This window comes from Streptomyces sp. NPDC050388 (genome assembly GCF_040655635.1).
In the GTDB taxonomy this organism is placed as follows: domain Bacteria; phylum Actinomycetota; class Actinomycetes; order Streptomycetales; family Streptomycetaceae; genus Streptomyces.
Genome location: NZ_JBFAKH010000036.1, coordinates 1 through 55,793 on the forward strand (window position 1 = coordinate 1; position 55,793 = coordinate 55,793).

The following is a 55,793-nucleotide window of genomic DNA, read 5'->3' on the forward strand; positions in this document are numbered from 1 at the left end:
CGTGCGCGAGGGCGCGGTCCAACTCGATGAGGGCCTCCTCGTCCCGGTCGGAGAGGTAGACCCGGCCGAGGGGTCCCCGGCCGGGCCCGCCGCGGCCGGGAAGCCGGACAAGAAGACCGTGCGGGCGGAGCAGCGGGCCGAGAAGCGGGCCATCGACGAGGCGCTGGAGGAGGCGCGCGACGAGGACCTGCTCGCGCAGATCCGGCACGAGGTGCTGCGGATCAGGCCGCAGGCTCCGGTGGAGCCGGCCCGGCTGGAGCGGGTGCGTCCGCGCACGCTGATCAGTTTCATCGCCGGTGCCATCGGCGCGTACTTCCTGCTGACGCAGCTCACCCACATCGAGTTCGGACCGCTGATCGCGAACGCCGAGTGGGGCTGGGTGGCGGCCGCCGTCCTGTTCTCGGCGGGCAGCTACTTCGCCGCCGCCCTGGCGCTGCTGGGGTTCGTCCCGGAGCGGGTGCCGTTCGTCAGGACGGTGGCGGCGCAGGTCGCCGGGTCGTTCGTGAAGATCGTCGCCCCGGCGGCGGTGGGCGGTGTCGCCCTGAACACCCGGTTCCTCCAGCGGGCCGGGGTGCGGCCGGGGCTCGCCGTGGCGAGTGTCGGCGCGTCGCAGTTGTTCGGGCTGGGCTGTCACATCCTGATGCTGCTGTCGTTCGGCTATCTGACCGGGACCGAGAAGACGCCGTCGCTGTCTCCGTCCCGCACGGTCATCGCGGGTCTGCTGACGGTGGCGGTGCTGGTGCTCGTGGTGACGTCGGTGCCGTTCCTGCGGAAGTTCGTCGTCACGCGTGTGCGGTCGCTGTTCGCGGGTGTCGTGCCGCGGATGCTCGATGTGCTGCAGCGTCCGCAGAAGCTGATCACCGGCATCGGCGGCATGCTGCTGCTCACCGCCTGCTTCGTGATGTGTCTGGACGCCTCCATCCGGGCGTTCGGCGACGAGACGACCTCGATCAGCATCGCCAGTGTCGCCGTCGTCTTCCTCGCGGGCAACGCGCTGGGGTCGGCGGCGCCCACCCCGGGCGGTGTGGGCGCGGTGGAGGCGACCCTGACGGTCGGTCTGATCGCGGTGGGGTTGCCCAAGGAGGTCGCCGCGCCGGCGGTGCTGCTGTTCCGGCTGCTGACTCTGTGGCTGCCGGTGCTCCCGGGTTGGCTGGCCTTCAACCACCTCACCCGCAAGGAAGCGCTGTAGTTCACGCTGCTGCGCCGAGCGGGGAACGACTCCTCCTGTTTCTCACGAAGTAGCAGGTCAGAGGGTTATCCACAGGCTTCTCCCGCGAATCCGGGTTCTGCCTACCATGGCCTGACCGCCGTCCGCTGCACGGTGCGGACGGCCCACGAGGGGGGATGTGGCACATGACGCGTTTCGCACGGTGGACGGCTCTGGCGGTCTCCGCCGCGCTCCTGGCGGCGGGGTGCAGCGGTGGCTCGTCCGACGACGAGAGCGACGGGACGGCTCTCGACTGGGGGCGCTGCGGGGCCTCCGACGGCGAGCCCGCGCCCGGTGACGACTGGCAGTGCGGCACGCTCGAAGTGCCGCTCGACTGGGCGGAACCGGACGGCGAGACGATCGAACTGGCCCTGATCCGGGCGAAGGCCACGGGAGACGACCGCCTCGGGTCGTTGCTGTTCAACTTCGGCGGCCCGGGCGGTTCCGGCGTGTCGCTGATGCCCTCCTACGCCCCGAGCGTCTCGAAGCTGCGCGAGCGGTACGACCTGGTGAGCTGGGACCCGCGGGGTGTGGCCGCCAGCGAGGGCGTCCGCTGCCGGGAGGACAAGGAGATCCAGGCGGCCGAGTCGGTGGACACCACCCCGGACACCCCGGCCGAGGAGCAGGCCTACTTCCGGGACGCCGCGGACTTCGGGCAGGGCTGCCGGAAGGCGGCCGGAAAACTGATGGCCCACGTGTCGACCGCCGACACCGCCCGCGACCTGGACCGCATCCGGCAGACGCTCGGCGACGACAGGCTGAACTACTTCGGGATCTCGTACGGCACCGAGCTCGGCGGGGTCTACGCCCATCTGTTCCCCGAGAAGGTGGGCCGGATGAACCTCGACGCGGTCGTCGACCCGACCGCTGACGCCATGGGGCACGCCAAGAACCAGGCGCGCGGTTTCCAGCGCGCGCTGGACAACTATCTGAGGTCCACCGGGCGGGACCCCGAGCAGGGGACGCGCGAGATCGCGGAGCTGCTGGACCGGATCGACGCCGAGCCGCTGCCCACGTCCTCGGCCGGCCGGGAGCTGACCCAGACACTGGCGCTGACCGGCATCGTCCTCCCGCTCTACACCAAGGAGGGCTGGCCCGCGCTGACCAGCGCCTTGCGGGCCGCAAAGGAGGGGGACGGCTCGGAACTGCTCGCGCTGGCCGACGGCTACAACGAGCGCGACGCCTCGGGCCACTACGGCACGACGACCCACTCGCAACGGGTCATATCGTGCTCGGACGCCAAGCAGCGGCCGACGGCGGCGCAGACGAAGAAGCTGCTGCCGGAGTTCGAGCGGATCTCGCCGGTGTTCGGGCCGTTCCTCGGCTGGGACACGGCGGGCTGGTGCCACGACTGGCCGGTGCCGGGCCGACACGACACCCCGGAGGTGAGCGCACCAGGTGCGGCACCGATCCTGGTGATCGGAAACACCGGCGACCCGGCCACCCCGTACGAGGGCGCCCGGCGGATGGCGGACGAACTGGGCGAGGACGTGGGGGTCGTGCTCACCTGGAAGGGCGAGGGCCACGGCGCGTACGGCAGTGGGAGCGACTGCGTCGACTCCACCGTGAACGCGTACCTGCTGGACGGCACGGTGCCGAAGGACGGCAAGGTCTGCTCATGACGACGGCGGGGGCTTCGCGCACCGGTGGTGCGCGAAGCTCCCGCCTCGGCCTCTCGTTCGGATCAGGCCGGCATCGCGGTGATGACCCGGGGTCAGTAGATCGGCTTCGACGGTTCGATCTGGTTGACCCAGCCGACCACGCCGCCGCCGAGGTGGACGGCGTCGGCGAAGCCCGCGGACTTCAGGACCGCGAGGACTTCCGCACTGCGGACGCCCGTCTTGCAGTTCAAGACGATCTTCTTGTCCTGCGGCAGGCTCTCCAGGGCGTTGCCCATGAGGAACTCGTTCTTCGGGATCAGCCGGGCGCCGGGGATGGAGACGATCTCGAACTCGTTCGGCTCGCGGACGTCGATGAGCTCGATGTTCTCGCCCTCGTCGATCCACTGCTTGAGCTGCTTGGGAGTGATCGTGGCGTCGGCGGCCGCCGCCTGGGCCTCCTCGGAGACGACGCCGCAGAAGGCCTCGTAGTCGATGAGCTCGGTGACGGTCGGGTTCTTGCCGCAGACCGCGCAGTCCGGGTCCTTGCGGACCTTGACCTGGCGGTACTGCATCTCCAGGGCGTCGTAGATCATCAGGCGGCCGACCAGCGGCTCACCGATGCCGGCAAGGAGCTTGATGCCCTCGTTGGCCTGGATGGAGCCGATGGACGCGCACAGCACGCCCAGGACGCCGCCCTCGGCGCAGGAGGGGACCATGCCGGGAGGCGGGGGCTCCGGGTAGAGGCAGCGGTAGCAGGGACCGTGCTCGGACCAGAACACGGAGGCCTGGCCGTCGAAGCGGTAGATCGAGCCCCAGACATAGGGCTTGTTCAGCAGCACGCACGCGTCGTTGACCAGGTAGCGGGTCGCGAAGTTGTCCGTACCGTCGATGATCAGGTCGTACTCGCTGAAGATGCCCATCACGTTGTCGGACTCGAGCCGCTCTTCGTGCAGGACCACGTTCACGTACGGGTTGATGCCCTTGATCGTGTCTCGCGCGGACTCGGCCTTCGGCCGGCCGATGTCGGCCTGGCTGTGGATGACCTGCCGCTGCAGGTTCGACTCGTCGACCTCGTCGAACTCCACGATGCCGAGCGTGCCCACGCCCGCCGCGGCCATGTACATCAGCCCTGGCGAGCCCAGGCCACCGGCGCCGACGAACAGCACCTTGGCGTTCTTCAGCCGCTTCTGCCCGTCCATCCCCACATCGGGGATGATCAGGTGGCGGGAGTACCTGCGAACCTCGTCTACGGTGAGCTCGGGGGCCGGCTCGACCAGGGGTGGCAACGACACGGGGACTCCGTTGGTCGGTCAATCACTACGGTTGTTCTCCCCCCAACACTGCCATGGCCTTTTTCATTCCGAGACACCCATCCCGATGCGCGAGACGAGATCGTCCCAGTAGCCGGGCAGCGGTTCCCAGGGATCGGTTCGGCCGTCGCGGGCTGTGCGGTCGGTGAAGTAGATGGTCGCGGCGCCCTGCCAGCGGGCGATGCGCAGCGCCTCCTCCAGGTGCGGTCCGGGCACTCCGTGGACGAAGTGGCAGAACCGCTCGGGCGGATGGTCGGCGGTCCATTCCGCCACCTGCGACCAGCGGTAGTCGCTCCACGGGCCGGAGAAGGTGACCAGTTGGTCCGCGACCTCGGCGTGGTCCGGGTGCGGGTGGGTGCCGTGACCGAGCACGATGTGGGCATCGTCACGGATCGCGCGGAGCGCTCCGACCGTCCGCCGGACCTCGGGCAGCGCGGCACGATCCGCGGGGCAGCGGTCCAGGAGGAATCCGTCAGCCTGGTACCAGTCGATGAACCGGTGGGCGTGCGAGAGCAGCTCGCCGAAGTCTCTCAGGCCGTATGCCGAGTCGAGATGGCCCAGGATGCGGACACCGGCGTTGCGCAGCCGGCCGGCTGCCTCCAGGCAGTGCGGGTCGGGCTGTACGCCGGGACCGTTGGCCACGTTCAGAACGACCCAGTGCAGGGGGCTTCCGCCTCCCGGGCGGGTGAGCGCGTTCCACTCGGCCGGGGCGAGGAGGGGGTGTGCCAGACCGGGGACGCCGAAGCCGGTGCGGACGCCGGTACCGGGTCTGACCCGGGGGATCAGATACGACATGCCGCCTCCATCCAGATGTCGGCGAGGGATTCCTCGAGGTTGATCCTGGGACGCCAGCCGAGCCGGTCGCGCGCGGTGCGCACGTCCGCCTGCTGCCAGCTGCCGCAGCCGTCCGGGTACGGGTACGCGACCGATGCCGCGTGGTGGTCGGACTCGCTCCGCGGGTGGCCGAGGCCCGGCCTGAGGTGCGGGGTGTGGGCGGTGTGGCCCGCGTGGGTGGCGTGGCCGCCGTGGGTGGCCTGGGCGCCGGGCGGGCCGTCGAGTTCGTGGAGGACACCGCCGTATCCGGCCACGCGGGCGAGGACCGCGGCGGCGTCCCGCAGGCGGACGGCGCGGCCCGAACCGATGTTGATGACTCCCTGTGCGGCGGAGAGCGAGGCGGCGTGCACGGCACGGGCCACGTCCCGGACGTCGACGAAGTCGCGCTGGGCACCGAGACCGCCGAGCTTCAGTTCGCCGTCGCCGGACTGCATGGCGCGGCGCATCGCCTCGGCGAGACGGCCGAGCGGGGAGCCGGCGGGGGTGCCGGGCCCGGCGGGTGAGAAGACCCGCAGGACCACGGCGTCCAGCCCGGAGCCGAGAACCAGTTCGGTCGCGGCGAGCTTGCTGACGCCGTACGGGCCGCCGGGGCGGGGGACGGCGTCCTCCGCCGTGGAGGAACCGGGCTGGCTGGGGCCGTACTCCGCGCTGCAGCCGATCTGCACGAGGCGGGCGCCGCAGCCACTGCGGCGCAGGGCCTCGCAGACGGTGGCCACGGCGACGGTGTTGTGCCGGGTGAGTTCCCGGGCACCGCCACGGGTGGCACCGGCGCAGTTGACCACCACACCGGGGTGGACGGCGTCGAGGAACCGGGTGAGCGCGCCGGGGCTGCCGGTGGCGAGGTCGAAGCGGACGTCGGCGTCGTCGCCGCGGCCGAGGGCGGTGAGCTGGACGGCCGGGTCGGCGAGCAGACGGTCGGCGACGAAACGGCCGATGTACCCGTTGGCTCCAATCAGCAGAACTCTCATCGGGCGGCTCCTGTGGCGGCCGGGGCCGCTGGACGGGTGATCATGTGGGATCTCCTTGGAGTGGTGCCTGCGGCCGGGCGTGCGCCGAGGCTCGGGGGAGTGTGCGGGTTGCGTGGATCAGGAGGGTCAGGGCCGCCGCACCACAGGTGAGAGTGGGGACGGCGGTGGGGCCCCAGGTGGCGACCAGGCTTTCCACGGGCACGGCCAGCGCGCCGCAGCCGGGGAGGCGGGCCGCGAAGACTGTGGCCAGGGCGGCTGCCTGGGCCAGGGCGGTGGCGACGAGGATCACCTTTGGGGCGTGGGTGAAGCCGTGGAGGGCGAGGAGGCGGGCCAGGAAGAGGAGGGCGCCCAGGGAGAGCGCTTCGAGGGGGATGAAGGGTTCGTCCAGGGCCGTGGCGCAGAGGGAGAGGAGAACGGCCAGAGCGCACAGGAACAGCGTGAGGACGCCGAACAGCAGGGGGCGGACGGAGGCGGTGAAGTCTTCGAGGCCTCGGCTGGTCGCGAGTCTGCGGCGGGCCCGTGCGGTGAACAGGCCCGCGCTCCAGGCACCGGGGGCGCAGGCCAGGGTGAGGGCCAGGGCCGGAGCGACGGTGAGCGGCCAGTCGCCGTCGGCGGCGCCGGTGGGCGGGCCGTCGGGACCGCCGGTGATCGCGGTGTGGAGCAGGCCGTCGCCCAGGACGGCGTAGCCGATGAGCCAGCAGGTCCACGTCGCCGCGCCGGGGGCGGGCGGACGAGCGGCGCCGAGCGGGCCCCGGCGCAGGACCGCGCGCGCGGCCAGGGCGACGGCGAGCACGCCCGCGGCGACCGCGCAGAGGCGGGTCTGGCCGTGGGTGAGGCGCAGGGCGGTCACCGACGCGACGCCGAGGACGCCGGGGAGCAGCGTGCGGGCGATCCAGCCGACGCGTGCCTCGGGGGCGGCGGGGGCGGCGGGGCTGGGGGTGTCGTGGTCGCGGGGGATCCTGGCGTACAGCTCCTCCGCGAGGGAGAAGACGTCCCGGTGCCGGAAGCGTGCGGCGGTCCGGTCGGTGACGCCGTGCGCCTCCAGGCCCGCCGCGATCTCCAGGGGGTCCACGGCACGTTCGCACAGCTCGCGGTGGCGGTGCAGCAGCGCCTTCACCGGGTCGGCGGTGCCCGGGCGGGCGGTGGCGGGCCGGGCCGGGTCCCGGTCCAGTTCGTCGAGTCCGGTCATCGTGCCGCCTCCGTCGCGGGAACCAGTGGTGTGGCCGGCACCGAGGTGGTCGGCCTCAGGACGTCCGTGGCCCGCTCGGGGGCACCGGTGGCCCAGGCGGGGGCGGTGCGCAGCGGCGGGCGGGAGGCGGGGCCGGACCAGTCGCCGGGGACGTGGACCTCGGCGGGGGCGGCGAAGGGCAGGGGGTCGCCGGTGTCGTTCAGGAGGACGCGGTGGACCGGGCTGCGCGCCGCGATCTCCAGGTACAGGTCGTGGAACGCGGCGACGTTCTGCTCGACGGTGAACAGTTCCAGTGCGCGGGCGCGCGCGGCGGCGCCGAGGCGCGCCCTGCGCTCGGGGTCGCGCAGCAGCGAAACGCATGCCTCGGCGAGCGCCCGCGGGTCGCGGGGCGGTACGACGAGACCGGTTCCGCCGATGACCTCGACCACCGCGCCGACGTCCGTGGACACCGTCGCGCGGGCGGAGAGCATCGCCTCGACGAGACCGGCCGGGAACCCCTCGACGACACTCGACAGGACGATCACGGCGCCCGAGGCGTACGCCTCGGCCCGGCCGGCGGGTTCCGGGCCGCCGATCTCCTCGAAGGACACCGGAGCAGTGCCGGCGGAGTGCGGGCCGCCCTCGGTTCCGTCCGGGAAGAGCCGCGCGGCCAGCGCCCGGCAGTGCTCGAGGTAGGCGGCGCCCTCCGGGCCGGCCGGGCCGCCGATGATCCGCAGGCGGGCCCCGGGCTCCTCCGCGCGGATGTCGGAGAACGCGTGCAGCAGTGAGACCAGGTCCTTGGCGGGCTCCACCCGGCCGGTCCACACGAGGGTGCCCGGGTCCGCGCGCTCCGGGGACTCCTCCGCCCCCGCGAAGGGCGTGGCGTCCATTCCGGGGTGGATGGTGCGGATCCTCGCCCGGTCGGCACCGCAGCGTTCCTGCCAGCGGCGGGCGTGGGTGTTGCCCGGGGTGACGAACGCGGCCCGCCGGTAGGTCTCGGCGGCGAGCCGGCCGTGGAAGGCCGCGAGCAGGGACCGGACCGCGGGTGGGGCGTCCGGGCGGGTCAGGTAGTGCGTGCGCAGCCGTACGCCGTACTCGGTCACCAGCAGGGGGACGTCGAAGAAGTGGCCGGCGAGCAGGCCCGGCAGGGCGGCCGTGCCGCCGGAGGCGGCGTGACACAGGTCGACCGCGCCGAGCCCGTCCTCCTCGTACCAGTCGAGCGAGAGGGAGCGCAGGGCGTGCTGCAGATGGGCGGCCACGGCCAGCAGGTCCGGTACCCGGGCCTCCCGCGCGGCGCGCAGCACGCGGGGCGCACGACAGGCGCGTTCCAGCGTTCGTACGGCGGTCTCGGAGCGGAGAGCGGCGTCGAGACCGCCCTCGTCGTGGGCGAGTTCGGCCAGGCCGTACAGAGCGTGGGCGAAACGGTCCGCCTCGGCCGGGGCGCGGGTCGTCGCGGGGTCCGCCGCACTGAGCACGGCGGCGAGTTCGCCGTAGTGCTCGGTGAATCGCAGGCGCGCGCGCCTGCCGTACACCACCCCGTCGTCCTCGGTCGTCCACAGGGGCGCGGTACGCACCCTGGTGACCTGCGGCGGCAGCGGTACCCAGCCGGCGTCCTCCTGGGCTTCGCTGCGGCTGAACGCGTAGACGTCGAACTCGTGGTGTCCGAGTCCGCGCACGAGACGGTCGCACCAGAGTCCGCTGTCACCGCCCACATACGGATAACCACCCTCCGTAAGCAGTCCGATGCGCACGAGTGCACCCCCGATCTCCCGTATGGGGAGCCGCCGTCGGCCCGACGGCTCGCAGCGGGACGAACGTATGCGGACAAGGTGGGGGTGTGATGGACGGTTGTCCGTCGCGCCACCAAAAGGGGTGAACGGTCGTAACTTTCTCGCACGGGACGCGTTCGGTCGCGCTATGCGATCAGCCGTGCGACCGGAGGACGACGGGCGCGCCCGGTGCGCCCTGCCGGGGCGTCAGCCCTTCGGATACGGCCAGGGGTTCGGCCGGCAGCTGATTCCGTCGTGGTCGAGGAACTTGGTCTGCTGCTGCATGACCGGGGCCAGATCGCCGTCCTTGTCGCAGGTGAGGTGGTTGTACCCCAGGCGGTGGCCGATCTCGTGGTTGAGCAGCATCTGCCGGTAGGCGAGAAGCTCGTCGCCGTACGTCTCGGCGCCCTGCGCCCACCGGAACGCGTTGATCATCACGCGCTCGGTGGCCGCCGAGTCGCAGGAGACGTTGTCCACCGTGGTGTCGAGCCCGGACCTGGCGCACCAGTCGGCGGTCGTCTCGGGGCTGGCGAGCGTGACGACGAAGTCGGGGCGGCCCGAGTGGATGCGCTCGAAGGAACGGGCGCCGTTGTGCGACCAGCTGCGGTTGTCGTTGAGCGTCCGCTGCACCGCCTCGGCGAAAAGTTCGCCGTCGAGGCCGAGCCCCTGCTCCACGTCGACGCGGTAGGTGAACTTCTGCCCCTTGCCCTGCGCCTTGTCGATTCCGGGGATCGCGTCGAACTTCCCCGAGCCCGCGAGGGAGTCGGCGATCGGGTACCTCTTCTCCATCTTCTGCGCGTACGTCAACGGCCCGGTGCCGGACGACGTCTCGTCCCGCCCGGCCCCGCGCGAGCCGGAGTCCCGGACGTCGCGCGCCGCCCGGTCGGTGACGGACTGCGCCTGTACGTCCTCGGCGGCGGCGTCGTGCTCGTCGGCGACCTGGCCCGCCACCACGACGGCCAGCACGGTGGTCACGGCGGCGGCCGCGATCCCGGTGAACGCGCGCCCCTTGGCACCCTTGGTCTCCTCCGGCACTCCGGCGGGGGGCGCGTCGTCGAGGTCGGCCGGGGCGCGGGCGGCCGACGCGGTGCCCCGGCCGGTGACGGCGGTGTAGGGGTCCGCCGCGTGCGTGGAGTCCGTGGCGAAGGTCCGGCGGGCCGGGTCGCGGGGCGTGAAGAGGTCGCCTTCCTCGTCGAAGGCGTCGAGGTAGTCCTGTCGCGGCCCGCGCGGATCTCGCGGACCTCGCGCTTCCCACGGCCCCCCGGTGGGCGCCTGGCGCTGTCTCGGCAAGGGCACGCCCCCGCCGGCCGGCCCGGGGCGCCCCGGGTACCCGGGATACCCGACTCCCGGGTTCTGTCCCCTCAACTCGCCCCAGCCACCGCCGGGTTCCCGCTGCTCGGGATGGCCGTCACCACGGACGCGCGGAACGCCGTGAGCAGGGGTGCCGTCGGGCGGTCGCGGCACTCCACGCGCGGGCGTCCCGTCCGGAAGCCACCCTTCCGGCAGGCGTGGCACCCCATGAGAAGGTGGCCCGTATTCCGCGGGCGGACCAGGGTCCGGCGCTCCACGGCCTGGCGGAACCAGGCCGTCCGGCCGGGCCCCTCCCCGGTCGTCGCTGCCCCGGCCGCCCCGGGACCTCCGGCCGGCACGTGCCGCTGCCGGATCCGCGGTGCCGCCCTTGGGGGCGGGCCCACGACGGCTGTGGCGTCCCACCTGGTGCCTCAGCCCCTCAGGTTCTCGGCGGTGCCCCCGCCCTCGGCGGTCTCGTCCGCAGCGGTGTCTGCGGCCGAGCCCGAAGCGCCCTTCGCGCCCGGCTCCAAAGTATCCCCCTCGACCGCTGAATTCGTTGCATCCGCGAGGAGTTCACGGAAAGCAGCGGCCACGACCTCGGGGTATTCCATCATCGCCACGTGCCCCGCGTCGGGCAGGGTGACCAGTCTGGAGTCGCGGAACGCGCGGGCCGCGCGCCCGGCCATGCGGAAGCCGACGAGTTGGTCCCGGCCGCCGTACAGCAGCAGCGTCGGCGCGAGCACCCGCTCGGCCTGGCGCCACAGACCGTGCTGACCACCCAGGGTGTACGCGTTGACGAGTCCCCGCGCGGAACGCGCCATGGCGTCCCAGAAGTACGGCAGCCGCAGTCGCCGCTCCATCTCCTGCACGGCGTTACGGAACGCCTCCGGCGACACCTGCGCGGGATCCCCGTAGCAGAGCGCGACGACGCCGCGGACGCGCTGCTCCGCAGACCACCCCTGGGTGATCCGGGTGAAGAGCCGGGCCACCCCGGGCACCGCCAGCAGTCCCGTGGGCACCGCGGTGCGCTGCACCCACAGCTCGGGGAGGGCCGGTGACACCAGCGTGAGCGTGCGGACGAGGTCGGGGCGCACGGCGGCGACGCGGGTGGCGACCGCGCCGCCCAGCGAGTTGCCGAAGAGGTGGACGGGGCCGCGCCCGGAAGAGTCGAGATATCGGATCACCGCGCGCGCGTGCGCCGAGATCGAGTAGTTGCCGTCGTCCGGGGGCGGCGAGTCGCCGAAGCCCGGGAGGTCGACCGCCTCGCTGTCGACGACGTCGTCCAGGTGCGGCATCAACGCCGACCAGTTCTGCGACGACCCTCCCAGCCCGTGGATGTGGAGCGCGGGCGGCAGGCCCTCACGCGCGGGTGGCCTCGACCGTACCGACAGGGTGACGCCGGGCAGTTCGACCGATCTGAGGCGCTCGCCCTCCGCGACCCTGACGGCGGCCACCTTGGGCAGCACGGTCGCGGGCGGCACGGACGGCAGGTCGGTCGAGGACATGCCGCAATGTTACGAGACGATCACGCGGGGGCTCGTGTGTTCGCGGTCACAGGGGCAGTGCCGGGCATCGGCCGGCCGCCGCCGGCCCCGCTGTGCGCACCGCGTCACAACCCGATCGCGGATCGCATAGCGCCCGGATCGGGTGTCTCCTAGGCTCATACCGAGGGCACCCGTATGTGGCCCCGCATTCTCCGGGGACGTTCACGGGAAGGGAGCCCAGCCATGACCGTAGATCCCACCGACCCCGAGACGTTCGAGGAAGCCGAGGACGCTCGCGAGGACCAGGAGTACGACGTCGAGGCACCCGAGGTCGACGCGGCCGAACAGCGCGCGGACCTCGAGCAGGACCGCGACGATCCGCTGACCGGCGCCGACGCCGACCGCGCCAATGAGGCGGACCTGGCCGAGCAGGCCAGGATCGTCTCCCTCCACGAGGACGACTACCGGTGAACCGGTGAAGAGGACGACCACCGATGAAGGTGACGGTGCCGGAACGAGGCGGCATCATCCGGGAGGGAGACGCCATCCTGCCCCCATTGACAGCTTTTGAAACGGTCCGTGCCACTTTCACCGCAGTCCGGTCCGTGAAATTGTGCGCTCTCAGCGCGCACACCACGATTACCGAAAAGTAGGATGGCGGCGCGGCCCACACCGCACGTGGACGAGAATGGGAGGCGGCGTGACAGCCATCGAGCAGACAGAGGCCGTGCGCCCGAGGGGCACACGCCTGCCGCGCCGTGCCCGACGGAACCAGTTGCTGGGCGCCGCCCAGGAAGTATTCGTCGCACAGGGCTACCACGCGGCGGCGATGGACGACATCGCCGAGCGCGCGGGCGTCAGCAAGCCGGTGCTCTACCAGCACTTCCCGGGCAAGCTCGATCTCTATCTGGCCCTGCTGGACCAGCACTGCGAGGCGCTGATCCAGTCGGTGCGCCACGCGCTCGCGTCGACGAGCGACAACAAGCAGCGCGTACGGGCGACCATGGACGCCTACTTCACGTACGTCGAGGACGACGGCGGAGCCTTCCGCCTTGTCTTCGAGTCGGACCTGACGAACGAGCCCGCGGTGCGCGAGCGCGTCGACCGGGTCACCAACGACTGCGCCGAGGCGATCTGCGACGTCATCGCCGAGGACACCGGCCTGTCGCGCGAGGAGTCGATGCTGCTCGCCTCCGGGCTGGGCGGTCTGGCCCAGGTCGTGGCGCGGTCCTGGCTGCACAGCGACCGCACTGTGCCCCGCGACCAGGCGGTGCAGTTGCTGACCTCGCTGGCCTGGCGGGGCATCGCCGGATTCCCGCTGCACGGCAACGAGCAGCAGTTCTGACGGCTCCCAGGAGCGCCGCCGGGCAGGCGGGGGAGCGTTTGTTCCCGGCGGCTGTTCGCTCCTGGCGTTGCGGGGGCTGAGCGTGCGCATCCCCTCACCGGGCTAATGTGTGCTGGGTACGGCGCGGAAGGTCGCGCACTTCACTGACCGTCGGAGGGACATAGCCGTGGAGGTCAAGATCGGCGTGCAGCACGCGCCCCGCGAGATCGTTCTGGAGAGCGGTCAGAGTACCGAGGAGGTCGAGCGCGTGGTGGCCGAAGCACTGGCCGGAAAGACGCAGCTGCTGACTCTCGTGGACGAGCACGGCCGTAAGGTCCTGGTCCCGGCCGACCGGCTCGCGTATGTCGAGATCGGCGAGCCGGCCCCCCGCAAAGTGGGCTTCGGCGCGCTGTAGGCGACGACCGGCAGACAGCGGAAGGGCCCGGCGGTTTCGGAATCTCGATACCGCCGGGCCCTTCCGTGTCCCTCTCAGTCCCTCTCAGTCCCTCTCAGTCCCTCTCAGTCCCTCCCGCACCGCTGGTCCGTTCAGCCCTTCTCCCCTTGCCGTTCTCCCCGGCGTCACCGGCCACCTCCCCCACCGTCTCCTGCCACCCCGCTCTTCACCGATGGAGCACAGGTCGCGCACAGAGGAGGATTGGGTTTCGCAGGTCAGGGGTAAGTCGGGCTACGACCGATGTGATCAGGCCGGCCATGTGGGAAGGACCCCCGACATGCTCTTGGAAACGCTCAGTTCAGCGATCCTCGGCCTGGTCCTGGCCTGGGCGGCCACGCGCCGCCTCTCGCACCGCCTCCCCGCCCGCGCGCTGGTCCTGTCGACGGGTGTGGCCGGGGCCGTGTTCGGCGCGCTGATCACGCACAGCGCGCTGGACGCGGGCAGCCCGCTGACGGTCCTGTTCGGCGCCGCGATCGTCTCCGTGGCCTCGGTGTCACTGCTGCTGCGCCCTGCGGGCAGACTCCGCGGCCGGTCGGCGACCGCCTGAGCGACCGCCGACGCCGGCACGGAACCTGTCCGGGGCGGCTTCTCAGGCCGCCAGCCCCAGGGCGGCCATCCGCTTGGTGTGGGCCTCGGTGATCCGGGAGAACATCCTGCCGACCTCCGCGAGGTCGAAGCCGTCCGCGACACCGCCGACGAGCATCGTCGACAGCGCGTCCCGGTCGGCCACCACCCGCTGCGACTGGGACAGCGCCTCGCCCATCAGCCGGCGCGCCCACAGCGCGAGCCGTCCGCCCAGGCGCGGGTCCGCGTCGATCGCCGAGCGCACCTTCTCCACGGCGAAGCCGCCGTGCCCGGTGTCGTCGAGCACGGACAGCATCAGCGCCCGGGTGTCGGAGTCCAGCCGGACCGCGACCTCCCGGTAGAAGTCACTGGCGATGGAGTCGCCGACGTAGGCCTTGACGAGCCCTTCGAGCCAGCCGGAGGGCGCCGTCTGCTTGTGGAAGCCCTCGTACGCGGCGACGAACGGCTCCATGGCGGCGGTCGGCTCCTCGCCGATCTCGGCCAGTCGGTCGCGCAGCCGCTCGAAGTGGTGGAACTCGGCCGACGCCATCTTGGCCAGTTCCGCCTTGTCCTCCAGCGTGGGAGCCAGCTTGGCGTCGTCCGCGAGCCGCTCGAACGCCGCGAGCTCTCCGTACGCGAGCGCGCCGAGCAGGTCCACGACGGCGGCGCGGTACTGCGGGTCGGCGGAGGCTGCCGTCCAGTCCAGGGCGGCGACGCCGGTGGGCGCGGCCGGGGTCTCGGAGGTGTCCTCGGCGGGGTCAGGCTTGTCAGAGCTCGTCATAAACCGCACAATAGCCCGCTGATCGGGGGTCGGAAGGCGCTGGTCAACAGGTGTGACGACGACTACGCGGCCAAATCGGCCATGGCATGTGCGCGAATTCGGGGTATGGTGGTAATGCGCCTGCCGAATACTTTGACGTGTTCGAGGGGGCGTTTGTATGAGGATGCCCGGTCGGAGGCCCGATCGGCTCCGCCCCGACCGCTCTCCCTGACCGTACGGCACATTGCGTACGACGATCGGAGGGACCCTCAGCGGTACGAGCGCTAGAGCGTCGGCAGTGGTCCCGTGCCCTACGGCATCCCCGTAAGGCAGCCGACGTCCCCGGCACGGTCCATAGACGACCCCCCGCGCTCGCCTCGCACCGCGCACACAGAAGAGGCAGCACCCTGACTACGTTCCGAGAGCTCGGGATTCTCCCCGAGACCGCCGAGGCCCTGGAAGCCGTCGGCATCATCACCCCCTTCCCCATCCAGGAGCTGACGCTCCCCGTGGCCCTGTCGGGCACGGACGTCATCGGCCAGGCCAAGACCGGCACCGGAAAGACGCTCGGTTTCGGCCTTCCGCTCCTCGAGCGCGTGACCGTCCCGGCGGACGTGGAGGCCGGGCGCGCGAAGCCCGAGGACCTCACCGACACCCCGCAGGCGCTGGTCGTCGTCCCCACCCGCGAGCTGTGCACGCAGGTCACCAACGACCTGCTGACCGCCGGCAAGGTGCGCAATGTGCGCGTCACCGCGATCTACGGCGGCCGGGCCTACGAACCGCAGGTCGAGGCCCTGAAGAAGGGCGTCGACGTGATCGTCGGCACCCCGGGCCGGCTGCTCGACCTGGCGGGGCAGAAGAAACTGAACCTGAAGCACGTCAAGGCCCTCGTCCTCGACGAGGCCGACGAGATGCTCGACCTGGGCTTCCTGCCCGACGTCGAGAAGATCATCAACCTGCTTCCGGCGCGCCGCCAGACCATGCTGTTCTCGGCCACCATGCCGGGCGCGGTCATCGGGCTGGCCCGCCGCTACATGTCGCAGCCCACGCACATCCGCGCCACCACGCCGGACGACGAGGGCGCGACGGTCGCGAACACCACGCAGTTCGTCTACCGCGCGCACAACATGGACAAGCCGGAGATGGTCTCGCGGATACTGCAGGCCGACGGCCGGGGACTGGTCATGGTCTTCTGCCGCACCAAGCGCACCGCCGCCGACCTCGCCGACCAGCTGGGGCAGCGCGGTTTCGCCTCCGGCGCGGTCCACGGCGACCTCGGCCAGGGCGCCCGCGAGCAGGCGTTGCGCGCCTTCCGCAACGGCAAGGTGGACGTGCTCGTCTGCACCGACGTCGCCGCCCGCGGCATCGACGTCGAAGGTGTGACGCACGTCATCAACTACCAGTCACCCGAGGACGAGAAGACGTATCTGCACCGCATCGGCCGTACCGGCCGCGCGGGTGCGAAGGGTACGGCGATCACGCTGGTCGACTGGGACGACATCCCGCGCTGGCAGCTGATCGACAAGGCGCTGGACCTGGGCTTCAGCGATCCGCCGGAGACGTACTCCACCTCCCCGCACCTGTACACCGACCTCGGCATCCCCGAGGGGACGAAGGGTGTCCTGCCGCGCTCGGAGCGCACCCGCGCCGGGCTCGACGCGGAGGAGCTGGAGGACCTGGGTGAGCCGGGCGCTCGTGGCCCGCGCGGCGGGCGCGGGGGCCGGGACGACCGGAGCGGCCGGGGCGACTCCGAGCGTGAGCGTCCGGCCCGTACGCCGCGCCGTCGGCGCCGTACGCGCGGTGGCGCCCCGCTGGACGACCCGGCGCAGCCGGCGGCCCCGGCCGTCGAGGGCACCGATGAGGCCGGCACCGGTACGGCTCCCCGCACCCCGCGCCGCCGTCGCCGCACGCGCGGTGGGGCGGTCGCCGAGGTGACGACCGCCCAGGTGACCGCGGTCGAGTCCGCCGAGCACGTCGAGCCCGCCGAGTCGGCCGTCGCGACGGCCGGGGGCAGCGCGGTCGGAGACGCTCCGGAGACCCCGGCGGCGCCGCGCCGCCGCCGGACCCGCAAGGCCACGGCTGCCACGGCCACCGCGGCCGAGGCGGTGGTGGCCACCGTCGAGGGGGCCACCGAATCCGCCCCGGAGGCGACCGGGACGAAGCCCCGGCGCACCAGGACGCGGAAGACGGCTGCCGCGGCCACCGAGGCCGGTACGACCACCGCCGACATCCCGGTGCAGGCCGCACCGGAGGCGGAGGCCGCCGAGGCGAAGCCCCCGGTCCGCCGCACCCGCAAGACCGCGGCGACGGCCGAGACCGGCGTGGACACGGCCGAGGCCACCGAGGCCGCCGAGACCAGGCCGCGCCGCACCCGCAAGGCGGCCACCGCCGTGCAGGAGCCGGAGGCCGCGGTGGACGCCACGGCCGAGGCGAAGCCCCGGCGCACCCGGAAGACGGCAGCCGCCGCGACCGCGACCGACACCGTCGAAGCCGCCGAGGCCAAGCCGCGCCGCCGCACCCGCAAGACCGCAGCGGCCACCGAGGCCGGTACGACCACGGCCGGCATCCCGGCGCAGGCCGCACCGGAGGCGGAGGCCGCCGAGGCGAAGCCCCCGGTCCGCCGCACCCGCAAGACCGCGGCGACGGCCCCCGCGGAGCCCACGGAGGCCTGACGCACCACCCCGACGGCCCGGTCCCACACCCGTGGGGCCGGGCCGTCGGCGTCGGCGGGCCCCTGCTGCCCGTTACCCTCACCCCGTGACCAGCCACCCCACCCCCGCTTCCGTTCCCCCTCCGACCCCGACCCCGGCCCCCGCCTCCGTCCCGCCCCTCGGCGCTCGGGCGTACCGGCTCCTTACGTCCCGCGGGGAGTTCGCCGTCGTCGACGTGCCACCGGCCGACGGGGTCGAACCGAAGGGGGTCGTGCTGTCACTGCCCGGGTTCACCGGGAGCAAGGAGGACTTCACGCTGCTGCACGGCCCGCTCGCCGCACGCGGGTACCGCAGCGTCGCCGTGGACGGACGGGGGCAGTACGAGTCGGACGGTCCCGCTGACGACGAATCCGCTTACGCCCAGGCCGAGTTGGCGCGGGACGTGCTCGCGCAGGCGGAAGCGCTCGGCACGGCTGCGCCGCTGCACCTCGTCGGGCACTCGCTCGGCGGCCAGATCGCCCGTGCGGCCGTGCTCGAGGACCACTCCCCGTTCCGTTCGCTCACCCTGATCTCATCGGGCCCCGCCCGGATCTCGGTCTCCCAGGAGCAGCGCGTGAAGCTGCTGCGGGACGCGCTCGCCCGGATGTCGATGGCGCAGTGCTGGGAGGCGATCCTGGCCATGGGCCCGCCGGAGGAGGTCGGCGGCCCGGCCCGCGGGATCGGTGGCCAGGATCATCTGCGTCGCCGTTGGTTGGCCACCAGGCCTGCACAACTACTGGCCACAGGAAGGCAGTTGTGCAGGGAGCCGGACCGGGTCGCCGAGCTCGCCGTCGTGCCGCTGCCGTTCCATGTGCTGTCGGGTGCGCACGACGACACCTGGCCGGTACCGGACCTCGACGCCATGGCCGTACGGCTGAACGCGCACCGCACGGTCGTCGCCGGCGCCGAGCACTCCCCCAACGTCGACCGGCCCGCGCCCACGGCACACGCCCTCGCCGCCTTCTGGGACCGGCTCCACGACGACGGCGCCCCGCACCCCGGTTAGGACGGCCGGTACGGGCCGGGGGCGTGCCGTCAGTACTGCGCCTGGAGGTGGGCCCAGAAGCCGTCGCGCAGGGCGCGCCTCAGGTCCGCCTGGCCGCGCAGGGAGTACTGCAGCAGGCCCTCGGCCTCCACGAGCAGGTCCTGGTCGACCGAGCCGGGCAGGTAGGGGTGGCCGGGCAGCAGTTCCACCAGCGTGTCCCGGCCCCGCTCGGCGAGCCACTTCGCGGCGATCTGCGCACCGATGAAGCGGACGTCCTCACGGGTGGGCCGTCCTGTCGCGGGCTCGTACGCGGGGGCCGTGCGCCGGGAGACGTACGGCTTGAAGAAGTCGAGTTCGAAGGTGCGCTGGCTGTCGACCTCCCAGAGCAGGGGCTCGGCCTGGTTGCGGCCCTCGGGGGCCTCGATGCCCCAGAGATGGACGCGGGCGCCGTACCCCTGGGCGGCCTCGACCGCCGGGACCAGGTCCTCGTCGCCGCCCAGCAGGGCCGCGTCGCTGATGGCGCGGTGCCGGGCCAGTGACTCCAGGTCGGAGCGGATCAGGGAGTCGACGCCCTTCTGCTGGTTGTTGGCGTTGAGGTTGCCGAGGCGGACCTTGACGTCGGGGAGCTCCGCGATGGTCTGCTGCTCGGCGGTGTGGATGCGGCGCCGGGCCCCGTCGTACCAGTAGACGCGCAGCAGCCTGCTGTCCGCGAAGATGGTGCGGGCCCGGTCGATGAGTGCGTCGATGAGCCCCTCGGCGTCGAGGTCGAAGGCCCTGCGGTCCTCCGTCCCGGCCACCAGCCGCCCCGCCGCCGCGTACAGGTAGCCGGCGTCCACGAAGATCGCGTGCGTCGAGGGCGTCTTCGCCACCTCGGCGAGCATGCGCTGGAGCAGCTCGTTCGTGCGGTCGATACGGGAGTTCAGGCCCGCGAGGTCGTCGTTCATCATCTCTATTGTCCTGGCGGTCACTGTGTGAACACAACCGGCCCCGGTCGGTCTCCTTCGAAACGCTCGACCGTCAGTATTCGATCGATCCTTAGTCGAACAAATGATTTCCTTAGCATAAGGAATATTTGCCCGGGATAACCCGTTCACCCAGGGTGGCACGCGGGCCGGTCCGGCTCGTGAGCCGTCCACCCCACGGTTCTCCTCCAGGAGGACGACCAGGCGAAGGGAGAAGTGCTTGCGCTTCGAAATCATGCGACTCGACGACATCGACGGCACCGCCGTGGACAGCACCGTTGTGGATGCCGCCTCCGTCAACCGTATCGTTCAGCAGGCCGCCGCCATCGGGCAGCGCCTGTGGATCCGCCCGGCCGACACACCAGCCTCATGACGCGGGACGCGCGATGACTCGAGACGTGCCATGACGCGGGACGCGCACCGCGGGACGGTCAGCCGCCCTGGATCACCTGCGTGATCCCGTTGATGATCTGCTGCACGGCGATCGCGGAGAGCATCATGCCCGCGAGGCGCGTCACCAGGACCACCCCGCCGTCCTTGATGACCCGGATGATCAGCAGCGAGTACCGCATGACCAGCCACAGCACGACGTGAACGGCGAGGATCGCTGCCCACACCGACACCTGGGCGGCCGTGCTGTCCGCCTTCTGCACGGCGAGGATGACCGACACGATCGCGCCGGGGCCGGCCAGTAGGGGCATGCCCAGCGGGACCAGCGCGACGTTGACGTCCTTGGTCTGCTGGGGCTCGTCGGTCTTGCCGGTGAGCAGGTCGAGCGCGATCAGCAGAAGCAGCAGCCCGCCCGCGATCATCAGCGCCGGCACGGAAACGTGCAGGTAGTCGAGGATCTGCTGTCCGACCAGCCCGAACAGGACGATCACGCCGCCGGCCACGCAGACGGCCTGGAAGGCCATCCGCTTCTGCGCCATGGCGGGCCGCCCCGCGGTCAGGGCCAGGAAGATCGGGGTGATCCCCGGGGGATCCATGATGACGAAGAGGGTCAGGAAGAGGGAGCCGAAGACGGCGACGTCGAACATGAGTGCCTTGCTGGGAACGAGCGAGCGCGGAGCGCTCGAGGAAAGAGCTCAGGGGATGAGCAGGGGGAAAGAAGGGCGTCGGCGCCCCGGACAAAGGGACGACGAGCCGGAGGAGCGGGTGGGGCGTGCGGGCGTGGGACTCAGGCTCCGCCGGCCCCCGGCACCGGGAACGCGCCGGTCGCGCGCCGCGTGATCTCGCCGTACACCTCGGGGTCCGTCGTGAACTCGCCGAGCTCGCAGCTCTTCCGGCTGCCGTGGTAGTCGCTGGACCCGGTCACCAGCAACCCCAGTTCCTTCGCGAGGCCCCGCAGCCGCGCCCTGGTCCCGGGGTCGTGGTCCATGTGGTCGACCTCGATGCCGTCGAGGCCGGCCTCGGCCAGCTCGGCCATCACGGACTCCGGTACGGTCCGGCCGCGCTTGACGGCGGCCGGGTGGGCGAGCACCGCGACCCCGCCCGCACCCTTGATCAGCCGGAGCGCTTCGAAGGGGTCCGTCTCGTGCTTCTCCACGTGGGCCCGGCCGCCGTCGGCCAGCCACTGAGGGGTGAACGCGTCGTCCACGCTCGCCACCACGCCCAGTTCGACGAGTGCGGTGGCCACGTGCGGGCGGCCCACCGAGCCGTCGCCGGCGATCCGCGCGACCTGCTCCCAGGTGACGGGCACGCCCAGGGCGTTCAGCTTGGCGACCATGCCCCGGGCCCGCGGCACCCGGTCGTCCCGGACCAGCTCGCGCTCGGCGAGCAGGGCCGGCTCCTCGGGGTCGAAGAGGTAGGCCAGCATGTGCACGCCGGCACCGTCGAGCCGGCAGGAGAGCTCGGCGCCGGTCACCAGCGCGAGCCCCGCGGGGAGCGCGGCGAGGGCCTCGGCGTGACCACGGGTGGTGTCGTGGTCGGTCAGCGCGACGACGTCGAGACCGGCAGCGGCGGCCTTGCGGACCAGGTCGGCCGGGGAGTCCGTACCGTCGGACGCGGTGGAGTGGGTGTGCAGATCGATACGCACGACGCGTTGCTCCAAGCGGTGGCCGACGGACAGGGACGCCTCAGGATAACCGTATTTCCGAACGCCCCTGTCACACCCGAACCCGTTCTGCGCCCCCTACTGCTCTCCGCGTTCCTCGCCCCCGCTCCCTCCCGCGCAGCCGCCCCACGGGCCCCGTAACCCACCGCACGAGGACCTACGGTCTCGTCTCCATCAGCCGCGGTGACAGCGCCCCGCAGGGCACCAGCTCCACCTCGGCCCCGGCGTCCCGGAGGTCGGTGAGGACCAGCTCGTCGTACATCAGGAGCCCGGACTGCTCGGGCCAGAGCACCGCCCACAGCCACATCCCGAGGGCCTCGCCCGCGAAGACCGCCCGGTCGTCCGGCGCCTTGGAGACGTGCCAGAGCGGGGTCGGCCGGCCGGCGGCCAGCACCTTGGTGTCGGCGGGTTTCTCGACGTTCAGATACGGGCCGGGGTCCGGGCCGTCGACGCCCGCGTACCGCGCGCCCAGCCCGACGCCGAGTTCCTCGGCCACGAGGACGAGCTCTCCCATGCCGCCGAGCGGTCCGGGCCCGGTGCAGGCGACGGCGGCGGCCCGGCCGCCGCTACGGTCGTCACCCGCCGAGGCCACGCCGGTGAACAGCCAGCCCACCGGCAGCGGCCACGGCATCCACACCGGCACCCGGGTGCGCTGCACGACGACGTTGAGGGCGTCGACGCTCGGCGGTATCACGGGCTGGAGCGGATGCACCACGCCGTGCACATCGCACTGCCACGCATCGGAGAAGAGGCCGGGAGCCCTGACCCGGCCACCACACTTCGGGCAACTGGGTTCGCCCCTCATAGGGCCCCACGGTCCTACCCTCGCACCGTCACGTCAAGGACGATCACCCGTCCGGACCGAACCGGTCACCCGGAACCGGACGCGCCCCACTCGGCCCGTCCGGCCGTCCGGTCCGGTTCACCGGCCCGGACGACACCCTGCGCCCTCCCGTCAACGTCGGCCGGGAACCGGCCAGTTGGCGAGGAGGGGGGTGAGCTTGCTCACTCCAGCGGGACGGAGGCGCGGGCGGGGTGCCTCAGGTCCGTGCCCCGGGCCAGCCAGCGCTCCTGGAGCGCCTGAGCACCGTGCACCCGCTTCCAGGCGGCCTCGTTCGGAGTCATCGGCAGCAGCGGCAGGAACCGTACGGGCTCCAGGGGCTCGTCGAGCTCCAGGTCCTCCACCAGACCGCCGGGCTCGGCGACCAGCACCGAGGTGAACGGGGCCCCGGGCCACAGCGGTTCACCGACGTCGAGGGAGGCGCCGGGGGCCACGACCACGCCCTCGACCTGCGGGGACGCCGCGAGCACGGCGAGCGGACGGAGCACCTTGTCGGTGTCGGCGAGACCGGCCCGTACGGACAGCAGCAGCTCCACGCGAGGGCCCGCCACCGGGTCCGCGACCACCGCCGTGGGGTCGGCCATGGGCTGCGCGGACATGCCGAGGGTGGCGTAGCGCACGATGTCGCCCTCGCGGAAACGCAGCACCTCGAAGCGGTCCGTACCCAGGAAGGTGACCGCCGCGCGTGCGTCCGGTTCGCCCAGAGCCGTACGCAACCGGGCCTCGACCAGAGGAAGAACATCAGCCATGCGGCGAGCATAGAACTCGCCAGTAGCAGGCGAAGCGGCACCTTGACACATAGGTCGGCTGCTACTCTGGCCCGGTGGTTCGGGGCAGCACGCAGGAGGCCGCCCAGGCACCGCCCAGGCCTTGAGGACGTCACTTCAGGGCGTCGCCTCAGTGCGCTGGGAGAGTCGGTCCGCGTCCCGAGCCCCGATGTGACGCTTCCCCCCACGGGGGAATCCCCTGAATCCCCTCAGGGGATGAGGATCGTCCCTCACGAGGGACCGGCCGGAGGAGGTGGGGCTGGCATGGACCGAAGTCGACCGTGCAGTAGCACCCGCTCTTCCACCCGCTGATGTAGCCGCTCCGTACTGGCTGCCACCCCTCACCATCGCGTCTTCACCGGAAGAGCATCTCGTTTCGTTGTGTCTGATCTGCCCCAGTAGCTGTGTCAGCGACGGAACTCGCCACCGCGACGGTTCGGTGCTCCCCGCTTTGTGGACGTGCCAAACATCCTGCGCCTCAACTCTTCTCGGAGGCAGGGACAATCCCTGGTCAGGACGTCCTCATTCCGGGTGGTTCCACCCGTCGCACCGGCGCCTTTCGTTGCCCGTTTCGCGAAGGAGCCCGCCATGTCGATGATCCGCGACCTGCGCGCCGTGGTCCGTCCCTCCCGTGTCCCGCCGCGCAAGGAGAGCAGCGCCCCCTACGACAGCACCCGCGACCCGGCGACGACCACCGCGGTCGTCGACTGTGCCATCTACCGCGACGGCCGGCGCGTGGCCACCGAGAGCCCGCTCACCCCGCAGGAGGCGATGCGCCTGGTGCGCCGTGACTCGGGCTTCGTGTGGATCGGCCTGCACGAGCCGACCGAGGACGAATTCGCCGGTATCGCACGCGAGTTCGGGCTGCACCCGCTGGCCGTGGAGGACGCGGTCCAGGCCCATCAGCGGCCCAAGCTGGAGCGCTACGACGACTCGCTCTTCACGGTCTTCAAGACCATCCACTACCTCGACCACGACCGGCTCAACTCCAGCAGCGAGGTCGTCGAGACCGGCGAGGTGATGTGCTTCACCGGCCGGGACTTCTTCATCACCGTCCGGCACGGCGGCCAGGGCTCCCTGCGGGCCCTGCGGCACCGTCTCCAGGAGGACCCCGAGCTGCTGGCCAAGGGCCCCTCGGCCGTCCTGCACGCCATCGCCGACCACGTCGTCGACGGCTACATCGCGGTCGCCGACGCGGTGCAGGACGACATCGACGAGGTGGAAACGGAGGTGTTCTCGCCGGGCCGGGGCGGCACGCCGCGCGGTACGGACGCCGGCCGGATCTACCAACTCAAGCGCGAGGTGCTGGAGTTCAAGCGGGCGGTGTCGCCACTGCTGCGGCCCATGCAGCTGCTCAGCGAGCGGCCGATGCGGCTGGTCGACCCGGAGATCCAAAAGTACTTCCGGGACGTCGCCGACCACGTGGCCCGGGTACACGAGCAGGTGATCGGCTTCGACGAGCTGCTCAACTCCATCCTCCAGGCCAATCTCGCGCAGGCGTCCGTGGCGCAGAACGAGGACATGCGCAAGATCACCTCGTGGGCCGCCATCATCGCCGTGCCGACGATGGTCTGCGGGGTGTACGGCATGAACTTCGACTACATGCCGGAGACGGAATGGAAGTACGGCTACCCGGTGATCCTCAGCGTGACCGTGATCCTCTGCCTGGGCATCCACCGCACCCTGAAGCGCAACGGCTGGCTCTGAGAGAAGGGCCGACCCCGGGGGGAACGGCCGGCCCCGGGAGGAGCCCTGTCCCCGAGCGGGCCCTGGATAGGCTGGGCCCCATGACAAGTGCGACCAGTGCGCTGTTCGACCGGGCCCTCATCGAGGAGGCCACGAAGAAGTCCGGCCTCGTCTGGGTCGAGGGGCCCGGTGCCCCGGCCCGGCCGCTGTGGCACGTGTGGCACGAGGGTGCGATGTGCCTGGTCGGTGACGGGCCCGGGGAGCAGCCGCTGCCGGGGCTGGCCGACGGCGTCTCGGCCGAGGTGACGGTGCGCAGCAAGGACAAGGGCGGCAGGCTGGTCTCCTGGGCCGCGAAGGTCGTGGAGCTGCCGTCCGGCTCCGAGGAGTGGGACGCGGCGGTCACCGTGCTCAAGGGCAAGCGCCTCAACGCACCCGACGGCGAGGCGATGACGGAGCGCTGGGCCCGTGAGTGCCGCGTCCTGCGCCTGGAGCCGACCGGGGCGACGGCGCCGTTGCCCGACGGCTCGCTGGCCGGGCCCCCGCTGCCGACCCCGGTGACGACCCGGCGTCCGCTCCCCGCGGGCCTGCCCCGGCTGCTGGCGGGCAGGCGGGGCCCGAAGAAGCACCGTTAGCCGGTCGCGGCCCCGCCGTGGCTACGAGGCCGGGAGCTGTCCGCCGTAGTCCAGGGTCTCGTCCTCGGCCGGTTTCTCCAGGGCGAAGTCACTGCCCCAGGCCGAGAAGGTGAGGGTGCCCGCCTTGCCGGCCCGCACCAGGCGCAGGGGATACGGCTTGCCCTCCAGGGAGACGTCCAGGGTGCCGCCGGAGCCCTGGTCGCCGGCGATGCGGATGCACCGGACACCCCCCTGCTCGTGGTGGCCGTCCGTGGCCAGCTTGCCGTGCAGGGTCAGCAGCGCGCCGAGGAGGACATCCTTGTCCGCGAAGCCGATGAACTTCTTGTACGACGGATCATTCTCCGGCACCTTCACGTACTTCTCGGCGAGCTTGCCGGCCACCGCCGTGTCCGACGCGCCGCCGCCCTCGTCGCTCACGGCCTCGCCCCCGCCCTCCGCGGCGTCCTTGTCTCCCTTGCCGTTCGCCCAGAAATCCGCGCCGGCCTTCAGGAAAAGCTCGTCGTCGACCTTCAGCAGCCTGAACGTCTGCCCTCCGGCGGTGACCGAACCGATGCCGCCCTCGGGTTTGAGCCGCATGTCGAGCTTGTAGGTGCTCCCGCTGGTGACCACGCTTCCGTGCAGCCGCACGGTCTCGACCGATGTGGCGGCCGTCAGGGTCCTCTTCTGGATCTCGTCGGCGGTCAGTCTGCCGACACCGTTGGTGCCCTCGTTCGGGTCCACTTCCTCGGAGCATCCCGTGAGCGTCATTCCGGTCACGAGCAGCACGCACACGGCACGCGCCAGCGCGGCGGTGCGGGACCGGCCCTGGGAGATCGGAGTCACAGGTTGCGCTGCCTCTCTGATGGGGACCTGAACGGCGTACCGCAGATTACCGGGGCCGTACGGCCCGGACGGAGGCAGTCCGTCCGGACTGGCCCTCGGGCACCGACGATCAGGACGGGCTAGCCTGAAACCCACTTGAGCAGGGCACCCGGAGACCGAAGACGGGAAGAGACAGGAACAGAGCAAGCAGCATCACGCACGGCACGACCCCGTATGAAAAGGAGCCGCCGCCATGGCAGCGGGCGCCCCCCGGTTCTTCGTCTCGCACCTCTCCGGCGTCGCCGCCTTCGACCCGGCCGGCGACCAGGTGGGGCGCGTGCGCGACCTGGTCGTCATGCTGCGGGTCGGCCGCCGCCCACCGAGGCTGCTCGGCCTGGTGGTCGAACTCCCCACCCGGCGCCGCATCTTCCTGCCCATGAACCGGGTGACCGCCGTGCAGTCCGGTCAGGTCATCACCACCGGTGTGCTCAACGTCCGGCGCTTCGAGCAGCGGCCCACCGAGCGGCTCGTCTTCGGTGAACTCCTGGACCGCAGGGTGACTCTGGTGGAGACCGACGAGGAGGTCACCGTCCTCGACTTGTCGGTGCATCAGTTGCCGGCCCGTCGGGAATGGGAGATCGACCGGGTGTTCGTCCGCAAGGGCAAGAAGGGCGGAACGTTTCGGCGCGGCAAGGGGGAGGCACTGACCGTCGAGTGGTCCGCGGTCACCGGCTTCTCCCTGGAGGAGAAGGGGCAGGGCGCCGAGAACCTGCTCGCCACCTTCGAGCAGCTGCGCCCCGCCGACCTGGCGAACGTCCTGCACCACCTCTCCCCCAAGCGCCGCGCCGAGGTCGCCGCCGCCCTGGACGACGACCGCCTGGCGGACGTGCTGGAGGAGCTGCCCGAGGACGACCAGGTGGAGATCCTCGGCAAGCTGAAGGAGGAGCGCGCCGCCGACGTCCTGGAGGCCATGGACCCCGACGACGCCGCCGACCTGCTCTCCGAACTGCCCGAGGCGGACAAGGAGCGGCTGCTCAGCCTGATGCAGCCCGCCGACGCGGCCGACATGCGGCGCCTGATGTCGTACGAGGAGCACACCGCGGGCGGTCTGATGACGACCGAGCCGATCGTGCTGAGGCCCGACGCGACCGTCGCCGACGCGCTGGCCCGCATCCGCAACCCCGATCTGTCCCCGGCGCACGCGGCTCAGGTCTACGTCTGCCGGCCGCCGGAGGAGACCCCGACCGGCAAGTACCTGGGCACGGTCCACTTCCAACGCCTGCTGCGCGACCCCCCGTACACCCTGGTCGGCTCGATCCTCGACGACGACCTGCAGCCGCTGGAGCCGGACGCGGCGCTCCCCGTGGTCGCCGGGTTCTTCGCCACGTACGACATGGTGGCGGCGCCCGTGGTCGACGAGGCGGGTGCGCTGCTGGGCGCGGTGACGGTGGACGACGTACTGGACCACATGCTGCCCGAGGACTGGCGGGAGACCGAGTTCCATCTGGACGACAACGGCGACAACGGCGGCGACAGCGACAACGCGCACGACACCGACGAGACGAACGGCAGGGACGCCGAGGACGGCGACGGGGTGGTGACCGATGACACCTGAGCGAGAGGGCGGGCGCGAGCGCCTGCCGGCGGGCGCCACGGCCGCCGGGCGCCCGCGTACACCCCGGCTGGACCAGCCGCGCGCCCCCCGGCGCCGGCTCCTGCCCGAGTGGGACCCGGAGGCCTTCGGGCGGCTGTCGGAACGGATCGCGCGTTTCCTGGGCACCGGGCGGTTCATCGTCTGGATGACGGTCTTCATCATCGTGTGGCTGGTGTGGAACGTGTTCGCGCCGCAGGAACTGCGCTTCGACGAGTACCCGTTCATCTTCCTGACCCTGATGCTGTCCCTCCAGGCCTCCTACGCCGCCCCGCTGATCCTGCTCGCGCAGAACAGGCAGGACGACCGCGACCGGGTCAACCTGGAGCAGGACCGCAAGCAGGGCGAGCGGTCGATCGCGGACACCGAGTACCTGACCCGGGAGATCGCCGCCCTGCGGATCGGGCTCGGGGAGGTCGCGACGCGGGACTGGATCCGCTCGGAACTGCAGGACGTGGTGAAGGAGCTGGAGGAACGCCACAACGGACACCGGGATCACCACGGCTCGTTCCCCGCCATGCGGGCGCAGCGGCCTCCGGGACGTGACGCAGACGACCACTGACGGGCTTACCGGGGAATGTACCGGGCGCCGTACCATCGACATCATGGCTACGGAAGACGCGGTGCGCGAAGCACTGGCGACGGTGAACGACCCGGAGATCAACCGGCCCATCACCGAGCTCGGCATGGTCAAATCTGTGGAGATCGGTGCGGACGGTGCGGTCGCGGTCACCGTGTACCTGACGGTCTCCGGCTGCCCCATGCGGGACACCATCACGCAGCGGGTGACGGACGCGGTCGCCGGGGTCGAGGGCGTCACCCGCGTCGACGTCACGCTGGACGTGATGAGCGACGAGCAGCGCAAGGAGCTGGCGAACGCCCTGCGGGGCGGCCAGGCCGAGCGCGAGGTGCCGTTCGCCAAGCCGGGCAGCCTGACCCGGGTGTACGCGGTCGCCTCCGGCAAGGGCGGTGTCGGCAAGTCGTCGGTGACGGTGAACCTGGCGGCGGCGATGGCGGCCGACGGGCTGAAGGTGGGCGTCGTGGACGCCGACATCTACGGTCACTCGGTGCCGCGCATGCTGGGCGCCGACGGGCGTCCGACCCAGGTCGAGAACATGATCATGCCGCCGTCCGCGCACGGCGTGAAGGTCATCTCCATCGGCATGTTCACCCCGGGCAACGCGCCGGTCGTGTGGCGCGGCCCGATGCTGCACCGCGCGCTGCAGCAGTTCCTGGCGGACGTGTACTGGGGCGACCTGGACGTGCTCCTGCTCGACCTGCCCCCGGGCACCGGTGACATCGCGATCTCGGTCGCCCAGCTGGTCCCGAACGCCGAGATCCTGGTCGTCACCACGCCCCAGCAGGCGGCGGCCGAGGTGGCCGAGCGGGCGGGTTCCATCGCCGTGCAGACCCACCAGAAGATCGTCGGCGTGGTCGAGAACATGTCCGGCCTGCCGTGCCCGCACTGCGACGAGATGGTCGACGTCTTCGGCACCGGCGGCGGCCAGTCGGTGGCCGACGGGCTGACCCGGACCACGGGCGCCGACGTCCCGGTGCTCGGCTCCATCCCCATCGACGTGCGCCTGCGCGAGGGCGGCGACGAGGGCAAGCCGGTCGTCCTGTCCGACCCGGACTCCCCCGCCGGTTCGGCGCTCCGCTCGATCGCCGGCAAGCTCGGCGGCCGCCAGCGCGGCCTGGCGGGCCTGTCGCTGGGCATCACGCCGCGCAACAAGTTCTGAGCGCTCCGGCGGGCCCGTAAGGGGCCGGGAGCCGCCGCAGCGCACTCATACAGGGGGCGCCGTCCGCCGGGGCGGCGCCCTTCGCCCTACGGGGCGGCCGCACGGGTCCGTACGGGGACTCCCGCACGGACCGCGGCTCAGGCCCCCGCGTAGGCGCTGATGTCCTTGACCACGGCGAAGCCCAGGCCGTACGCGCTCATGCCCCTGCCGTACGCGCCGACGTGCACACCCGCCTGCGTCGACCCCGCGAGCACCCAGCCGAACTCGGACTCCCGGTAGTGGAAGGGCGTCGGCACCCCGTCCACGGGAAGGGACAGCGTCGACCAGTCCGGGCCGGCGAGGTCGTCCGCGAGCACCCAGGCCGTCTCCGTCTGCTGCTCCAGCCAGTCGTCGCGCAGGGAGTGGTCCATCTGGCCCGGCCAGGTGAACGACAGCAGCCCCACACCGGCGAGCCAGGCGGCGGAGGACACCGAGGTGGCCTCCAGCAGGCCGGTGCCGTCCGCGCTGCGGCGCACCGGGTTGGCGGCCACGGTCACGGCGACCGCGAACTTCTCCTTGACCTCCTGGCCGTTCCCGGCCGTGTACTCGCTGCGCACCGAGGGCTCGTCGCCGTGCCCGATCGACCCGTGCTCGACGACCCCGTCGGCCGTGGCCCCGACCTGCATCAGCCAGCGCCGCCCCGTGAACGCCTCGTCGAGGCCGTACCAGGGAAAGGGCGCGCGCAGGTAGCCGTCGACCGTACGCCAGGCGGAGGGGGCGTGTCCTCCGTCCTCCGCGGCCGCCGCCTGCGCGACTGCCCGACTCGTCGTCTCCATGCCCGGACGCCTCCTCGCTCTGGGCGGACCGGGGCGGCCCGCCCCCCTTCGGGCGTACTCGTCCGGACCGCACAACAACTGGGGCAGCATAGCCACCTCGTCGGCGCGGGCCGGGAGAAGCGCCCGGCGCGTGGGCCGCTTGGATGTCCGGTTCAGGCCGTGCGGGGCCCCTGCGGAGTATGAAACGCGTCACGTGCGCCGGGGCCGTGCTTCCACGGATCCGCGCAGGGTGTGCCTCAGGTGGCGTCCGCGTCGAAGGGCGGGCGGTCGTCGGCGGCCGACGGCTCGGGCTTCTTCGTCATGTCGATGCGGCCACCCCCAGAGGACGCAGAGGACGCAGAGGACGCAGAAGACGACGTGGAGTCGCGGCCGTGGACGGCGTCCGTGACGTCGGCCATCTCCTTCTTCAGGTCGAAGCCGCTGCGGATCTCCTTGAGCCCCAGCTCGTCGCTGTCCAGCTGCTTGCGGATGAACGTCTTGGGGTTGAGGTCCTCGAACTCGAAGTCCTTGAACTCCGGGCCGAGTTCCTCGCGGATGTCCTGCTTGGCACTGTCCGAGAACTCGCGGATCTTCCGGATCGTCCTGCTCACGTCCTGGATGACCTTGGGGAGCTTGTCCGGACCGAAGACGAGCACGGCGAGGACGACGAGCGTCACCAGCTCGAGCGGTCCTATGTCATTGAACACCTGAAGCTCCTTGCGATGTTCTCGGCCCTCGGCCCTCGGCCCTCGGTGGTCGGTGCGTCAATTCGTCCGTGCGCCCGTACGTCCGTGCGGTCCTCCGTGGTCCGGGCCGGATCCACGGTACCCGCCGCCCCGTACGACCGGTACCGTCCCGTGGCTTCCGGGCGCGTGCGGCGGGGGCTCTTCCCCGCCCGTTCGCCTTCTCGTGGCGTGCGGTACGCCTCGGTCGCCGCCCCGCTCAGTCACCGCCGGAGGACCCGAGCACCAGCGAGACCTCCCGCTCCTCACCGTCCCGTTCCAGGGTGAGCTCCAGCCGGTCCCCGGGGCGGTGGGCGCGGGTCTTGACGATGAGTTCCTCACCCGAGTGGACGCGTCGGCCGTCGACCTTCGTGATGACGTCGCCGGCCTTGATCCCGGCCTTGGCTCCGGGACCGCCGGTGCTGACCGGGGGCCCTCCGTCGCTGCCCCTGGTGCCGACGCGGGCGCCGTCACCGGTGTAGTCCATGTCCAGGGTGATGCCGATCACCGGGTGGGTCGCCCTACCGGTGTTGATCAGTTCCTCGGCGACGCGCTTGCCCTGGTTGATGGGGATGGCGAACCCGAGCCCTATGGACCCCGCCTGGCCGCTCTCCCCCTCGTCGCCACCGCTGCCGGCGGAGCGGATGGCGGAGTTGATGCCGATCACGCGGGCCTGGGCGTCGAGCAGGGGGCCGCCGGAGTTGCCGGGGTTGATCGGCGCGTCGGTCTGCAGGGCGTCGACGTACGACACGTCGCTGCCGTCGCCCCGCCCGCCGCCCGCCGTGATGGGGCGTTCCCGCGCGCTGATGATGCCGGCGGTGACCGTGCCGGCCAGGTCGAAGGGGGCGCCGATGGCGATGACGGGGTCGCCCACCCTCACGTTGTCCGAGTTGCCGAGAGGCAGGGGGTCCAGTCCGCTGACGCCCTTGACCTTCACCACGGCAAGGTCGTAGCCGCTGTCCCGGCCGACGAGCGTGGCCCTCGCGGTGTCGCCGCTGTGGAAGGTGACGGTGATCTCGCCGTCGCTTCCGGCGGGCTGCACGACATGGTCGTTGGTGAGGATGTGCCCGCGGCCGTCGAGCACGAATCCGGTACCGGTGCCCGCCGACGCGGCGCCGCTGACGTGCAGGGTGACGACGCTGGGCAGCGCCTGCGCGGCGATCCCGGCGATGCTCCCGGGGTCCCGTCCGGCGGGCTCCTCCCCGGCCTGCGGCAGCTCCACGGCACCCACACCACCGTTGCGCTCCAGGTGGGCGCCCACGATTCCGCCGACGACGCCGGAGGCGAGCGCGACCACCAGCATGAGGCCGATGAGCTTCCTCCGGGCGCGCTTGCGCCGCTGGTCCTTCGTGGGCTCCGCGGCCCCGGTCTGCTGCAACGGCGCACTCGCCCCGGCGGCGGGCGCCGCCCAGGGGTCGTAACGCTGCCAGGGGTCGGCTGCCGCCGCGGCGTCCGTGGCGGGGGCGGCCGGGGGCGCGGGTGTGGGTGCGGTGTGGCTCGCGGCCGGGGTGCCGGGCTCCAGCACGGTGGGAGCGGTGGGGGCCGGGGCGGGCGCGCCGGGCGCCGTCATGCCCGACGCCGGATGCCGCACCGGGGGCGGGACCGCCGTGTCCTGCGCGGGAGTTGCCGCCGGATGCTGAACCGGGGGCGCCGGCGCCCAGGGCCCCGGCTCGCCGTACGGCGGGGTGCTGTAGGGGTCGGGGTCGTGCAGCGGCCGGGGCTGCTCGGTCTGCCCCGTGCCGTACCCGGCCCCGGCGGGCTCGGCGGCCCCGGTGAGGCGGCCTGCCACCGCTGCCTCGCCGGTCTCCGTGGCTTCCGTGGCCTCGGCGCTCAGGGGCCGGTGCAGTTCGTAGTCGCCCCCGGGGGCGGTCGCAGGTGCAGCGGGCCGCGCGAGTTCGAAGTCTCCGTCGGCGCCCCGCGCACGCTCCCTGTCGGGCTCCGTGTCCCGGTGCACCGCCTCGGCCGGGGTGGCTCCGGCCGCTGCCGGCCCGGCGGACGCCTCCTGCTCCCCCGTCGGGCCCGCCTCCGTGGGCTTCCCCTCGTTCATGCTCTCCCCACAGCTGGCCGCAGATCGTCGACTCCGTGGCTCCGTACGTCTTCGCGCGTCAGAGCCGGTCCGGCACCCGGCTGCAGTCGGCCTGGGCGCGCCACCTGGATTCAATCAGGTTCGCACGCCCGTGCGCAGCGGACGGGGTGGGGTCGGTGCACCGGTCAGCGGAGCATGCGGGAAGCCGCCGAGGACGCCGAGGACACGGCGGGGGCCGGAGCCGCGGTCGCACCGACCGTGGAACCGGTGGCCGTGGAACCAGTGGCCGTGGAACCGGTCGCGGTGGTCCCGGGGGCCGTGGACCCGTGGGCGGTGGGGAACGAACCGGGTGTCATGAGCCCGGAGGTCGGCTCCCACGCGGACAGCACGAGCGGCGGGGCCGTGCTGAGCGGCGGTATCAGCGGGGACACCAGGGCCGCGTCGGCCATGACCGGGGCCGCCAGGGCACTGTGGTGTCGGTGGGCGGGCGGCGGCACCCCGGGCAGCAGCGGCGCGGAGGCCTGTGCCGGAACGTCGCCCGGGGCGCTCTGCCCCTGCGGCTGAGCGACCGACGGCGCGGTGCCGCGGCGCCGCTGGGAGTCGGGCGCCGTCGTCGCCGCGCTGCCCTGGGTGCGCATCGGAGTCACGTTGCTGCCGTTGCCCGAGCCACGGGCCGCCGTGTCGGCGGGCGTGACCCCGGCCACACCGCCGAGGGCGATCGCGGCCAGCGACACCGCTCCGGCGGCAGCGGCGGCGAACCGCAGCCCGCGCGAGGCGGGCCGGTCCGGCTCCGGTCGGCTGACGTCATGGATGCGGAAGCCCCGGTCGGCTCCGATCGCGCCCGCTGAGGAGGCCGGCAGCGGAGCATGCCGGCCGGAGGGCGCGTAGGCGAACTCGAACCGCTCGCCACGACTGCCGGTCCCGAAGACTCCGGAGATCCGGCCGTGCGGCCCGGACGGGTCGCCCGGCAGTCCTCTTCCGCTCAGCGGCGAGCCGCCGCCCAGGTCACCGCCCGCGGGCAGGCCCTGGAGGCGGGCCAGGAAGCTCTCGGAGGGTGGTGGCGGGGCCGCCTTCGCGAAGACGTTCTTCAGGCGGCGTTGCGCATCCACCTCCGTCTTGCATTTCGCGCAGGTGGCGACGTGTGCCAGTACGCGCTCGCGCGCGTCATGACCGAGCTCTCCGTCCACCAGGGCGGAGAGTCGGTCTCCCAGGTGCTCCTCTGCGAGGTGTCCCTCGGCAGGTTTCGGCCGTGATCCACTCACGCGCTCGTGCCCCCTCCCCCCAGTGCGGGAACACGCGGCACGAAGGAGCGGCGCTCCGCGCGCGCCTGGGGCGAGCGATGAGCGAGGGCCTTGCGCAGCTGGGAACGCCCGCGGTGGATCCGGGACCGGACCGTGCCGAGCTTGACGCCGAGGGTCGCGGCGATCTCCTCGTACGACAGTCCCTCGATGTCACAGAGGACGACCGCGGCGCGGAACTCCGGAGCGAGGGTGTCGAGGGCCTGCTGGACGTCCGCGTCGAAGTGGGTGTCGTGGAAGACCTGCTGGGGGGTGGGCTCCTTGCTGGGCAGCCGCTCGGCCGCGTCGTCGCCCAGCGAGTCGAACCGGATCCGCTGCTTACGGCGCACCATGTCCAGGAAGAGGTTGGTGGTGATGCGGTGCAGCCAGCCCTCGAAGGTGCCCGGCGTGTACGTCGACAGCGAGCGGAAGACGCGGACGAAGACCTCCTGGGTGAGGTCCTCCGCGTCGTGCTGGTTACCGGTGAGACGGTAGGCGAGCCGGTAGACCCGGCCGCTGTGCGTGCTGACGATCTCCTCCCAGGTGGGCGGAGTCCACGCCTGCCCGTCCGCGTCGGTGGAGAAGCTCGCGGTCTGGGCCGGCTCAGCGGCGTGGATGTGGTCAGCAGCGGTGTTGTTCACGGATTTCGGCCTACCCGCCGATCCGAGGAAGCGCTTCAGCGCTCCGCCCCGATCCACAGGCGCAGCCGCACCTCCCCTATCGGCTCTGGTGGTGTCCAGTGGAGCCCCTACCATAGCCACCTCGCCCGTTAGCTCCGGATAAGCGGTTTTACGAGAAATTGATCTGGGCTGCCACGGCTCGTGGGCCTGCGTCAGCACTTGCTCGGTGTCCTCGCTCACTCGCTTACCCCCCTCACGGCACACGCCGCTTGCTCTTCCCCTTGAACGACCGGTCCCATCAGTGGGTTCCCGGCGCCAACGGATAAAGTCACGCCGAGGCAACCACGGGGACAGGAGAGGGTCATTACCGCCAACCGGCAGACGAGCTGGGCGTTCTCGGACGCCTATGTCGCCGAGGACGAGGCACTGCACTGGGCCCGGGACCGGGCTCGCGAGGCAGGGCTGCGCTCGGTGGCGCCCGGTACGGGCGCGGCTCTGCGGTTGCTCGCGGCCACCGTGGACGCCAAGGCGGTCGCGGAGATCGGCACGGGATGCGGGGTCTCCGGGGTCCACCTGCTGCACGGCATGCGGCCGGACGGGGTACTGACCACGGTCGACCAGGAGCCGGAGCACCAGCAGTCGGCCCGCCAGGCCTTCCGCACGGCGGGCTTCGCCGCCAACCGGGCCCGCTTCATCCCCGGCCGGGCCCTGGACGTCCTGCCCCGTCTCGCGGACTCCGGCTACGACCTCGTCTTCTGCGACGGGGACCGGCTCGAGTACCAGGACTATCTCGCCGAATCGTTGCGCCTGCTGCGCCCGGGAGGCCTGGTCGCCTTCGAAGGGGTCTTCGCGAGCGGCCGGACGGTGGACTCCGGCCCGCAGCCCACCGAGGTGCTGCGGCTGCGGGAACTGGTGCGGGCCGTGCGCGAGAGCCAGGAGCTGGTGTCGTCGCTGCTGCCCGTGGGCGACGGACTGCTCTGCGCGGTGAAGCGGTGAAGCGGTGAGCAGATGCACAAACACGCGCCCAGGCCATCAGGCAACGCTCTGACCTGCTCAAAAAGTCGCCCCGGTACCGCGTGCGGCACCGGGGCGACTGAACTGAAACTGAAAGGGTATGGTCGCTTGCGCGTCAGCCGACGACCTTCTTGAGGGCGTCGCCGAGCGCGTCGGCCTCGTCCGGGGTCAGCTCGACGACGAGCCGACCGCCGCCTTCGAGCGGAACGCGCATGACGATGCCCCGCCCCTCCTTGGTCACCTCGAGCGGGCCATCACCCGTCCGCGGCTTCATGGCCGCCATGCTCGTTCCCCTTCCTGAAACCCAGCTCAACCGTCTGAAGCCGACGGCCCACTGAAGGGCACCTGCGGTCCTTGAAGCAGGACACACGCCACCGGCATCGAACACATTGCTTCCAGGCCATTATCCCGCATCGCAGGACCCAATGACCAACATCAGTCGGCATCGCTTGGGCAACGCGCGCGAGCAAAACCACTCAATTCGGCGATGTGGCTGCGATACTGCGCCACCGCACGCAGTTCCACCGAGCGAAAACGACCGGTAATTCTTTGACGCAGGTCACACACCGGGGTCACGCCACCGTCGGCCATCTCCGTCATGCTGTCCTGCACAGGGGCGTACCGGCCGGTACGCCCCCGAGCCGCCACGCGGAGGGGACACACCATGGCCGACACCGTGCTCTACGAGGTGCACGACGGACTCGCGACGATCACGCTGAACCGCCCGGAGGCGATGAACGCGCTGAACGTGGCGGCGAAGGTCGCGCTCCGGGACGCGGTCCGGGACGCCGCGGACGACGGCGCCGTGCGGGCCGTGCTGCTGACCGCCGCCGGTGACCGGGCGTTCTGCGTGGGGCAGGACCTCAAGGAGCACATCGGGCTGCTGGCCGCCGACCGCGAGGACGGTTCGGGGCGGACCATGGAGACGGTACGCGAGCACTACAACCCGATCGTGAAGGCGCTCGCCGGGGCCGCGAAGCCGGTGGTCGCCGCGGTGAACGGGATCGCGGCCGGAGCGGGCTTCGGCTTCGCGCTGGCGGCGGACTACCGGATCGTGGCCGACACGGCGGCGTTCAACACGTCGTTCGCCGGGGTCGCGCTGACCGCGGACTCCGGGATCTCCTGGACCCTGCCGCGGGTCGTCGGCCCCGGTCGTGCGACCGACCTGCTGCTCTTCCCGCGCAACATCCCGGCCCAGGAGGCGTACGACCTCGGGATCGCGAACCGGCTGGTCCCCGCCGCCGAACTGCGCGCGGAGGCGGAGAAGACCGCGCGGGCGCTGGCGGCGGGGCCGACGGTGGCGTACGCGGCGCTGAAGGAGTCGGTGGCGTACGGGCTCAGCCACTCCCTGGAGGAGACCCTGGAGAAGGAGGACGAGCTCCAGACCCGGGCGGGCGCCTCCGAGGACCACGCGATCGCCGTGCAGGCCTTCATCGACAAGGAGAAGCCGAAGTACCTGGGCCGCTGACCGACGGCCCGGGCGCCGGGGCCACCCGGGGCCCGGGACCACCCGGGGCCCGGGACCACCCGGGGCCCGGGACCACCCGGGGCCCGGGGCCGTGCGGCTCAGGGCCGCCGGGCGACGCAGCCCTCCAGGTGGTCGTCGACCAGGCCGCAGGCCTGCATCAGCGCGTAGGCCGTGGTCGGGCCGACGAAGCGCAGGCCCCGTTTCTTCAGCGCCTTGGACAGCCCCGTCGACTCGGGGGTGACCGCGGGGACGTCGGCGAGGGTCCTCGGCGCCGGGCGGCCGGCCCGGTCCGGGGCGTGGGACCAGATCAGGGCGTCCAGATCGCCGGGCGCCCACCCGGCCAGCAGGCGCGCGTTGGCCAGGGTCGCGTCGATCTTGGCGCGATTGCGGATGATGCCGGCGTCGGCCAGCAGGCGCTCCCGGTCGGCGTCGGTGAACTCCGCGACGGCCGCGATCCGGAAACCGGCGAAGGCGGTACGGAAGCCCGGACGGCGGCGCAGGATCGTGATCCAGGACAGGCCGGACTGGAAGGCCTCCAGGCTGAGCCGCTCGAAGAGGGCGTCGTCCCCGTGGACCGGGCGGCCCCACTCCTGGTCGTGGTAGGCGATGTAGTCCTCGGTGGAGAGGGCCCAGGGGCAGCGCGGGGCGCCGTCCGGGCCGACGAGGGCGGCGCCGTCGGTCACGGCTGTTCGCCCTCCGGGTGTGCGGCGGGCTTCTCCATGGAGATGTGGGCCGCGACGGCGCGGGCACCGGCGAGCGCGGACTCCAGGTCGGCGATCCGGGCGTCGCGCTCGGCGAGCTCGGCGCCGAGACGGCTGAGGGCGTCGTCCACATCGGCCATGCGGTAGCCACGGGCGGCGAGCGGGATGCGGAGACCGTCCACGTCCGCGCGGTTGACCGGGCGGTCCAGCGGCAGGGAGTCCGTCAGGCGGTCGGGGACCGCCTCGGGCAGCGGGCCGTTCTCTCCGCCGCCCACCACGGCGAGGGTCACCGCGGCGACCACTACGGCGAGCGCGACGACCAGGAACAAGAACATAACCATCGCTGGGGCCCCCACGATTGGATCGAGTCGGATGGATCTAGTCGAACGGATCGGTCGGCGGATCGGTCGGCGGATCGGAGTCGGGTGTGTGGCTCCGATCGTGCCATGCGAGTCTGACAGTCAGGGTCACAGGCGGCCCTGGACGGCCGCGGACCGGACGGAACCGGACCGAACCTTACGAAGTCTTGTAGACCATCACGAACCCTTACGAACGAGGAGAGGTCACAGGGGATGTTCAGGCTGGGCAGGCGGGAATTCGCACCGCACGAGCCGGTGATCATGGCGATCGTGAACCGGACCCCGGACTCCTTCTACGACCAGGGCGCGACCTTCCGCGACGAACCGGCGCTCGCGCGCGTGGAGCAGGCGGTGGCGGAGGGTGCCGCGATCATCGACATCGGCGGGGTGAAGGCCGGGCCGGGCGAAGAGGTGTCCGCCGAGGAGGAGGCACGGCGGACGGTCGGTTTCGTCGCCGAGGTGCGGCGGCGCTTCCCGGACGTCGTGATCAGCGTGGACACCTGGCGGCACGACGTGGGCGAGGCCGTGTGCGAGGCCGGGGCGGACGTGCTCAACGACGCGTGGGGCGGGGTCGATCCGCGGCTCGCGGAGGTCGCCGCGCGGTACGGCGCGGGGCTGGTGTGCACCCACGCGGGGGGCGCCCGGCCGCGGACCCGGCCGCACCGGGTGACGTACGAGGACGTGATGGCCGACATCCTCGAGCGGACCGTGGGTCTGGCGGAGCGGGCCGTGGCCCTGGGGGTGCCGCGGGAGTCGGTGATGATCGACCCCGGGCACGATTTCGGGAAGAACACCCGGCACAGCCTCGAGGCGACGCGGCGGCTGGACGAGATGGTCGCCACCGGGTGGCCGGTGCTGGTGTCGCTGTCCAACAAGGACTTCGTCGGGGAGACGCTGGACCGGCCGGTGAAGGAGCGGGTGCTGGGGACGCTGGCGACGACGGCGGTGTCCGCGTGGCTGGGGGCGCGGGTGTACCGGGTGCACGAGGTGGCGGAGACGCGGCAGGTGCTGGACATGGTGGCGTCGATCGCGGGGCATCGCGATCCCGCGGTGGCCCGGCGGGGTCTGGCGTAGGGCTCGCTCCCGCCGGGGTGTGTGCGGGGCTCCGCCCCGCTCCCCCGGCAGGGGCGCGGCGCCCTGGACGCGCGCCCCCACGACCTGCCGTCTCAGCGGCCCGCTTCCTTGGACACCAGGGCCACCGCCTCGTCGACGTCGTCCGTGACGTGGAAGAGGAGGAGGTCCTTGGCGGCCGCCTTGCCCTGGGCGATGACCGTGCCGTGCAGCCAGTCGACCAGACCGCCCCAGTAGTCGGTGCCGAACAGGACGATGGGGAACTGGGTGATCTTCTGCGTCTGGACCAGGGTCAGGGCCTCGAAGAGTTCGTCGAGGGTGCCGAGTCCGCCGGGCAGGACCACGAAGCCCTGCGAGTACTTGACGAACATCAGCTTGCGCACGAAGAAGTACCGGAAGTTCAGGCCGATGTCGACGTAGCTGTTCAGCCCCTGCTCGAACGGCAGCTCGATGCCGAGGCCGACCGAGACACCATGGGCCTCGGACGCGCCCCTGTTGGCCGCTTCCATGGCCCCGGGACCGCCGCCGGTGACCACCGCGAAGCCCGCCTGGACCAGGCCCCGGCCCAGCCGGACACCGGTCTCGTACTCCGGCGAGTCCACCGGTGTGCGCGCCGAGCCGAAGACGCTGATGGCGGGCGGCAGCTCGGCGAGCGTGCCGAAGCCCTCGACGAACTCCGACTGGATGCGCAGCACCCGCCAGGGGTCGGTGTGCACCCAGTCCGAGGGCTCGCGCTCGTCCAGCAGCCGCTGGTCCGTGGTGCTCGCCTGGACCTGGCCCCGTCTGCGGAGCACCGGGCCCAGGCGCTGTTCCTCCGGTGGGCGCTTCTTGCCCTCGGGGTTGCCAGTAGCCATATGTGCTCCCTCCGGTTGCTGTCTCCCCGCTCGGGGGACGCCGAGGCGCCGGGGAGAGATCGTTCCACTTCAGCGTAGATCCACGCGGGTTACGTACGGGGGACGTCAGCATGTCCGCCGGAGAGCGTTCCGAAACGCCCTCACGCCGTCAGCCAGGACCGCAGCCGCTCCTCCCCCGCCAGGATCTTCGCCGTGTCCACGCGTTCGTCCCGCTTGTGCGCCAGGTGGGGGTTGCCGGGACCGTAGTTGACCGCCGGGACGCCGAGCGCCGAGAAGCGGGAGACGTCCGTCCAGCCGTACTTGGGCTGGGGAGTGCCGCCCACGGCCTCGATGAAGGCCGCCGCGGCCGGGTGGGACAGGCCGGGCAGGGCCGCACCGCTGTGGTCGTCGACGACGAACTCGACCACGCCGCAGTCCGCGAAGACCTCGCGCACATGGGCCAGGGCCTCGGCCTCCGAGCGGTCGGGCGCGTAGCGGAAGTTGACGGTGACGACGCACTCGTCGGGGATGACGTTGCCGGCCACGCCCCCGGAGATGCCCACCGCGTTCAGGCCCTCCCGGTACTCCAGGCCGTCGATCACCGGACGGCGCGGCTCGTAGGAGGCGAGGCGGGCGAGGATGGGGGCCGCCGCGTGGATCGCGTTGGAACCCATCCAGCTCCGCGCGGAGTGGGCGCGCTCGCCCGTGGTCCTCAGCAGCACCCGGAGGGTGCCCTGGCAACCGCCCTCCACCTGGCCGTCGGAGGGCTCGAGGAGCACCGCGAAGTCGCCCTCCAGCCAGTCGGGGTGCTGCTCGGCGACGTGCTTCAGCCCGTTGAGGTCCGCGGCAACCTCCTCGTTGTCGTAGAAGACGAAGGTCAGGTCCCGGTTGGGGGCGGGGACGGTGGCCGCGAGGCGCAACTGGACCGCCACGCCCGCCTTCATGTCGCACGTGCCGCAGCCCCACAGCACGCCGTCCGCGTCGAGCCGGGAGGGGACGTTGTCCGCGATCGGGACGGTGTCGATGTGACCGGCGAGGATCACGCGCTCCGCGCGTCCGAGGTTCGTCCGGGCCACGACGTTGTTGCCGTACCGGTCGACCGTGAGGTGCGGCAGGTCGCGCAGGACGGACTCGATCGCGTCCGCGAGCGGCTTCTCGGTGCCGCTGACGGAGGGGAAGTCGACGAGCCGCGCGGTCAGTCGTGCCGCGTCCAGGGTGAGGTCAAGCGGGGTGTCGGCCATGACCACGACCCTAACGCGCGGGTCCGGTCACACTGCCCACACCCGGCACACACGCCTCGTACTCTCCAGTACCTTGTACGCGTGTCAGAGCCACCTCTTCCTTCCAAGCGTCGTGGCCGCCTCTTCCGCTTCGGGGCGGCCTCCGTGGTTCTCCTCGGAGTCGCCGGCTACCTCGTGGTCCAGTACGACTCGGGGGGCGGCAGCGGCCCGGGCTGCCGCGTCGTGTCGGGCAAGGGCGACGGAGCCACGTACGAGTTCACGCCGGAGCAGGCGGTGAACGCGGCGACGATCACCGCCGTGGGCACCGCGCGCGAACTGCCCGAGCGGGCCGTGACGATCGCGCTGGCGACGGCCCTCCAGGAGTCGGCGCTGCGGAACATCGACTACGGCGACCGCGACTCGCTCGGCCTGTTCCAGCAGCGGCCCTCGCAGGGCTGGGGCACACCGGAGGAGATCATGGACCCGGTGTACTCGGCGGAGAAGTTCTACGAGGGCCTGGAGAAGGTGCCGGGCTACACCCGGCTGCCGCTCACCGTCGCCGCGCAGCGGGTGCAGCTCAGCGGCTTCCCGCAGGCGTACGCCAAGCACGAGCCGGACGCCACCCTGCTGGCCGCCGCCCTCACCGGTCACTCGGCGGCCACCCTGACCTGCAAGGGCCGTCCGGGGACGACCCGTGCGGCGGATGCGGACGCGGTACGCGCGGCGCTGGCCCGGGACTTCGGAGGGGGCACGCTGGAGCCGGCCGGTGCCGAGGTGAGCGACACGGCGGACTCCCCGGCTCCCTCCCCCTCGCCGTCCTCCTCGGCCGCCGCGCCCGCCGCGCCCCTGGCGGATGCCGACGTCGACTCCGACGGGCGGACCGTGACGCTGTCGGTCCGCGCCGACGCCGACACGGGACGGAAGGCCGGGGCCCAGGGCTGGCAGCTCGCGCACTGGGCCGTGGCCAACGCCTCCGCGTTGCACATAGAGCGGGTGGCGTACGCCGGGCGGGAGTGGACCGCGGGGGGCGCCGACAGCCGGTGGCGCGTGCTCGACAGCAGTACCGACGGCGAGAACGACGGCAAGAACACCGAGGCCGCGGGCGAGGTCCGGATCACGACCGCGCGGTAGCGCCGCCCAGGGGTGCCGCACAGCGGTGCGAGAGGTCGCTCCCAGGGGTCGTGCGGAGCACGGGCCGCTGACGGCGTGCGCGGGCGTCGCGCCGTCAGCCCTGGTACGGCGGTATCCCTTGGGGTTGCACCGCCGTAACCGTTCGGCAGCCCGTCGAACCGCGCACCGTTCGTCCGTTTTTATACACAGCCGATCATGCGACGCATTACCAACTCTTTACGTCCCCCTGCCGCAACCTTCCCGGCCTTCGAGCGGTAGTCACTGCGTCCGAGCCCGGAGGTCGACACCGGGCCCGGATGGACACGCCATCGTTCCCTCCCGCTCAAGGAGCACCATGTCCCTCCCCCTGACCCGCCGGATCGCCCGTGCCGCGCTGCTCGTCGCCGCCGGAGCGGCCGCCGGGGTCGGTGCGGCCGGTTCCGCCGTCGCGGCCCCCGCGCTGCCGGCCACCCCGAACGTCGGCGGGCTGACCGCCCTGGACGGGTCGAACCTGGCCGGTCCCGTGAACGACACGACGCAGGTCGTCAACGAGGCCGCGGGTACCGGCTCCCTCCCCCTGGACGGCGTGCCGACGGCCCAGACCCTGCCGGCCGCGTCGCTGCCGATCGGCTGAGCCGTTCCGGCGCGGGCGCCGGTACGCACGCCCCCACGCGGACGGGGCCCGGGTTCTCCCGGGCCCCGTCCGCGCATGTCGTGCACTCCGCGGCGTCACACTCTCCGCGTCACGCCTTCAGGCGCTCCACCGCCGCGCGTACGCGCTCGTCCGTGGCGGTCACGGCGACGCGTACGAACTTCTCGCCCGCCGGGCCGTAGAAGTCGCCCGGCGCGACCAGGACGCCGCGCTCGGCGAGGCGGCCGACGGTGTCCCAGCAGGACTCGTCGCGGGTGGCCCACAGGTAGAGCCCGGCCTCGCTGTGCTCGATCCGGAAGCCGTGCCCCAGGAGGGCCATCCGCAGGGCGGCGCGGCGGGCCGCGTACCGCTCGCGCTGGACGCGCACGTGCTCGTCGTCGCCCAGCGCCGCCACCATGGCCGCCTGGGTGGGCGCCGAGGTCATCATGCCGCCGTGCTTGCGGATCTCCAGCAGCGGTCCGAGGACCTCGGGGTCACCGGCCAGGAAGGCGGCGCGGTAGCCCGCGAGGTTGGACCGCTTGGACAGCGAGTGCACGGAGACGACGCCCTCGTACGAGCCGCCGTTGACGTCGGGGTGCAGCACCGAGACCGGTTCGGCGTCCCAGCCCAGTTCGAGGTAGCACTCGTCGGAGAGGACGAGGACGCCGTGCTCACGGGCCCAGGCGACGATCCGGGTCAGCTCCGCCTTGGAGAGCACCTTGCCCGTCGGGTTGGACGGGGAGTTCAGCCAGAGGAGCTTCAGGCCCGTCGGGTCCAGTTCGGTCGGGTCGTCGTACGCCTCGTGCTCCGCGCGGGCCAGGCGGGCGCCGACCTCGTACGTCGGATAGGCCAGCCGCGGGTACGCCACCCGGTCCCCGGGGCCGAGGCCCAGCTGGGTGGGGAGCCAGGCGACCAGTTCCTTGGAGCCGACGACCGGCAGCACATGGCGGTGGGTGACCTCGCGGGCCCCCAGGCGACGCTCCACCCAGCGGGTGAGCGCGTCGCGCAGTTCCGGGGTGCCCCAGACCGTGGGATAGCCCGGGGAGTCCGCCGCGGCGATCAGGGCCTTCTGGATCCGTTCGGGGACCGGGTCGACGGGGGTGCCGACCGAGAGGTCGACGATGCCGTCGGGGTGCCCGGCGGCCGTCTTCTTGTAGGGCTCCAGCTTGTCCCAGGGGAAGGTGGGCAGCCGGTCGGAGACTGCGGACACGGGTTCTGACTCACTTTCTGGTGCGGCACTGCTGCTGCGCTGCTGCTGAACCGGTACGGCAAACGCCCCGGCCCCGCACGGCGATCGGGTCGATCGGACCGTACGGAACCGAGGCGGCACAGACGTGCGGGCCGCGCGCACCGGCAGGCCCCGGCTCCGGGGCGTGCCACCGATGCGCGAGCAGCGCGTTCTAGGCCTGCGGCGGCAGCGCGGCGATGAACGGGTGGTCCCGCTCGATCAGCCCCAGCTTGCTGGCGCCGCCGGGCGAGCCGAGGTCGTCGAAGAACTCGACGTTCGCCTTGTAGTAGTCCTTCCACTCCTCGGGAGTGTCGTCCTCGTAGAAGATGGCCTCGACCGGGCAGACCGGTTCACAGGCGCCGCAGTCGACGCATTCGTCCGGGTGGATGTACAAGGACCGTCGGCCCTCGTAGATGCAGTCGACCGGGCACTCCTCGATGCACGCCTTGTCCTTCACGTCGACACAAGGCTGCGCGATGACGTAGGTCACGCTGTCGTTCCTCCTCGATTGGGCGCCGGCGGGCCTCCTCAGGCTCCGCCGCCTGGCGCGCGGGAGCGCGGCGTCGTCGATGCCCGCCCCTAGTATCTCCGTTCCCGGGCATGATCCGAACAGGAGGGGTGAACTGACCTGTGGAAATCTCTGCAGCCGGACGTCTCGAGGTCCGCGTCACCGCTGCTGACGTGGGCAAACGAGTCTCCGTACGGAGCTTGATCGAACACGGCTCGCCGGGTGAGAGGTTCACCGACACGGTCGGAGTTCTCACATCATGGGACAACGGTGTGCTGCGAATCACACGGAAGAACGGAGAAAGTGTCCGCATCACGGAATCCGCGCTGGTCGCGGGCAAGGTGATACCGCCCGCACCGGCCCGCAGGCGCGGTCCGGCCGCCTCGTACGAGGAACTGGCCCGGGTCGCCGCGCGGGCGTGGCGGCCGGTGGAGAGCGAGCGGCTGGGCGACTGGGAGCTGAGGGCGGCGGCCGGCTACACGCGCCGGGCCAACTCCGTGCTGCCGCTCGGCGACCCGGGCATGCCCCTGGACGAGGCGCTGGCGGCCGTACGCCGCTGGTACGCCGACCGGGGACTGCCCGCCTACCTCCAGACGGCGACCGGCGCCGCGGGCACGCAGGAGCAGCTGTGCGCGGAGCTGGAACAGCGGGGCTGGACGCGCGAGGTGACCGCCGAACTGTGGATCGGCGGCCTCGCCCCGATCGCCGACCTGGCCGAGGGATCCGGGGTCGCGCTGTCCCGGGAGGCCGACGAGGCGTGGCTCGGGCGCTACCGGCGCAGGGGGGTGAGCGAGGTGGCCCTGAAGGTCCTGGGCAGTGGGCCCTCCGTGTGGTTCGCGACCGTGCCGGGCGACCCCGCGCCCGCCGCGATCGGGCGGTGCGTCGTCGACGGGCGGTGGGCGGGCTTCGCGGCGGTCGAGGTGGACCCGGCACAGCGGCGGCGCGGGCTCGCGACGGCCGTGATGGCGGCGCTGGCCCGGCGGGCGCTCGCCGAGGGCGCGTCGGCCGCGTGGCTCCAGGTCGAGGAGGACAACGCGGAAGCCCGCGCCCTGTACGACAGAATGGGCTTCGCCACACACCACACGTACCACCACTACCGCGCGCCCGGTTCACCGGCTCCGGCAGGTGACGGATCGCCGTGAGAGGGCACTGACCGGTTATGCGCTCCCCCTGCCCCCCGTCCCCGGAACGGTCCGCCGAGCTGCGACGGCGGTTCAGCGAGGAGGCCCGCTCCGAGCAGCCGGATCTGACCACGCTCTGCCTGCTGGTCGGCGCGGAGGCGGACGGCGCGCTGGACGAGGCGGGCATGGACGCCGCGCAGATCGAGCTGGACGCGCTGGCCGGCCGGCTCCCCTACCGGCCCGGCTCCCCGCACGCCTGGGCGACGGCGCTGCGGGAGCTGCTGGGCGAGCGGTGCGGATTCCACGGCACCCCGGACGACTACCGGCGCCTGGAGTCGTCGCTGCTGCACGAGGTACTGCGCCGCCGGCGCGGGCTGCCGATCCTGCTGTCGGTGGTGTGGCTGGAGGTGGCCCGGCGAGCGGGCGCCCCGGTGTACGGGGTCGCGCTCCCCGGACATTTCGTGGTGGGCCTCGGAAAGGCGGAGCAGCAGGTGCTCGTCGACCCCTTCGACGGGGGCCGGGTGCTGACCGGGGCCGATGCGGATCTGCTGGTCGTCGGGGCCACGGGGGCACCGCTGGACGCGTCGATGCTGACGCCGGCCGATCCGCTGGACCTCGTCCTGCGCGTCCTGAACAACATCCGGGCGTGGGCGTCCGCCCGCCCGGAGCGGTCGGACGTGGCGCTGTGGGCGGTGGAACTGTCCCTGCTGCTCCCCTCCCGGCCGGCCCGGCTGCGGTACGAACGGGCCCAGCTGCTGGTGCAGCGCGGTGACTTCGCCGCCGGCGCGGACGAGCTGGAGGCGTACGCCGAGGTGGTGGCCGCGGTGGACGAGCCGGCCGCGGAGCGGATCCGAGGCCAGGCCCGAGCGGCACGGGCCCTGCTCAACTGAGGGCCTGGAGCACCGATCACACACCTCTCTTGACATAGGTATGACTGGGTACCTATTATCTTCCGGTGTCCAGAAGCAGTGCCCCCGAACAGCGCGTCGCGCACGTGAGCTCCGAGCTCGCGGCGTGCCTGCCCGCGCTGCACCGGGCCCTGGACCGGCGGGTGGCGAGCGAGTATCCGCACCCGAAGCCGCCCGAGGGACAGCTCGCGCTGCTGAGGTTCGTCGCCCGGCGTGAGGGCGCCACGGTGCGCGAGGCGGCCGAGGCACTGCTGATGAAGCCCAACAACGTCAGCGCGCTGGTCTCCCAGCTCACGGAGCGGGGAGAACTGGAGCGCCGGCAGGACGGCGCCGACAAGCGCGTCGCCCGCCTCCACCTCACGGAGTCCTCGCGGCAGCGCATCGCCGAGGTGGGCGCTCTCGAACAGAGCCATCTCGGCCGGGCGCTGCAGTCCCTCACCGACGGTGAGCTGGACGCGCTCGGTTCCGCCGTCGGCGCGCTGAAGGCACTGACCCGGCACCTTCACTCAGCGGCCCGCTGACGAGGGCGTCAGCGGCACGGGCACGCGCGTCGAACGTGCGCCCGCGGTGAGGCGTCCGGCTTCCCGCCGCCCTCCTTCCCCCTTCCCCAAGGCAGTCCATCCCCGAGGCGGTGCCGCCTCGGGGCGGTTCCCGTGGGCCGCCCCGAGGCGGCACCGCCCCGCGCACCCGGCTGCCCGACCGCGGCCATGCGCCGTGCGGTTCGTTCGTCCCCCTTTGAGAAAGAAACGGCTCTCTTCATGGCGTCCACACCCGTGGATCACTCCGCCCCCGCCCCCGACACGGCTGCTTCCCCGCAGTCGACGATCGAGCGCCTCCGGGCCAACCCCTGGCTCGCGCTGATCGCGGTGTCGTTCGGCCTGCTCATGGTGCAGCTCGACGGTTCCGTCGTCGCCATCGCCAACCCGGCGATCGGCAAGGACCTCGGGGCCAGCACCGCGGAACTGCAGTGGGTCACCAACTCCTACCTGATCGCGCTCGCCGCCTCGATGATCCTCGGCGGCAAGCTCGGCGACCGCTTCGGCCGGCGCTTCCACTACCTCGTCGGCGTCGGCGGGTTCGTCGTCACCTCGGTCGCGATCGGCCTGGTCGGCAGCATCGAGGGCGTCATCGTCTTCCGTGCCCTGCAGGGTGTGGCGGGCGGCATCCTGATGCCCAACACCCTGGGCATCCTGCGCGCCGTCTTCCCGCCGAAGCGGTTCGCGCTCGCGGTGGGCATCTGGGGCATGGTCTCGGCCGTGTCGACCTCGCTGGGCCCGATCGTCGGCGGTCTGCTCGTCGAGCACGTCGACTGGGAGTCGGTCTTCTTCCTGAACGCGCCGATCGGCGTCGTCGCGCTGCTGTTCAGCATGGCGGTCCTCGCCGAGTCCAAGAACCCCGCCGGCCGGCACCGCTTCGACATCCCCGGCGTCGTCCTGCTCGCCGCGGGCATGGTCGCCCTGGTCTTCGGCATCGTCAAGGGCGAGACCTGGGGCTGGTCCTCCGCCGGAACCCTCGGCGCCATCGCCCTCGGCCTGGCGCTCCTGGTCGTCTTCGGCTGGTACGAGACCCGGCAGGAGCACCCGCTGCTGCCGATGCGCCTGTTCCGCAACCGGTCGCTGACCACCGGCGCGGTCATGACCCTGCTGAACTTCTTCGTGATGCTCGGCGGCATCTTCTTCCTCATGCTGTACCTGCAGAACGTGCGGGGCTACACGCCGGTCGAGGCCGGTATCAGCACGCTGCCGATGTCCATCGCGTCGCTGTTCGCCTCTCCGATCGGCTCCCAGCTGACCGCCCGCTTCGGCGCACGCGTCACGATTCCGCTGGGTCTGGCCCTCTCGGCCGCCGCCATGTTCTCCATGCTCACCTGGACCGTCGACTCGTCCTACGCGACGATGTGGCCGCCGTTCGTCGCGATGGGTCTCGGCGTCGGCATCGTGCTGCCCGCCACCGCCGCCGCGATCATCGGCAACGCGCCGGTCGAGGACGGCGGTGTGGCGTCCGGCCTGCAGTCCACGATGCTGCAGATCGGTGGCGCGCTCGGTACCTCGGTGCTGGTCACCGTGATCGCCGGCCGGGTCGGCTCCTCGCTGTTCGGTGAGCTGACCGCCGCGGGGGTCCCGACGGACACGGCGCACGGCCTGGAGCAGGCCCAGGACGCCGTCACGATGGGCATCGCCCCGGTCACCGGGGACATGTCGGCACAGCTCAGGGCCGCCGTTGTCGAGGGCAGCGGCCAGGCGTTCGTCAACGGTCTGCACGCCGCCGTCACCGTCACCGGCGTCCTGTGCGTCCTCGGTGCCGTGGCCGCCGTCCTCGGCATCAAGAGCCGCTCCGAGGAGGCGAGGAACATGCGTGCCCAGTCGGCGGACGCCGAGGAGCCCGCGGCGGCCGTCGCCGCTCACTGATGCCGCACGCACGACGCGCGCGTGCGTGCGGTCCTCGAGAAGCGGTGCTGCCGGTCGGACTCGGCCCGGCAGCACCGCTTCCGTGTCTTCGCGGACCGCCCCGCGGCGCGCGGGCCGGGGCGGACGCTGGGATTCTGGGAGGTGAGGCGCCGTGCGTGACGCGGCCGACGACGGGTGGTGAGCGCCATGGCCATCGACGACGTCCCGGAGCGGGACACCCCCGGACTCCCCGGGGTCGATCCCCGGGGGGACCCGTTCCTGCGGACCCGGTACGCCGTCCCCCCGAGACCGGTCACGTTCCTGCGCCGGGAGCGCCTGATCCGGCACCTCGACGGTGCCCTCGCCACACCTCTGACGATCGTCAACGGGGCGGCGGGAGCCGGCAAGACCCTGCTCGTCGCGGACTGGGCGGTCGGCCTCGGCCGGCCCGTGGCCTGGTTCACCACCGACGCGCCGGATCTGCGTCCCGGCGTGTTCTGGGCGTACGTCCTGCGGGCCCTGCACACCGCCGGGGCGCCGGTCCCCGTGGCGGTGGGCTGTCCCGCCGACCCGAGCCGGGTGGACGAGGTGCTGCTGAACCGGCTGGCCGCCGAACTGAGCGGCCCGACGGCGGCGCGGCGGCCGGCGGTCCTCGTGCTCGACGAGTTCGACCGGGTCGCCGCGCCGGAGACGGCCGCCCAGTTGGACTTCGTCCTGCGGCACGCGGGAGGGGGCCTGCGTCTGGTCGTGGTGTCCCGTACGGAACCGCTGCTGCCGCTGCACCGCTACCGGGCCGCCGGGGAGCTGACGGAGATCCGGGACGCGGAACTGGCGTTCACCGCGCGGGAGGCGGGCGAACTCCTCGACCGGCACGGACTGTCCCTGCCCGCGCCCGTCGCGAACGCCCTCGTGGACCGTACCCGGGGGTGGGCCGCCGGGCTGCGGCTGTGCGCGCTGGCCGCGCGGGAGAGCCCCGACCCGGAGACGTACCTGAAGGAGTTCGAGGCCGGGCAGAGCACGGTGGCCGACTTCCTGCTGGCCGAGGTGCTGAACATCCAGCCGCCCGACACGCAGGACCTGCTGCTGCGGGTCAGTGTCCTGGAGCGGTTCTGCCCCGACCTCGCGAACGCGCTGACGGGGCGCTCCGACGCCGGGCCCGTACTGCACTGGCTGCACCACCGCAACGCCTTCGTGCAGCACCTCGGGCACTCCTGGTACGGCCTGCACCCGTTGTTCGCGGAGATCCTGCGGGCCCATCTGGCGGTGCGGTGCCCCGGTCTGGCACCAGAACTGCACCGGCGGGCCGCGCGCTGGCTGAAGGACGCGGGATTCCTGCCGGAGACGCTCGTCCACGGCGCCGCCGCCGGCGACTGGGACTTCGCCGCCGGCACCCTGGTCTCCGATCTGGCCATCGGCCAGCTGTTCACCGGGCTGCGCTCGGCCGGTCTGGACGACCTGTTCTCCCGTATGGCGCCCGACGCGACGGGCCCCGCGCCGGAACTCGTACGAGCGGCCCGCGACCTCGCCCGCGGCGATCTGGACCGGGGGCCGGCCCATCTGGAGCGCGCCGGGAGGCAACTGGCCGAGGGGGCCGCGGACCCGGCGGCGGCGCAGCTGTGCTGGGCGCTGCTGGAGGTGCTGACGGCCCGGCTGACGGGGTCCTCGGCACGTGCGGAGCGGGCCGCCCGGCTGGCCGGGGAACTGCGCGGTGCCGTACCCGCCGACCTGCTGGACCGGCATCCCGAGCTCACCGCGCTGCTGCTGACCCATCTGGGCTCGGCTCGGCTGTGGGCGGGCCGTTTCGAGGACGCCCGGACGGCCCTGACCGCGGCCGCCACCGGGCCCGAGGGGGCGTCGACCGCGCTGCCCAGGGAGGACGCCCTGGCCCAGCTCGCACTGATCGACCAGCTCAACGGCTGGCCCGGCCGGGCGGAGCACAAGGCGTCCCAGGCCCTGGCCGAGACCGCGCGGTACAGCCTTCCCGGCCCTCCCGGCACCGGCATGGAGCGGCTGGTGCTGGCGGCGGTGGCGGTGGACCGCGACGAGCTGGACCGGGCACAGGAACTGCTCGACAAGGCGGTCGCCCCCGCGGAGGGGGATGTCTCGCACGACCCGGTGGCGCTGGCGGGGCGGGCCGTCGCCACGGCCCGGCTGCTGCTGGCCCGCGGTGATGCGCGTGCCGCCGTCCGGGCGGCCCGGCCGGACGTCACCGCCGAGGTGCCCTCCCCCTGGTTGCGGGGCCACGCGGCGCTGGTGGAGGCCGCCGCGCACCTGGCCGAGGGACGGCCCGAGGCGGTCGCCGAGGCGCTCCACGAGGTGCCTCTCGACCAGCCTGCCTGTGTCGTGGAGGCCGCCAGGATGCAGCTCGCCGCGGGCCGTCCCGGTGAGGCGGCCGAACTCCTCCACGCGCTGCGCGACGCGGGCCGCACCGGCCCCGGCGTGTCCGTGCGGGCCGCACTGGTGCGTGCCTGGAACGGGCACCTGGCGGAGGACCCGGCCACCACCCGCCGGTGGCTCGCCGTGGCGCTGCGCGGCGCCCGGCACGGGCATCTGCGCCGCCCCTTCGTGGACGCCGGGCCGTGGATCGCACCGCTGCTGGACACGGACCCGCTGCGGGGGCTGGCCGCGGGCTGGCTCGTCACCGGCTCCACCGACGTGCCGCCGCCCGCCGTGCCGCCCGTGGTGGAGGAGCTGAGCGGCCGGGAGCGGGACGTGCTGCGGCGGCTGGCGCGGATGATGACGACCGAGGAGATCGCCGCCGACCTGTACGTGTCGGTCAACACGGTGAAGACCCACCTCAAGAGCGTCTACCGGAAGCTCGACGTCAACCGCCGCGCCGACGCCGTACGCCGGGCCCGCGACCTGCGGCTGCTGTGAGCACGGCCGCCCCGCGCGCGCCGCTCACCTGCCACGGGTGAGGGCGGGGCGGCGGGGCGGGGTGACGATCGCAGGGTGGCAGCACCTCTGCCGCCGCTCCCGAGCCGTGGGAGGAGGGGCGCATGCAGTACGAGATCCGCGTCGACGGACACATGTCGGACACGCTGACCGAGACCTTCCCCGAGCTGGACCACGTCGTGATGCGGGGCCAGACCGTGCTGTTCGGCCAGGTCGTCGACGAAGCACACCTGTACGGGCTCCTGGCGCGCCTGCGCTCCCTGGGCCTCCGCGTGGTCGAGATGCGCCCGACCCCCCGCTGACGCCCGCGCGTCAGAGGCTCTCGGCGGAGAGGCGGCCGGAGCGTACGGCGGTCGCGAGCTGCTCGAAGTCCCGCTCGTTGCGGTCGGCGTAGGCCTGGCCGAAGTCGGGGAGGGCCCGGTCGAAACGGTCGCTCGTGCCCAGGTAGGCGGCGATCGCGAGGGGGTCGCCGGAGCGGGCGTGGGCGCGGGCCAGACTGCCTCCGCACCAGCCCCCGAAGAGGGCGAGCGTCCCGGCGTCCATGGTCTCCGGACGCGCGATGCCCTTCCAGTCCCGCAGCTGGCGCACGTAGAAGTCCCGTTCCCTGTCGTCCAGGCCCCGTACGCGGGCCCAGCCCAGGAAGATGTCACTGGTCGTCTGGATCAGGCGCTGCCCGGTCACCACGCGGCGGCCCTGGTTGTCGAAGCGTTCGCCGTCCGTGTACGGCGCGAGCACCGACTCCTGCGCCTCCTTGGCCTGGAGCAGCAGTGGATCGTCGTCGTCCCGGCCGAGCAGGAGCAGGATCCAGCAGCGGGTGCCGACGCTGCCGACGCCGACCACCTTGCGGGCCGTGTCCACGATCCGGTACCGGCGGAGCAGATGCCGGCGCTCGGAGGACAGGGTGTCCGCGTATCCCTCGAAGACGGAGCGCAGTTCGCTCTCCTCGTCGCGTCCGGGCACGTCGGCCAGCAGGTCGCGCAGCGGGGTGATCAGGGGCGGGTCCGGGGTGATCCGCCGGCCCTCGGGGGTGAGCCGGGTGAGCCGGTCGACGGCCTGGACGTAGGTGTGGGCGCGGGCCCGCTCGGCGGCCCGTTCGGTACGGCGCCGGACGGACCGGTCGAGGGAGGAGGCGAGGAGTTCCCGCATCCGGTCGACGTCGTCCTGGGCGTACCAGATGTCCAGGGTGCGCATGCCGGCGAAGCTCCGCATCCGTTCGCGGTACGCCCGCACGCAGGCGATGACCGCCTTGTTCTGCTCCCGCTCGGAGAAGCCGTTGGCGCGGCCCGCGATGACGAGGCTGGCGGCGAGCCGTTTGACGTCCCATTCGAAGGGGCCGGGGAAGGTCTCGTCGAAGTCGTTGATGTCGAAGACGAGATGCCGTTCCGGCGAGGCCAGCAACCGGAAGTTCAGCAGGTGCGCGTCGCCGCACAGCTGCACCTCCAGCCCGCTGTGCGGCAGCGTGGCGAGGTCGGCGGCCATGATCGCGGCGGCGCCCCGGTAGAAGCGGAACGGCGACTCCAGCATGCGCCCGTACCGGATCGGGACCAGTTCGGGCACCCGCGTGGCCGACTGGCGCGCGAGCACGTCGACCGGGTCGAAGCGGTCGGGGCCGGGGGCGAACAGGACGTGCGCCGAGCGGGGGACGCGTTTGCGGGCCGTCCGGCCCCGCTCGGCCCGTTCGGCCGGTGAGAGGGCCGCGGCGACGGCGCTCGGTGCGGTCATGGTCCGGCCTCCTGGCTTCGGCTGGCTTCGGCGTACGCCCGTTCTCCAGCGCACCGCACTCCGGACCCGGCCGGGATCACCCGTCGGGGGTGAGGCGGCACGGTCGCCGTCATGGGCAGCCTGGAACCGGCGCGCATCCCCGCGCCGGACGGAGGAGAGCCATGAGCCCCGCGACGTACCTCGCGTACGACTACCCCCTGCTCGGAGCCTTCTGGACCATGCTGCTGCTGTTCCTGTGGGTCATGTGGTTCGTGCTGCTGTTCCGGGTCGTCGTCGACGTCTTCCGGGACGACTCGCTGAGCGGCTGGGCCAAGACCGGCTGGATGATCTTCGTCATCGTGCTGCCCTTCGTCGGCGTGTTCGTCTACGTCATCGCCCGCGGCAAGAACATGGGCCGCCGGGAGATCGCTCAGGCCCGCGCGCAGCAGGAGGCGTTCGACAGCTACATCCGGGAGACCGCGGCGGGCCACGGCACGCAGACCGGCACCGCCGACGAACTGCACCGGCTGTCCGAGATCCGCTCGCGCGGCGACCTCACCGACGAGGAGTTCGACCGGGCCAAGCAACTGGTGCTGAGCGGCCACGGCTCCGGGCACGCCCGCTGACCCGCACCGGCCCCGCACCGGACCCGCACCGACGCCCCGGACCCCGACCGCACACGACGGAATGAGGTGGCGGCATGACCGCACACGCCCCGCACGCACACGCACACGCACGCACACCGTCCGCGAAACACCAGGTGGCAGGCGGATTGACCGTCCTCGGCGGCGTCATGCTGCTGCTCACGGGGATCCTCGACATCGTCCGGGGAATCTCCGGGATCGCCCAGGACGACATCTTCGTCACCACGCAGAACTACGTCTTCAAGTTCGATCTCACGTCCTGGGGCTGGATCCATCTGATCCTGGGTGCGGTCGCCGTACTCATCAGCATGGGACTCTTCCGGGCCAGGACCTGGGCGCGGGTGGCCGGTGTGGCGATCGGCGGGCTCATCATGATCGCCAACTTCATGTCGCTGCCGTACTACCCGGTCTGGTCGGTCGTGATGATCGCCCTCTCCGGCTTCATGATCTGGGCCCTGTGCCTGGTACGTCCCGGGGACGTCTGAGGCAGCCGCTCGCCCGGAGCGTGCCGGGCGGCACCCGGCCCCGGCCGCCGCACGACGGCCGCCGCGCGGCGGACAGCGTGCGGCGGCCGGGGCCGGTCCACGTCAGCTAGGGTCGGTCTCGATGACGGCGACGCGGTCGCTGGTGCTCAGCAGCGCGGGGCGCAGGGCGCCGATCACGTCCTCGACGGTGACCGGGGTCTTCTCCCCGTTGCCGCGGGTGATCAGGACGCCGTCGAAAGTGTCGCCGTAGAGCTCCTCGAGCGCCTTCCGGTCGTAGTACTCGACCAGCTTGCCGTCCTGCGCCTTGACGCCGAGGAACTTCCAGAGCGATTTCTCCGGGCTGAAGGCGATGGTGTGCGCGGCGTCGGTCTGGACCGTGACCAGGTCGGACATCGCCGGCTGGGCGAACTCCTTCATCATCCGGTCGACCTCGGCCTTGGAGACCGCGGGTTCCCGGGTGGTGGTCGGGACCTTCACCGGGGACGAGGAACCGGTCTCCACCTGGGTCCGGTACGCCTGCTCGACCGCGT

Annotated in this window: 55 protein-coding genes and 1 pseudogene (1 of these 56 running past the window's edge); 27 read left to right on the top strand and 29 right to left on the bottom strand. The window is 72.3% G+C overall.

Features of this window, described 5'->3' with window-relative positions:
• The coding region (locus tag AB0I73_RS21375) for a lysylphosphatidylglycerol synthase transmembrane domain-containing protein (RefSeq protein WP_363039598.1) at nt 1-1,189 on the top strand (1,189 nt) is incomplete at its 5' end.
• A gap of 164 nt (nt 1,190-1,353) precedes the next feature.
• Nucleotides 1,354-2,829, top strand: coding sequence for an alpha/beta hydrolase (locus AB0I73_RS21380; RefSeq protein WP_363039600.1), 1,476 nt, complete (start codon nt 1,354-1,356; stop codon nt 2,827-2,829).
• Nucleotides 2,830-2,921: 92 nt separating this feature from the next.
• Here the strand turns inward: AB0I73_RS21380 and moeZ are convergent, their stop codons facing one another.
• The 7 genes from moeZ to AB0I73_RS21415 all read right to left on the bottom strand — a co-directional run bounded on the left by moeZ (nt 2,922) and on the right by AB0I73_RS21415 (nt 11,652).
• Entirely contained in the window at nt 2,922-4,100 is a 1,179-nt protein-coding gene (gene moeZ, locus AB0I73_RS21385) for an adenylyltransferase/sulfurtransferase MoeZ (RefSeq protein ID WP_109376894.1), read from the bottom strand.
• 63 nt (nt 4,101-4,163) lie between these two features.
• On the bottom strand, nt 4,164-4,913 hold the full coding sequence (locus AB0I73_RS21390) for a spherulation-specific family 4 protein (protein ID WP_363039603.1): 750 nt from the start codon (nt 4,911-4,913) through the stop codon (nt 4,164-4,166).
• A complete protein-coding gene (locus tag AB0I73_RS21395; protein WP_363039605.1) occupies nt 4,901-5,920 on the bottom strand; it encodes an NAD-dependent epimerase/dehydratase in 1,020 nt (339 codons plus the stop codon). Before AB0I73_RS21395 ends, AB0I73_RS21390 begins: the two co-directional genes overlap by 13 nt.
• Nucleotides 5,921-5,960: 40 nt before the next feature.
• Entirely contained in the window at nt 5,961-7,109 is a 1,149-nt protein-coding gene (locus AB0I73_RS21400) for a hypothetical protein (RefSeq protein ID WP_363039607.1), read from the bottom strand.
• Nucleotides 7,106-8,839, bottom strand: coding sequence for a DUF3492 domain-containing protein (locus AB0I73_RS21405; protein WP_363039609.1), 1,734 nt, complete (start codon nt 8,837-8,839; stop codon nt 7,106-7,108). Before AB0I73_RS21405 ends, AB0I73_RS21400 begins: the two co-directional genes overlap by 4 nt.
• Before the next feature lie 225 nt (nt 8,840-9,064).
• A complete protein-coding gene (locus AB0I73_RS21410; RefSeq protein WP_363039611.1) occupies nt 9,065-10,570 on the bottom strand; it encodes a DUF3152 domain-containing protein in 1,506 nt (501 codons plus the stop codon).
• Between the two features lie 8 nt (nt 10,571-10,578).
• On the bottom strand, nt 10,579-11,652 hold the full coding sequence (locus AB0I73_RS21415) for an alpha/beta hydrolase (RefSeq protein WP_363039613.1): 1,074 nt from the start codon (nt 11,650-11,652) through the stop codon (nt 10,579-10,581).
• Nucleotides 11,653-11,874: 222 nt separating this feature from the next.
• Between AB0I73_RS21415 and AB0I73_RS21420 the strand changes: the two genes are divergently transcribed.
• The 4 genes from AB0I73_RS21420 to AB0I73_RS21435 all read left to right on the top strand — a co-directional run bounded on the left by AB0I73_RS21420 (nt 11,875) and on the right by AB0I73_RS21435 (nt 13,956).
• Nucleotides 11,875-12,102 (top strand): hypothetical protein, encoded by a 228-nt coding sequence (locus AB0I73_RS21420; protein ID WP_363039615.1) that lies wholly within the window; start codon nt 11,875-11,877, stop codon nt 12,100-12,102.
• Between the two features lie 229 nt (nt 12,103-12,331).
• The gene (locus tag AB0I73_RS21425) at nt 12,332-12,976 is read left to right on the top strand and encodes a TetR/AcrR family transcriptional regulator (protein WP_363039617.1); all 645 of its coding nucleotides are present in this window, start codon (nt 12,332-12,334) and stop codon (nt 12,974-12,976) included.
• Nucleotides 12,977-13,142: 166 nt separating this feature from the next.
• Nucleotides 13,143-13,370, top strand: a complete 228-nt coding sequence (locus AB0I73_RS21430) for a DUF3107 domain-containing protein (RefSeq protein WP_109376885.1) — start codon at nt 13,143-13,145, stop codon at nt 13,368-13,370.
• 316 nt (nt 13,371-13,686) lie between these two features.
• Entirely contained in the window at nt 13,687-13,956 is a 270-nt protein-coding gene (locus tag AB0I73_RS21435) for a hypothetical protein (RefSeq protein ID WP_363039619.1), read from the top strand.
• A gap of 42 nt (nt 13,957-13,998) precedes the next feature.
• Here the strand turns inward: AB0I73_RS21435 and AB0I73_RS21440 are convergent, their stop codons facing one another.
• Nucleotides 13,999-14,754, bottom strand: coding sequence for a ferritin-like fold-containing protein (locus tag AB0I73_RS21440; protein ID WP_363039621.1), 756 nt, complete (start codon nt 14,752-14,754; stop codon nt 13,999-14,001).
• Between the two features lie 488 nt (nt 14,755-15,242).
• Here AB0I73_RS21440 and AB0I73_RS21445 point away from each other — a divergent pair, with 488 nt between their 5' ends.
• Both AB0I73_RS21445 and AB0I73_RS21450 read left to right on the top strand, forming a co-directional pair.
• A complete protein-coding gene (locus AB0I73_RS21445) occupies nt 15,243-17,405 on the top strand; it encodes a DEAD/DEAH box helicase (protein WP_363039623.1) in 2,163 nt (720 codons plus the stop codon).
• An 85-nt stretch (nt 17,406-17,490) separates the two neighbouring features.
• Nucleotides 17,491-18,429 (top strand): alpha/beta hydrolase, encoded by a 939-nt coding sequence (locus AB0I73_RS21450; protein ID WP_363039625.1) that lies wholly within the window; start codon nt 17,491-17,493, stop codon nt 18,427-18,429.
• Nucleotides 18,430-18,458: 29 nt separating this feature from the next.
• Here AB0I73_RS21450 and AB0I73_RS21455 read toward each other — a convergent pair whose 3' ends face one another.
• Nucleotides 18,459-19,352 (bottom strand): NYN domain-containing protein, encoded by an 894-nt coding sequence (locus AB0I73_RS21455; RefSeq protein WP_363039728.1) that lies wholly within the window; start codon nt 19,350-19,352, stop codon nt 18,459-18,461.
• 238 nt (nt 19,353-19,590) lie between these two features.
• On the opposite strand from AB0I73_RS21455, the gene AB0I73_RS21460 reads away from it, so the two are divergent.
• The gene (locus AB0I73_RS21460; RefSeq protein ID WP_363039627.1) at nt 19,591-19,743 is read left to right on the top strand and encodes a hypothetical protein; all 153 of its coding nucleotides are present in this window, start codon (nt 19,591-19,593) and stop codon (nt 19,741-19,743) included.
• A gap of 58 nt (nt 19,744-19,801) precedes the next feature.
• On the opposite strand, the gene AB0I73_RS21465 is transcribed toward AB0I73_RS21460, so the two are convergent.
• The 4 genes from AB0I73_RS21465 to AB0I73_RS21480 all read right to left on the bottom strand — a co-directional run bounded on the left by AB0I73_RS21465 (nt 19,802) and on the right by AB0I73_RS21480 (nt 23,013).
• The gene (locus tag AB0I73_RS21465) at nt 19,802-20,407 is read right to left on the bottom strand and encodes a MarC family protein (RefSeq protein ID WP_363039629.1); all 606 of its coding nucleotides are present in this window, start codon (nt 20,405-20,407) and stop codon (nt 19,802-19,804) included.
• A 140-nt stretch (nt 20,408-20,547) separates the two neighbouring features.
• Complete coding sequence (locus tag AB0I73_RS21470; protein ID WP_363039630.1) at nt 20,548-21,405, bottom strand: PHP domain-containing protein; 858 nt, start codon at nt 21,403-21,405, stop codon at nt 20,548-20,550.
• A 175-nt stretch (nt 21,406-21,580) separates the two neighbouring features.
• A complete protein-coding gene (locus AB0I73_RS21475; protein WP_363039632.1) occupies nt 21,581-22,228 on the bottom strand; it encodes a DUF6758 family protein in 648 nt (215 codons plus the stop codon).
• Between the two features lie 200 nt (nt 22,229-22,428).
• The gene (locus AB0I73_RS21480) at nt 22,429-23,013 is read right to left on the bottom strand and encodes a suppressor of fused domain protein (protein WP_363039634.1); all 585 of its coding nucleotides are present in this window, start codon (nt 23,011-23,013) and stop codon (nt 22,429-22,431) included.
• Nucleotides 23,014-23,619: 606 nt separating this feature from the next.
• Here AB0I73_RS21480 and AB0I73_RS21485 point away from each other — a divergent pair.
• Nucleotides 23,620-24,738, top strand: coding sequence for a magnesium and cobalt transport protein CorA (locus AB0I73_RS21485; protein ID WP_363039635.1), 1,119 nt, complete (start codon nt 23,620-23,622; stop codon nt 24,736-24,738).
• Between the two features lie 80 nt (nt 24,739-24,818).
• On the top strand, nt 24,819-25,349 hold the full coding sequence (locus AB0I73_RS21490) for a hypothetical protein (RefSeq protein ID WP_363039637.1): 531 nt from the start codon (nt 24,819-24,821) through the stop codon (nt 25,347-25,349).
• Nucleotides 25,350-25,370: 21 nt separating this feature from the next.
• Here AB0I73_RS21490 and AB0I73_RS21495 read toward each other — a convergent pair whose 3' ends face one another.
• Nucleotides 25,371-26,171: a hypothetical protein gene (locus AB0I73_RS21495; RefSeq protein ID WP_363039639.1), complete on the bottom strand. Its 801-nt coding sequence runs from the start codon at nt 26,169-26,171 to the stop codon at nt 25,371-25,373.
• A gap of 232 nt (nt 26,172-26,403) precedes the next feature.
• Between AB0I73_RS21495 and AB0I73_RS21500 the strand changes: the two genes are divergently transcribed.
• Genes AB0I73_RS21500 through AB0I73_RS21510 form a run of 3 tightly spaced genes read left to right on the top strand, consistent with a single transcriptional unit; the run spans nt 26,404 to nt 29,540 of the window.
• The gene (locus AB0I73_RS21500) at nt 26,404-27,765 is read left to right on the top strand and encodes a CBS domain-containing protein (protein ID WP_363039641.1); all 1,362 of its coding nucleotides are present in this window, start codon (nt 26,404-26,406) and stop codon (nt 27,763-27,765) included.
• On the top strand, nt 27,755-28,363 hold the full coding sequence (locus tag AB0I73_RS21505) for a DUF1003 domain-containing protein (protein ID WP_363039643.1): 609 nt from the start codon (nt 27,755-27,757) through the stop codon (nt 28,361-28,363). Before AB0I73_RS21500 ends, AB0I73_RS21505 begins: the two co-directional genes overlap by 11 nt.
• 43 nt (nt 28,364-28,406) lie before the next feature.
• Nucleotides 28,407-29,540 (top strand): Mrp/NBP35 family ATP-binding protein, encoded by a 1,134-nt coding sequence (locus tag AB0I73_RS21510; RefSeq protein ID WP_109376872.1) that lies wholly within the window; start codon nt 28,407-28,409, stop codon nt 29,538-29,540.
• Nucleotides 29,541-29,677: 137 nt separating this feature from the next.
• Here the strand turns inward: AB0I73_RS21510 and AB0I73_RS21515 are convergent, their stop codons facing one another.
• The 5 genes from AB0I73_RS21515 to sigE form a co-directional block, all read right to left on the bottom strand.
• On the bottom strand, nt 29,678-30,355 hold the full coding sequence (locus AB0I73_RS21515) for a hypothetical protein (protein WP_109376871.1): 678 nt from the start codon (nt 30,353-30,355) through the stop codon (nt 29,678-29,680).
• Nucleotides 30,356-30,591: 236 nt separating this feature from the next.
• Nucleotides 30,592-31,041: a sec-independent translocase gene (locus AB0I73_RS21520; protein WP_363039645.1), complete on the bottom strand. Its 450-nt coding sequence runs from the start codon at nt 31,039-31,041 to the stop codon at nt 30,592-30,594.
• Nucleotides 31,042-31,276: 235 nt separating this feature from the next.
• Nucleotides 31,277-33,103 (bottom strand): trypsin-like peptidase domain-containing protein, encoded by a 1,827-nt coding sequence (locus AB0I73_RS21525; protein ID WP_363039647.1) that lies wholly within the window; start codon nt 33,101-33,103, stop codon nt 31,277-31,279.
• A gap of 164 nt (nt 33,104-33,267) precedes the next feature.
• Nucleotides 33,268-34,344, bottom strand: a complete 1,077-nt coding sequence (locus AB0I73_RS21530; protein ID WP_363039649.1) for a zf-HC2 domain-containing protein — start codon at nt 34,342-34,344, stop codon at nt 33,268-33,270.
• A complete protein-coding gene (sigE, locus tag AB0I73_RS21535; RefSeq protein WP_363039730.1) occupies nt 34,341-35,114 on the bottom strand; it encodes an RNA polymerase sigma factor SigE in 774 nt (257 codons plus the stop codon). Before sigE ends, AB0I73_RS21530 begins: the two co-directional genes overlap by 4 nt.
• A 162-nt stretch (nt 35,115-35,276) precedes the next feature.
• Between sigE and AB0I73_RS21540 the strand changes: the two genes are divergently transcribed.
• Nucleotides 35,277-35,975: an O-methyltransferase gene (locus AB0I73_RS21540; RefSeq protein WP_109376867.1), complete on the top strand. Its 699-nt coding sequence runs from the start codon at nt 35,277-35,279 to the stop codon at nt 35,973-35,975.
• Nucleotides 35,976-36,108: 133 nt separating this feature from the next.
• Here the strand turns inward: AB0I73_RS21540 and AB0I73_RS21545 are convergent, their stop codons facing one another.
• Both AB0I73_RS21545 and AB0I73_RS21550 read right to left on the bottom strand, forming a co-directional pair.
• Nucleotides 36,109-36,276: a DUF3117 domain-containing protein gene (locus AB0I73_RS21545; protein ID WP_003966491.1), complete on the bottom strand. Its 168-nt coding sequence runs from the start codon at nt 36,274-36,276 to the stop codon at nt 36,109-36,111.
• A gap of 152 nt (nt 36,277-36,428) precedes the next feature.
• Complete coding sequence (locus AB0I73_RS21550; protein ID WP_363039651.1) at nt 36,429-36,593, bottom strand: hypothetical protein; 165 nt, start codon at nt 36,591-36,593, stop codon at nt 36,429-36,431.
• Between the two features lie 64 nt (nt 36,594-36,657).
• On the opposite strand from AB0I73_RS21550, the gene AB0I73_RS21555 reads away from it, so the two are divergent.
• Entirely contained in the window at nt 36,658-37,461 is an 804-nt protein-coding gene (locus AB0I73_RS21555) for an enoyl-CoA hydratase-related protein (protein ID WP_363039653.1), read from the top strand.
• 98 nt (nt 37,462-37,559) lie between these two features.
• On the opposite strand, the gene AB0I73_RS21560 is transcribed toward AB0I73_RS21555, so the two are convergent.
• Together AB0I73_RS21560 and AB0I73_RS21565 are read right to left on the bottom strand one after the other, a co-directional pair.
• Complete coding sequence (locus tag AB0I73_RS21560; protein ID WP_363039655.1) at nt 37,560-38,144, bottom strand: DNA-3-methyladenine glycosylase I; 585 nt, start codon at nt 38,142-38,144, stop codon at nt 37,560-37,562.
• A complete protein-coding gene (locus tag AB0I73_RS21565) occupies nt 38,141-38,497 on the bottom strand; it encodes a DivIVA domain protein (RefSeq protein WP_363039732.1) in 357 nt (118 codons plus the stop codon). The genes AB0I73_RS21560 and AB0I73_RS21565 overlap by 4 nt, the downstream gene beginning before the upstream one ends.
• Before the next feature lie 237 nt (nt 38,498-38,734).
• On the opposite strand from AB0I73_RS21565, the gene folP reads away from it, so the two are divergent.
• A complete protein-coding gene (gene folP / locus AB0I73_RS21570) occupies nt 38,735-39,595 on the top strand; it encodes a dihydropteroate synthase (protein WP_109376863.1) in 861 nt (286 codons plus the stop codon).
• Between the two features lie 92 nt (nt 39,596-39,687).
• Here folP and AB0I73_RS21575 read toward each other — a convergent pair whose 3' ends face one another.
• Nucleotides 39,688-40,446, bottom strand: coding sequence for a TIGR00730 family Rossman fold protein (locus tag AB0I73_RS21575; RefSeq protein ID WP_363039657.1), 759 nt, complete (start codon nt 40,444-40,446; stop codon nt 39,688-39,690).
• A 140-nt stretch (nt 40,447-40,586) separates the two neighbouring features.
• Entirely contained in the window at nt 40,587-41,666 is a 1,080-nt protein-coding gene (gene dapE / locus AB0I73_RS21580; protein ID WP_363039659.1) for a succinyl-diaminopimelate desuccinylase, read from the bottom strand.
• A gap of 81 nt (nt 41,667-41,747) precedes the next feature.
• Here dapE and AB0I73_RS21585 point away from each other — a divergent pair, with 81 nt between their 5' ends.
• Together AB0I73_RS21585 and AB0I73_RS21590 are read left to right on the top strand one after the other, a co-directional pair.
• Nucleotides 41,748-42,776, top strand: a complete 1,029-nt coding sequence (locus tag AB0I73_RS21585) for a heavy metal transporter (protein ID WP_363039661.1) — start codon at nt 41,748-41,750, stop codon at nt 42,774-42,776.
• A gap of 334 nt (nt 42,777-43,110) precedes the next feature.
• Nucleotides 43,111-43,269, top strand: a pseudogene (locus AB0I73_RS21590) (ATP-binding protein); the annotation flags it as partial.
• Between the two features lie 229 nt (nt 43,270-43,498).
• Here the strand turns inward: AB0I73_RS21590 and AB0I73_RS21595 are convergent.
• Nucleotides 43,499-44,596, bottom strand: coding sequence for a bifunctional succinyldiaminopimelate transaminase/glutamate-prephenate aminotransferase (locus AB0I73_RS21595; RefSeq protein WP_363039663.1), 1,098 nt, complete (start codon nt 44,594-44,596; stop codon nt 43,499-43,501).
• 190 nt (nt 44,597-44,786) lie between these two features.
• On the bottom strand, nt 44,787-45,104 hold the full coding sequence (fdxA, locus tag AB0I73_RS21600) for a ferredoxin (protein ID WP_042172700.1): 318 nt from the start codon (nt 45,102-45,104) through the stop codon (nt 44,787-44,789).
• Nucleotides 45,105-45,244: 140 nt separating this feature from the next.
• On the opposite strand from fdxA, the gene AB0I73_RS21605 reads away from it, so the two are divergent.
• From AB0I73_RS21605 to AB0I73_RS21630, 6 genes are all read left to right on the top strand, one after another.
• The gene (locus AB0I73_RS21605) at nt 45,245-46,264 is read left to right on the top strand and encodes a GNAT family N-acetyltransferase (protein ID WP_363039665.1); all 1,020 of its coding nucleotides are present in this window, start codon (nt 45,245-45,247) and stop codon (nt 46,262-46,264) included.
• A 17-nt stretch (nt 46,265-46,281) separates the two neighbouring features.
• On the top strand, nt 46,282-47,133 hold the full coding sequence (locus AB0I73_RS21610) for a transglutaminase-like domain-containing protein (protein ID WP_363039667.1): 852 nt from the start codon (nt 46,282-46,284) through the stop codon (nt 47,131-47,133).
• Nucleotides 47,134-47,198: 65 nt separating this feature from the next.
• On the top strand, nt 47,199-47,672 hold the full coding sequence (locus tag AB0I73_RS21615) for a MarR family transcriptional regulator (RefSeq protein ID WP_363039669.1): 474 nt from the start codon (nt 47,199-47,201) through the stop codon (nt 47,670-47,672).
• 237 nt (nt 47,673-47,909) lie between these two features.
• The gene (locus AB0I73_RS21620) at nt 47,910-49,559 is read left to right on the top strand and encodes an MFS transporter (RefSeq protein WP_363039671.1); all 1,650 of its coding nucleotides are present in this window, start codon (nt 47,910-47,912) and stop codon (nt 49,557-49,559) included.
• A 186-nt stretch (nt 49,560-49,745) separates the two neighbouring features.
• The gene (locus AB0I73_RS21625; RefSeq protein ID WP_363039673.1) at nt 49,746-52,415 is read left to right on the top strand and encodes a LuxR C-terminal-related transcriptional regulator; all 2,670 of its coding nucleotides are present in this window, start codon (nt 49,746-49,748) and stop codon (nt 52,413-52,415) included.
• Nucleotides 52,416-52,537: 122 nt separating this feature from the next.
• Nucleotides 52,538-52,735: a hypothetical protein gene (locus AB0I73_RS21630; protein ID WP_109376853.1), complete on the top strand. Its 198-nt coding sequence runs from the start codon at nt 52,538-52,540 to the stop codon at nt 52,733-52,735.
• 10 nt (nt 52,736-52,745) lie between these two features.
• Here AB0I73_RS21630 and AB0I73_RS21635 read toward each other — a convergent pair whose 3' ends face one another.
• Nucleotides 52,746-54,155, bottom strand: a complete 1,410-nt coding sequence (locus AB0I73_RS21635) for a DUF2252 domain-containing protein (protein WP_363039675.1) — start codon at nt 54,153-54,155, stop codon at nt 52,746-52,748.
• 161 nt (nt 54,156-54,316) lie between these two features.
• Here AB0I73_RS21635 and AB0I73_RS21640 point away from each other — a divergent pair, with 161 nt between their 5' ends.
• Both AB0I73_RS21640 and AB0I73_RS21645 read left to right on the top strand, forming a co-directional pair.
• On the top strand, nt 54,317-54,760 hold the full coding sequence (locus AB0I73_RS21640; protein WP_363039677.1) for an SHOCT domain-containing protein: 444 nt from the start codon (nt 54,317-54,319) through the stop codon (nt 54,758-54,760).
• A 74-nt stretch (nt 54,761-54,834) separates the two neighbouring features.
• Nucleotides 54,835-55,263, top strand: coding sequence for a hypothetical protein (locus AB0I73_RS21645; RefSeq protein WP_363039679.1), 429 nt, complete (start codon nt 54,835-54,837; stop codon nt 55,261-55,263).
• A 102-nt stretch (nt 55,264-55,365) separates the two neighbouring features.
• Here AB0I73_RS21645 and AB0I73_RS21650 read toward each other — a convergent pair whose 3' ends face one another.
• On the bottom strand, nt 55,366-55,793 hold the end of the coding sequence (locus AB0I73_RS21650; protein WP_363039681.1) for a hypothetical protein. 1,789 nt of this gene lie beyond the right edge of the window; the window shows 428 of its 2,217 coding nt (coding positions 1,790-2,217); the start codon falls outside the window, past its right edge; its stop codon occupies nt 55,366-55,368.

Excerpts from the sequence above, each read along its gene's own strand:
- AB0I73_RS21380 (WP_363039600.1), top strand. The coding sequence starts at position 1,354 with ATGACGCGTTTCGCACGGTGGACGGCTCTGGCGGTCTCCGCCGCGCTC.
- AB0I73_RS21390 (WP_363039603.1), bottom strand. The coding sequence starts at position 4,913 with ATGTCGTATCTGATCCCCCGGGTCAGACCCGGTACCGGCGTCCGCACC.
- AB0I73_RS21395 (WP_363039605.1), bottom strand. The coding sequence starts at position 5,920 with ATGAGAGTTCTGCTGATTGGAGCCAACGGGTACATCGGCCGTTTCGTC.
- AB0I73_RS21400 (WP_363039607.1), bottom strand. The coding sequence starts at position 7,109 with ATGACCGGACTCGACGAACTGGACCGGGACCCGGCCCGGCCCGCCACC.
- AB0I73_RS21415 (WP_363039613.1), bottom strand. The coding sequence starts at position 11,652 with ATGTCCTCGACCGACCTGCCGTCCGTGCCGCCCGCGACCGTGCTGCCC.
- AB0I73_RS21420 (WP_363039615.1), top strand. The coding sequence starts at position 11,875 with ATGACCGTAGATCCCACCGACCCCGAGACGTTCGAGGAAGCCGAGGAC.
- AB0I73_RS21435 (WP_363039619.1), top strand. The coding sequence starts at position 13,687 with ATGCTCTTGGAAACGCTCAGTTCAGCGATCCTCGGCCTGGTCCTGGCC.
- AB0I73_RS21440 (WP_363039621.1), bottom strand. The coding sequence starts at position 14,754 with ATGACGAGCTCTGACAAGCCTGACCCCGCCGAGGACACCTCCGAGACC.
- AB0I73_RS21455 (WP_363039728.1), bottom strand. The coding sequence starts at position 19,352 with ATGAACGACGACCTCGCGGGCCTGAACTCCCGTATCGACCGCACGAAC.
- AB0I73_RS21465 (WP_363039629.1), bottom strand. The coding sequence starts at position 20,407 with ATGTTCGACGTCGCCGTCTTCGGCTCCCTCTTCCTGACCCTCTTCGTC.
- AB0I73_RS21475 (WP_363039632.1), bottom strand. The coding sequence starts at position 22,228 with ATGAGGGGCGAACCCAGTTGCCCGAAGTGTGGTGGCCGGGTCAGGGCT.
- AB0I73_RS21480 (WP_363039634.1), bottom strand. The coding sequence starts at position 23,013 with ATGGCTGATGTTCTTCCTCTGGTCGAGGCCCGGTTGCGTACGGCTCTG.
- AB0I73_RS21485 (WP_363039635.1), top strand. The coding sequence starts at position 23,620 with ATGTCGATGATCCGCGACCTGCGCGCCGTGGTCCGTCCCTCCCGTGTC.
- AB0I73_RS21490 (WP_363039637.1), top strand. The coding sequence starts at position 24,819 with ATGACAAGTGCGACCAGTGCGCTGTTCGACCGGGCCCTCATCGAGGAG.
- AB0I73_RS21500 (WP_363039641.1), top strand. The coding sequence starts at position 26,404 with ATGGCAGCGGGCGCCCCCCGGTTCTTCGTCTCGCACCTCTCCGGCGTC.
- AB0I73_RS21505 (WP_363039643.1), top strand. The coding sequence starts at position 27,755 with ATGACACCTGAGCGAGAGGGCGGGCGCGAGCGCCTGCCGGCGGGCGCC.
- AB0I73_RS21510 (WP_109376872.1), top strand. The coding sequence starts at position 28,407 with ATGGCTACGGAAGACGCGGTGCGCGAAGCACTGGCGACGGTGAACGAC.
- AB0I73_RS21515 (WP_109376871.1), bottom strand. The coding sequence starts at position 30,355 with ATGGAGACGACGAGTCGGGCAGTCGCGCAGGCGGCGGCCGCGGAGGAC.
- AB0I73_RS21525 (WP_363039647.1), bottom strand. The coding sequence starts at position 33,103 with ATGAACGAGGGGAAGCCCACGGAGGCGGGCCCGACGGGGGAGCAGGAG.
- sigE (WP_363039730.1), bottom strand. The coding sequence starts at position 35,114 with ATGGTAGGGGCTCCACTGGACACCACCAGAGCCGATAGGGGAGGTGCG.
- AB0I73_RS21545 (WP_003966491.1), bottom strand. The coding sequence starts at position 36,276 with ATGGCGGCCATGAAGCCGCGGACGGGTGATGGCCCGCTCGAGGTGACC.
- AB0I73_RS21550 (WP_363039651.1), bottom strand. The coding sequence starts at position 36,593 with ATGACGGAGATGGCCGACGGTGGCGTGACCCCGGTGTGTGACCTGCGT.
- AB0I73_RS21555 (WP_363039653.1), top strand. The coding sequence starts at position 36,658 with ATGGCCGACACCGTGCTCTACGAGGTGCACGACGGACTCGCGACGATC.
- AB0I73_RS21565 (WP_363039732.1), bottom strand. The coding sequence starts at position 38,497 with ATGTTCTTGTTCCTGGTCGTCGCGCTCGCCGTAGTGGTCGCCGCGGTG.
- folP (WP_109376863.1), top strand. The coding sequence starts at position 38,735 with ATGTTCAGGCTGGGCAGGCGGGAATTCGCACCGCACGAGCCGGTGATC.
- AB0I73_RS21575 (WP_363039657.1), bottom strand. The coding sequence starts at position 40,446 with ATGGCTACTGGCAACCCCGAGGGCAAGAAGCGCCCACCGGAGGAACAG.
- dapE (WP_363039659.1), bottom strand. The coding sequence starts at position 41,666 with ATGGCCGACACCCCGCTTGACCTCACCCTGGACGCGGCACGACTGACC.
- AB0I73_RS21610 (WP_363039667.1), top strand. The coding sequence starts at position 46,282 with ATGCGCTCCCCCTGCCCCCCGTCCCCGGAACGGTCCGCCGAGCTGCGA.
- AB0I73_RS21620 (WP_363039671.1), top strand. The coding sequence starts at position 47,910 with ATGGCGTCCACACCCGTGGATCACTCCGCCCCCGCCCCCGACACGGCT.
- AB0I73_RS21625 (WP_363039673.1), top strand. The coding sequence starts at position 49,746 with ATGGCCATCGACGACGTCCCGGAGCGGGACACCCCCGGACTCCCCGGG.
- AB0I73_RS21630 (WP_109376853.1), top strand. The coding sequence starts at position 52,538 with ATGCAGTACGAGATCCGCGTCGACGGACACATGTCGGACACGCTGACC.
- AB0I73_RS21635 (WP_363039675.1), bottom strand. The coding sequence starts at position 54,155 with ATGACCGCACCGAGCGCCGTCGCCGCGGCCCTCTCACCGGCCGAACGG.
- AB0I73_RS21640 (WP_363039677.1), top strand. The coding sequence starts at position 54,317 with ATGAGCCCCGCGACGTACCTCGCGTACGACTACCCCCTGCTCGGAGCC.
- AB0I73_RS21645 (WP_363039679.1), top strand. The coding sequence starts at position 54,835 with ATGACCGCACACGCCCCGCACGCACACGCACACGCACGCACACCGTCC.